Annotated in this window: 55 protein-coding genes (2 of these 55 only partly in view); 30 read left to right on the forward strand and 25 right to left on the reverse strand. The window is 71.4% G+C overall.

Annotated elements, in window-relative coordinates:
* A protein-coding gene (locus ACYVLT_RS18130) for a histidine kinase N-terminal domain-containing protein (RefSeq protein ID WP_461122243.1) crosses the window boundary here: on the forward strand, window positions 1-164 show its 3' portion. Its footprint begins 1,315 nt before the window's first position; the window shows 164 of its 1,479 coding nt (coding positions 1,316-1,479); its start codon lies off the left edge, out of view; it ends in the stop codon at window positions 162-164.
* Window positions 165-321: 157 nt separating this feature from the next.
* Here ACYVLT_RS18130 and ACYVLT_RS18135 read toward each other — a convergent pair whose 3' ends face one another.
* Entirely contained in the window at window positions 322-576 is a 255-nt protein-coding gene (locus tag ACYVLT_RS18135; RefSeq protein ID WP_015104912.1) for a WhiB family transcriptional regulator, read from the reverse strand.
* Window positions 577-801: 225 nt separating this feature from the next.
* Window positions 802-1,746: a diacylglycerol/lipid kinase family protein gene (locus tag ACYVLT_RS18140; RefSeq protein WP_461121362.1), complete on the reverse strand. Its 945-nt coding sequence runs from the start codon at window positions 1,744-1,746 to the stop codon at window positions 802-804.
* A gap of 266 nt (window positions 1,747-2,012) precedes the next feature.
* On the opposite strand from ACYVLT_RS18140, the gene ACYVLT_RS18145 reads away from it, so the two are divergent.
* The 3 genes from ACYVLT_RS18145 to ACYVLT_RS18155 all read left to right on the forward strand — a co-directional run bounded on the left by ACYVLT_RS18145 (window position 2,013) and on the right by ACYVLT_RS18155 (window position 4,348).
* Window positions 2,013-2,417, forward strand: a complete 405-nt coding sequence (locus tag ACYVLT_RS18145) for a hypothetical protein (RefSeq protein ID WP_461121363.1) — start codon at window positions 2,013-2,015, stop codon at window positions 2,415-2,417.
* Window positions 2,418-2,560: 143 nt separating this feature from the next.
* Complete coding sequence (locus ACYVLT_RS18150) at window positions 2,561-3,310, forward strand: S1 family peptidase (RefSeq protein ID WP_461121364.1); 750 nt, start codon at window positions 2,561-2,563, stop codon at window positions 3,308-3,310.
* Window positions 3,311-3,502: 192 nt separating this feature from the next.
* On the forward strand, window positions 3,503-4,348 hold the full coding sequence (locus ACYVLT_RS18155) for an SAM-dependent methyltransferase (RefSeq protein WP_461121365.1): 846 nt from the start codon (window positions 3,503-3,505) through the stop codon (window positions 4,346-4,348).
* Here the strand turns inward: ACYVLT_RS18155 and ACYVLT_RS18160 are convergent.
* On the reverse strand, window positions 4,308-4,760 hold the full coding sequence (locus ACYVLT_RS18160) for a MarR family winged helix-turn-helix transcriptional regulator (RefSeq protein WP_461121366.1): 453 nt from the start codon (window positions 4,758-4,760) through the stop codon (window positions 4,308-4,310). The genes ACYVLT_RS18155 and ACYVLT_RS18160 overlap by 41 nt on opposite strands.
* Before the next feature lie 82 nt (window positions 4,761-4,842).
* Between ACYVLT_RS18160 and ACYVLT_RS18165 the strand changes: the two genes are divergently transcribed.
* Entirely contained in the window at window positions 4,843-5,340 is a 498-nt protein-coding gene (locus ACYVLT_RS18165; protein WP_461121367.1) for a hypothetical protein, read from the forward strand.
* Here ACYVLT_RS18165 and ACYVLT_RS18170 read toward each other — a convergent pair.
* The 5 genes from ACYVLT_RS18170 to sodN form a co-directional block, all read right to left on the reverse strand.
* Window positions 5,315-5,800, reverse strand: a complete 486-nt coding sequence (locus tag ACYVLT_RS18170) for a GNAT family N-acetyltransferase (protein WP_461121368.1) — start codon at window positions 5,798-5,800, stop codon at window positions 5,315-5,317. The two genes, ACYVLT_RS18165 and ACYVLT_RS18170, sit on opposite strands and share 26 nt — an antisense overlap.
* Window positions 5,793-6,398 (reverse strand): histidine phosphatase family protein, encoded by a 606-nt coding sequence (locus tag ACYVLT_RS18175; RefSeq protein WP_461121369.1) that lies wholly within the window; start codon window positions 6,396-6,398, stop codon window positions 5,793-5,795. Before ACYVLT_RS18175 ends, ACYVLT_RS18170 begins: the two co-directional genes overlap by 8 nt.
* Before the next feature lie 81 nt (window positions 6,399-6,479).
* Complete coding sequence (gene fxsT / locus ACYVLT_RS18180; RefSeq protein ID WP_461121370.1) at window positions 6,480-8,945, reverse strand: FxSxx-COOH system tetratricopeptide repeat protein; 2,466 nt, start codon at window positions 8,943-8,945, stop codon at window positions 6,480-6,482.
* Window positions 8,946-9,071: 126 nt separating this feature from the next.
* Entirely contained in the window at window positions 9,072-9,251 is a 180-nt protein-coding gene (locus tag ACYVLT_RS18185) for a hypothetical protein (protein ID WP_461121371.1), read from the reverse strand.
* A 155-nt stretch (window positions 9,252-9,406) separates the two neighbouring features.
* Window positions 9,407-9,826 (reverse strand): superoxide dismutase, Ni, encoded by a 420-nt coding sequence (gene sodN, locus ACYVLT_RS18190; protein WP_360452346.1) that lies wholly within the window; start codon window positions 9,824-9,826, stop codon window positions 9,407-9,409.
* A gap of 102 nt (window positions 9,827-9,928) precedes the next feature.
* On the opposite strand from sodN, the gene ACYVLT_RS18195 reads away from it, so the two are divergent.
* A complete protein-coding gene (locus ACYVLT_RS18195; RefSeq protein WP_461122244.1) occupies window positions 9,929-10,237 on the forward strand; it encodes a S26 family signal peptidase in 309 nt (102 codons plus the stop codon).
* A 15-nt stretch (window positions 10,238-10,252) separates the two neighbouring features.
* Here the strand turns inward: ACYVLT_RS18195 and ACYVLT_RS18200 are convergent, their stop codons facing one another.
* Window positions 10,253-10,846, reverse strand: a complete 594-nt coding sequence (locus ACYVLT_RS18200) for a dTDP-4-dehydrorhamnose 3,5-epimerase family protein (protein ID WP_461121372.1) — start codon at window positions 10,844-10,846, stop codon at window positions 10,253-10,255.
* A gap of 313 nt (window positions 10,847-11,159) precedes the next feature.
* Here ACYVLT_RS18200 and ACYVLT_RS18205 point away from each other — a divergent pair, with 313 nt between their 5' ends.
* The 4 genes from ACYVLT_RS18205 (at window position 11,160) to ACYVLT_RS18220 (ending at window position 16,794) form a co-directional block, all read left to right on the forward strand.
* Window positions 11,160-12,320, forward strand: a complete 1,161-nt coding sequence (locus tag ACYVLT_RS18205; RefSeq protein ID WP_461122245.1) for an NAD(P)-dependent malic enzyme — start codon at window positions 11,160-11,162, stop codon at window positions 12,318-12,320.
* A 223-nt stretch (window positions 12,321-12,543) separates the two neighbouring features.
* A complete protein-coding gene (locus ACYVLT_RS18210) occupies window positions 12,544-15,711 on the forward strand; it encodes a sensor domain-containing protein (RefSeq protein WP_461121373.1) in 3,168 nt (1,055 codons plus the stop codon).
* 49 nt (window positions 15,712-15,760) lie between these two features.
* Entirely contained in the window at window positions 15,761-16,174 is a 414-nt protein-coding gene (locus ACYVLT_RS18215) for a YbaB/EbfC family nucleoid-associated protein (protein ID WP_461121374.1), read from the forward strand.
* Window positions 16,171-16,794, forward strand: coding sequence for a hypothetical protein (locus ACYVLT_RS18220; protein ID WP_461121375.1), 624 nt, complete (start codon window positions 16,171-16,173; stop codon window positions 16,792-16,794). The genes ACYVLT_RS18215 and ACYVLT_RS18220 overlap by 4 nt, the downstream gene beginning before the upstream one ends.
* A gap of 9 nt (window positions 16,795-16,803) precedes the next feature.
* On the opposite strand, the gene ACYVLT_RS18225 is transcribed toward ACYVLT_RS18220, so the two are convergent.
* Both ACYVLT_RS18225 and ACYVLT_RS18230 read right to left on the reverse strand, forming a co-directional pair.
* Window positions 16,804-17,580: a hypothetical protein gene (locus ACYVLT_RS18225; protein ID WP_461121376.1), complete on the reverse strand. Its 777-nt coding sequence runs from the start codon at window positions 17,578-17,580 to the stop codon at window positions 16,804-16,806.
* Window positions 17,581-17,664: 84 nt separating this feature from the next.
* The gene (locus tag ACYVLT_RS18230; RefSeq protein WP_461121377.1) at window positions 17,665-19,221 is read right to left on the reverse strand and encodes a bis-aminopropyl spermidine synthase family protein; all 1,557 of its coding nucleotides are present in this window, start codon (window positions 19,219-19,221) and stop codon (window positions 17,665-17,667) included.
* Between the two features lie 102 nt (window positions 19,222-19,323).
* Between ACYVLT_RS18230 and ACYVLT_RS18235 the strand changes: the two genes are divergently transcribed.
* From ACYVLT_RS18235 to ACYVLT_RS18255, 5 genes are all read left to right on the forward strand, one after another.
* Entirely contained in the window at window positions 19,324-20,373 is a 1,050-nt protein-coding gene (locus ACYVLT_RS18235; protein WP_461121378.1) for an ABC transporter ATP-binding protein, read from the forward strand.
* A 49-nt stretch (window positions 20,374-20,422) separates the two neighbouring features.
* The gene (locus tag ACYVLT_RS18240) at window positions 20,423-21,028 is read left to right on the forward strand and encodes an ABC transporter permease (protein ID WP_461122246.1); all 606 of its coding nucleotides are present in this window, start codon (window positions 20,423-20,425) and stop codon (window positions 21,026-21,028) included.
* Entirely contained in the window at window positions 21,028-21,789 is a 762-nt protein-coding gene (locus ACYVLT_RS18245) for an ABC transporter permease (protein ID WP_461122247.1), read from the forward strand. Before ACYVLT_RS18240 ends, ACYVLT_RS18245 begins: the two co-directional genes overlap by 1 nt.
* Entirely contained in the window at window positions 21,786-22,670 is an 885-nt protein-coding gene (locus ACYVLT_RS18250) for an ABC transporter substrate-binding protein (protein ID WP_461121379.1), read from the forward strand. The genes ACYVLT_RS18245 and ACYVLT_RS18250 overlap by 4 nt, the downstream gene beginning before the upstream one ends.
* Before the next feature lie 167 nt (window positions 22,671-22,837).
* Window positions 22,838-24,238 carry a M23 family metallopeptidase gene (locus ACYVLT_RS18255; RefSeq protein WP_461121380.1) on the forward strand — a complete coding sequence of 467 codons (1,401 nt, stop codon included), beginning with the start codon at window positions 22,838-22,840 and terminating at the stop codon, window positions 24,236-24,238.
* Between the two features lie 21 nt (window positions 24,239-24,259).
* On the opposite strand, the gene ACYVLT_RS18260 is transcribed toward ACYVLT_RS18255, so the two are convergent.
* The gene (locus ACYVLT_RS18260; protein ID WP_461121381.1) at window positions 24,260-25,030 is read right to left on the reverse strand and encodes an IclR family transcriptional regulator; all 771 of its coding nucleotides are present in this window, start codon (window positions 25,028-25,030) and stop codon (window positions 24,260-24,262) included.
* A 45-nt stretch (window positions 25,031-25,075) separates the two neighbouring features.
* On the opposite strand from ACYVLT_RS18260, the gene ACYVLT_RS18265 reads away from it, so the two are divergent.
* Together ACYVLT_RS18265 and ACYVLT_RS18270 are read left to right on the forward strand one after the other, a co-directional pair.
* Window positions 25,076-25,555 carry a SigE family RNA polymerase sigma factor gene (locus tag ACYVLT_RS18265; RefSeq protein WP_461121382.1) on the forward strand — a complete coding sequence of 160 codons (480 nt, stop codon included), beginning with the start codon at window positions 25,076-25,078 and terminating at the stop codon, window positions 25,553-25,555.
* Window positions 25,552-26,577 (forward strand): hypothetical protein, encoded by a 1,026-nt coding sequence (locus ACYVLT_RS18270; protein WP_461121383.1) that lies wholly within the window; start codon window positions 25,552-25,554, stop codon window positions 26,575-26,577. The genes ACYVLT_RS18265 and ACYVLT_RS18270 overlap by 4 nt, the downstream gene beginning before the upstream one ends.
* A gap of 43 nt (window positions 26,578-26,620) precedes the next feature.
* On the opposite strand, the gene ACYVLT_RS18275 is transcribed toward ACYVLT_RS18270, so the two are convergent.
* The 3 genes from ACYVLT_RS18275 to ACYVLT_RS18285 are packed head-to-tail and all read right to left on the reverse strand — an operon-like array spanning window position 26,621 to window position 29,116.
* Window positions 26,621-27,415: an ABC transporter permease gene (locus tag ACYVLT_RS18275; RefSeq protein ID WP_461121384.1), complete on the reverse strand. Its 795-nt coding sequence runs from the start codon at window positions 27,413-27,415 to the stop codon at window positions 26,621-26,623.
* Window positions 27,408-28,175 carry an ABC transporter permease gene (locus tag ACYVLT_RS18280; RefSeq protein WP_461121385.1) on the reverse strand — a complete coding sequence of 256 codons (768 nt, stop codon included), beginning with the start codon at window positions 28,173-28,175 and terminating at the stop codon, window positions 27,408-27,410. The genes ACYVLT_RS18275 and ACYVLT_RS18280 overlap by 8 nt, the downstream gene beginning before the upstream one ends.
* A 2-nt stretch (window positions 28,176-28,177) precedes the next feature.
* On the reverse strand, window positions 28,178-29,116 hold the full coding sequence (locus tag ACYVLT_RS18285; RefSeq protein ID WP_461121386.1) for an ABC transporter ATP-binding protein: 939 nt from the start codon (window positions 29,114-29,116) through the stop codon (window positions 28,178-28,180).
* A gap of 147 nt (window positions 29,117-29,263) precedes the next feature.
* On the opposite strand from ACYVLT_RS18285, the gene hutH reads away from it, so the two are divergent.
* From hutH to hutI, 7 genes are read left to right on the forward strand one after another with little or no spacing between them, the layout of a single operon-like run.
* Entirely contained in the window at window positions 29,264-30,769 is a 1,506-nt protein-coding gene (hutH, locus tag ACYVLT_RS18290; RefSeq protein ID WP_461121387.1) for a histidine ammonia-lyase, read from the forward strand.
* The gene (gene hutU, locus ACYVLT_RS18295; protein ID WP_461121388.1) at window positions 30,769-32,412 is read left to right on the forward strand and encodes a urocanate hydratase; all 1,644 of its coding nucleotides are present in this window, start codon (window positions 30,769-30,771) and stop codon (window positions 32,410-32,412) included. The genes hutH and hutU overlap by 1 nt, the downstream gene beginning before the upstream one ends.
* Window positions 32,405-33,583: an allantoate amidohydrolase gene (locus ACYVLT_RS18300; RefSeq protein ID WP_461121389.1), complete on the forward strand. Its 1,179-nt coding sequence runs from the start codon at window positions 32,405-32,407 to the stop codon at window positions 33,581-33,583. The genes hutU and ACYVLT_RS18300 overlap by 8 nt, the downstream gene beginning before the upstream one ends.
* Complete coding sequence (locus ACYVLT_RS18305) at window positions 33,580-34,848, forward strand: formimidoylglutamate deiminase (protein ID WP_461121390.1); 1,269 nt, start codon at window positions 33,580-33,582, stop codon at window positions 34,846-34,848. Before ACYVLT_RS18300 ends, ACYVLT_RS18305 begins: the two co-directional genes overlap by 4 nt.
* Before the next feature lie 52 nt (window positions 34,849-34,900).
* On the forward strand, window positions 34,901-35,737 hold the full coding sequence (locus ACYVLT_RS18310) for a helix-turn-helix domain-containing protein (RefSeq protein WP_461121391.1): 837 nt from the start codon (window positions 34,901-34,903) through the stop codon (window positions 35,735-35,737).
* A 12-nt stretch (window positions 35,738-35,749) separates the two neighbouring features.
* Window positions 35,750-35,935: a DUF397 domain-containing protein gene (locus ACYVLT_RS18315; protein WP_461121392.1), complete on the forward strand. Its 186-nt coding sequence runs from the start codon at window positions 35,750-35,752 to the stop codon at window positions 35,933-35,935.
* Window positions 35,932-37,086, forward strand: a complete 1,155-nt coding sequence (gene hutI, locus ACYVLT_RS18320; protein WP_461121393.1) for an imidazolonepropionase — start codon at window positions 35,932-35,934, stop codon at window positions 37,084-37,086. The genes ACYVLT_RS18315 and hutI overlap by 4 nt, the downstream gene beginning before the upstream one ends.
* On the opposite strand, the gene ACYVLT_RS18325 is transcribed toward hutI, so the two are convergent.
* From ACYVLT_RS18325 to ACYVLT_RS18335, 3 genes are read right to left on the reverse strand one after another with little or no spacing between them, the layout of a single operon-like run.
* On the reverse strand, window positions 37,083-37,382 hold the full coding sequence (locus tag ACYVLT_RS18325) for a hypothetical protein (protein WP_461121394.1): 300 nt from the start codon (window positions 37,380-37,382) through the stop codon (window positions 37,083-37,085). The genes hutI and ACYVLT_RS18325 overlap by 4 nt on opposite strands.
* Window positions 37,383-37,402: 20 nt before the next feature.
* Complete coding sequence (locus tag ACYVLT_RS18330) at window positions 37,403-38,485, reverse strand: hypothetical protein (RefSeq protein WP_461121395.1); 1,083 nt, start codon at window positions 38,483-38,485, stop codon at window positions 37,403-37,405.
* Between the two features lie 14 nt (window positions 38,486-38,499).
* Window positions 38,500-39,408 (reverse strand): dihydrodipicolinate synthase family protein, encoded by a 909-nt coding sequence (locus ACYVLT_RS18335; protein WP_461121396.1) that lies wholly within the window; start codon window positions 39,406-39,408, stop codon window positions 38,500-38,502.
* Window positions 39,409-39,478: 70 nt separating this feature from the next.
* Here ACYVLT_RS18335 and ACYVLT_RS18340 point away from each other — a divergent pair, with 70 nt between their 5' ends.
* Window positions 39,479-40,420 (forward strand): LysR family transcriptional regulator, encoded by a 942-nt coding sequence (locus tag ACYVLT_RS18340; protein ID WP_461121397.1) that lies wholly within the window; start codon window positions 39,479-39,481, stop codon window positions 40,418-40,420.
* Window positions 40,421-40,432: 12 nt separating this feature from the next.
* On the opposite strand, the gene ACYVLT_RS18345 is transcribed toward ACYVLT_RS18340, so the two are convergent.
* Both ACYVLT_RS18345 and ACYVLT_RS18350 read right to left on the reverse strand, forming a co-directional pair.
* Window positions 40,433-40,879: a hypothetical protein gene (locus ACYVLT_RS18345; RefSeq protein ID WP_461121398.1), complete on the reverse strand. Its 447-nt coding sequence runs from the start codon at window positions 40,877-40,879 to the stop codon at window positions 40,433-40,435.
* Window positions 40,876-42,318 carry an O-antigen ligase family protein gene (locus ACYVLT_RS18350; protein ID WP_461121399.1) on the reverse strand — a complete coding sequence of 481 codons (1,443 nt, stop codon included), beginning with the start codon at window positions 42,316-42,318 and terminating at the stop codon, window positions 40,876-40,878. The genes ACYVLT_RS18345 and ACYVLT_RS18350 overlap by 4 nt, the downstream gene beginning before the upstream one ends.
* Window positions 42,319-42,479: 161 nt before the next feature.
* On the opposite strand from ACYVLT_RS18350, the gene ACYVLT_RS18355 reads away from it, so the two are divergent.
* The 3 genes from ACYVLT_RS18355 to ACYVLT_RS18365 all read left to right on the forward strand — a co-directional run bounded on the left by ACYVLT_RS18355 (window position 42,480) and on the right by ACYVLT_RS18365 (window position 44,558).
* Complete coding sequence (locus ACYVLT_RS18355) at window positions 42,480-43,472, forward strand: aldo/keto reductase (RefSeq protein ID WP_461121400.1); 993 nt, start codon at window positions 42,480-42,482, stop codon at window positions 43,470-43,472.
* 69 nt (window positions 43,473-43,541) lie between these two features.
* Window positions 43,542-44,006 (forward strand): helix-turn-helix domain-containing protein, encoded by a 465-nt coding sequence (locus ACYVLT_RS18360; RefSeq protein ID WP_461121401.1) that lies wholly within the window; start codon window positions 43,542-43,544, stop codon window positions 44,004-44,006.
* Window positions 44,007-44,558, forward strand: a complete 552-nt coding sequence (locus tag ACYVLT_RS18365; RefSeq protein WP_461121402.1) for a PIN domain-containing protein — start codon at window positions 44,007-44,009, stop codon at window positions 44,556-44,558.
* Window positions 44,559-44,595: 37 nt separating this feature from the next.
* Here ACYVLT_RS18365 and ACYVLT_RS18370 read toward each other — a convergent pair whose 3' ends face one another.
* Both ACYVLT_RS18370 and ACYVLT_RS18375 read right to left on the reverse strand, forming a co-directional pair.
* Entirely contained in the window at window positions 44,596-44,775 is a 180-nt protein-coding gene (locus tag ACYVLT_RS18370; RefSeq protein WP_360452419.1) for a DUF6104 family protein, read from the reverse strand.
* Between the two features lie 73 nt (window positions 44,776-44,848).
* The gene (locus ACYVLT_RS18375; protein ID WP_461121403.1) at window positions 44,849-48,565 is read right to left on the reverse strand and encodes a multifunctional oxoglutarate decarboxylase/oxoglutarate dehydrogenase thiamine pyrophosphate-binding subunit/dihydrolipoyllysine-residue succinyltransferase subunit; all 3,717 of its coding nucleotides are present in this window, start codon (window positions 48,563-48,565) and stop codon (window positions 44,849-44,851) included.
* A gap of 359 nt (window positions 48,566-48,924) precedes the next feature.
* On the opposite strand from ACYVLT_RS18375, the gene ACYVLT_RS18380 reads away from it, so the two are divergent.
* Together ACYVLT_RS18380 and ACYVLT_RS18385 are read left to right on the forward strand one after the other, a co-directional pair.
* Window positions 48,925-49,326: an ArsR/SmtB family transcription factor gene (locus ACYVLT_RS18380; protein ID WP_461121404.1), complete on the forward strand. Its 402-nt coding sequence runs from the start codon at window positions 48,925-48,927 to the stop codon at window positions 49,324-49,326.
* Window positions 49,323-49,808 carry an SRPBCC family protein gene (locus ACYVLT_RS18385; RefSeq protein ID WP_461121405.1) on the forward strand — a complete coding sequence of 162 codons (486 nt, stop codon included), beginning with the start codon at window positions 49,323-49,325 and terminating at the stop codon, window positions 49,806-49,808. Before ACYVLT_RS18380 ends, ACYVLT_RS18385 begins: the two co-directional genes overlap by 4 nt.
* 216 nt (window positions 49,809-50,024) lie before the next feature.
* Here ACYVLT_RS18385 and ACYVLT_RS18390 read toward each other — a convergent pair whose 3' ends face one another.
* The 3 genes from ACYVLT_RS18390 to ACYVLT_RS18400 all read right to left on the reverse strand — a co-directional run.
* A complete protein-coding gene (locus ACYVLT_RS18390; protein ID WP_461121406.1) occupies window positions 50,025-53,801 on the reverse strand; it encodes an ABC transporter ATP-binding protein in 3,777 nt (1,258 codons plus the stop codon).
* Window positions 53,802-53,895: 94 nt separating this feature from the next.
* Window positions 53,896-54,768, reverse strand: coding sequence for an ABC-2 transporter permease (locus ACYVLT_RS18395; RefSeq protein ID WP_461122248.1), 873 nt, complete (start codon window positions 54,766-54,768; stop codon window positions 53,896-53,898).
* Window positions 54,768-55,871, reverse strand: partial view of an ABC transporter ATP-binding protein gene (locus ACYVLT_RS18400; protein WP_461121407.1) — the 3' portion only. 63 nt of this gene lie beyond the right edge of the window; only the last 1,104 of its 1,167 coding nucleotides appear in the window; its start codon lies beyond the right edge, outside the window; the stop codon is at window positions 54,768-54,770. Before ACYVLT_RS18400 ends, ACYVLT_RS18395 begins: the two co-directional genes overlap by 1 nt.

A 55,871-nucleotide genomic window follows, 5' to 3' on the forward strand; every position in this document is an offset into this window, starting at 1 on the left:
GCGGCCTGCCGCAGGGCTTCTCGCTGGAGCGCACCGACCGGCTCGGCCTGCAGATCGTCCGGACCCTGGTGGAATCCGAACTCAGGGGCTCGTTGAGCTTGCGGCGGCGTCCCCGAGGCGGTACAGAGGCGGTCCTGCGCGTACCCCTCAGAGCGCGGCGTTAGACTGCTCCCCGTGCACACGTGACGACCTACCTCAGCGGTCTGATTGACGGCTCACCGTCGTCGAGTCACGTGGTCATGCGGGAGGGTGTGCAACACAAGCGAAAGGCCCGACACCTGGCACGGTGTCGGGCCTTTCGTGTGCTTGTGCGTGAGGCACTCAGGCGTTGCTGCGAGCCCGGGTGCGGGCGTTGCGGCGCTTGAGGGCGCGACGCTCGTCTTCGCTCATCCCGCCCCACACGCCGGCGTCCTGGCCGCTCTCCAACGCCCACGCGAGGCAGTCGGAAACGACGGGGCAACGGCGGCAGACGGTCTTCGCCTCGGCGATCTGCAGGAGCGCAGGACCGCTGTTCCCCACGGGGAAGAACAGCTCGGGGTCCTCGTCGCGGCAGATCGCGCGGTGGCGCCAGTCCATTGGAACTACTCCTCAGCTAGGCGCGCGCGTGAGCGCGCCACTCGTCAGCGGTCGGTTTGGGGTGCTTGTGAATGCTTTCACGAACGGCGGGGATGTCAAGGGTTTACCACTAACCCGGTGAGTGAACTCACCCGAAAGATCGACTGAGTTCACCTCGGGTTTCACGCAGCGGTGTCACACCAGGTCACAACATCGCGGATGTGTACCGGGACGGTCACGCCACGGTCACACCGCGACCGTGAGTGCGCCTGGCACGCCCGTGAACTCCACCTCGGTGCACGCGCCGAGCAGGTCCCCGTCAACCTGCAGGTTGACGGGTTCCGGACTCGTCACCCGGACGAACTCGACGTCGTCACGCCGGAGCAGGTTCCCACCTTTCGGGTTCCCATCCGTGGCCAAGAGATGCGCGACATAGCGAAGAACTGTCGGCAATCCCATCCCGTGGAGTCCGAACAGGCCGAGGCCGCCGTCGAAAGAGGTGCTCGGGTTGAGCCGGATCGCCTTGTCACCCAGGTAGGTCCACGGGTCGGTGTTGGAGACGAACGCGAGCCGCACCTGCTCGAACGCCGGTTCGTCCGGGATCTGCACGGTGAGCGTCGGCGGCTGTCTGCGCTGGGTGAAGTAGCTGGTCAGCGCGGTGCGCGCGTAGAGGGCGGGTGACGCCTGGCGGCCCTTGGCGCGTTGCTGCTCGACGGCCGCGACCACCTCCGCGTCCCAGCCGACGCCCGCGTTGAAGGTGAACCAGCGGTCGTGGTCGAGCCCCGCGCCGGTCGCCGCCACGTGCCCGAGGCTGACCTTGCGGCTGGTCCCGTGCTCGATGGCCTGGAGCAGGCGGTAGGTGGCCTCGACCGGGTCGCGGGGCAGCCCGAGGGCGCCCGCGAACACGTTCGCCGACCCGCCGGGCACCACGCCCAGCATGGGCAGGCCCGGCTGCGCGCCCTCGCGCAGCACGCCGTTGACCACCTCGTTGACGGTGCCGTCGCCGCCGTGGGCCACGACCAGGTCGTACCCGTCCACGACGGCCTGCGCGGCGGCGTTCGCCGCGTGGCCGCGGTAGTCCGTCTCGACGATGTCGAGCTTCACGTCGCTGGCCAGTGCGTGCGCGAGCACGTCCCGACCGGCAGGCGTCGTTGCCGTCGCCTGCGGGTTGACCACCAGAAGTGCGCGCACCCCTGCAGGGTAGGACAGCGCGTGACCTCGGACAGGTTGCGCGTCACCCGGTAGGAGGGTCTAGAGCGCACGAAAGTGGCCGACATCTCCTTTCGGTGTCGCAATTGCCTGCGTCTGCGACAAGTGCACCCCGACCCGACCGCCGGCTCGCCGAAGACTGCTGTGATCATCGCTCCTGGCGCGGTCGAACGGGACACGCCAACCGGGTGGCCTACGATCCGTGACGAGCACTCACGGTGAGGAAAGGCCCAGCTGAGAGGTAGAGCGTGGCATCGCAGAGCAAGGTCCCGCCGGCGGTCCGCGCGGCCGGCGCGCTGACCGCGTTGCAGGGCTTGGCCGGGTTGGCCTTCGCGGTCGCGCTGGTGGTGCGGTCGTTCGAGGCGGAGGAGGCCGGCGGGGTGCTCGGCGAGGCCGCCTACTTCGCGGTGCTGTCGGCCGGTGTGCTCGCGGCGGGGGTCGGCCTGGTGCTCGGCAAGCACTGGGGCCGGACGCCCGCGGTCGTCGTGCAGCTGCTCCTGCTGGGCGTGGCCTGGTACATGTACGGGCCGTCCGGTCGCCAGCTGTGGGGCGCGCTGCTCGGCGCGTACGTGGTGGGCACGCTCGTGCTGCTGTTCACCAACCCGGTGCGCCGGTGGGCCCTCGGCGTGGACGAGGACGAAGCGGACGCCTAGCGGGCGCGGTCGGCTAGGGCATTCGGCCGCCGACCATCGTCTGACCGCTCGCCGACTAACGGCGGGTGGTCGGCGTCACTCCGACAGGTGACGCTGTGAGTGGTGAATTCACCACTCCCTGCGTTCGTTGAGGTGACAACTCCATGCGACTCAATCGCGCCCTGTCCGCGGTGGTCGGAGCCACTACCGCACTGCTGTCCGCGTTCGCCCTGACCGCGCTCGCGCCGACCGCCTCCGCCCAGGAGTCCGGCGGCGTCGAGCCGTACATCATCGGCGGCGGCACGGCGAGCAACGCCCCGTGGGCGGCCCGCCTGTTCCGCAACGGCCAGCAGAACTGCTCGGCCACGATCATCGCCCCGACGTGGGTCCTGACCGCCCAGCACTGCGTGGCGAGCTCGGGCACCTACACGTTCCGCATCGGCAGCCTCGACCAGACCACCGGCGGCACCCTGGCCACCGCCACCCAGATCATCCAGCACCCGTCGGCGGACCTCGCGCTGGCGCGGCTGGACCGGTCGGTCTCGGGCACGTACGCGCCGCTGGGCACCACCACCGCCGTGGCGGTCAACCAGACCGTGCAGCTCTACGGCTGGGGCGCCACCTGCACCAACCAGCCGGAGATCAACTGCCAGTCCCGCTACCTGAAGTACGCCAACACCCGCGTGACCTCGGTCAACGGGCGTGACTACCGCGGCGGCATCGCGATCTCGGTGACCCGGGTCGACGGCATCGCCGCCGGCGGCGACTCGGGTGGCCCGATGTTCGCCACCAGCCCGGTCGACGGCCGCCGCTACCAGGTCGGCGTGGCCTCCACCAGCGACCGCTCGACCCGGTCGAACTACACCGCCGTCACCCGCTACCGCGACTGGATCCGTTCCTACGCAGGCGTGTGACCGAACTCCCCGGCCGAGGGGGCTGGAACTCTCCCCCTGCGCCGCCCCCTCGGCCGGGGCACCACGGTCCACGTTCGGGCCACTCACCAGTCAGAATCACCCTGTGTGTTCACGCTTGGCGGATGGACACGAACGGAGTAGCCAGATACGGTCTGGCAGGCCGCTCCGGGTGCAGTCAGGGTGAGGTGCGCAGTGCAGAACCCCCCGAGGTGGGTGTCGACCAACGGTGATGTCGAGCGCCCCAACGTGGCCCGCCTGTTCGACTACTACCTCGGCGGGGCGCACAACTTCGCGGTCGACCGCGAGTTCGCCCACCGGTCCATGAGCGAGATCCCGACCGCCGCGATGGTCCAGCACACCCGCGCGTTCCTGCGCCGGGCGGTGCGGCACTGCGTGGCCAACGGCATCCGCCAGTTCCTCGACCTGGGCTCCGGCATCCCGACCGCGGGCAACGTGCACGAGGTCGCCCAGCAGGCCGACCCGACGTGCCGCGTGGTGTACGTGGACAACGAGGCCGCCACCGTCGCGCACAGCCGCACCATGTTGCGCGACACCGCGGGCGCCGCCATCGCCGAGGCCGACGTCCGGGACGTGAACGCGGTGCTGAACGCGCCCGAGGTGCGCGACCTGCTCGACCTGAGCCGGCCGATCGCCGTGCTGATGGTGGCGATCCTGCCGTACGTGCCGGACGACGACGGTCCGGCCGAGCTGGTCGCCCGCTACCGGGACGCCCTCGCCGACGGCAGTTACCTGGTGCTCAGCCACCTGACCGCGGACGAGCAGCCGGAAGTGGTGCACAAGCTCCTCGGCATGATCGCCGAGACGATGACGCCGGTCGTGGCGCGGTCCAAGGCGGAGATCGAGGCGATGCTCGACGGGTTCGACCTGCTCGACCCGGGTCTGGTGCTGTGCACGTCGTGGCGCGGCGAGGACGAGTCGGCGACCGGCGTGGAGGCGGTGTCCTACGGCGCGGTCGGCGTGAAGCGGCCGAACGGGATCACGGCCGACCAGGGGCCGGCGGCGTCCGCCCCTCGCTGAGCAGCCTGGTCTGCTCCTTCAGCACGTCGACCGTGCGGACCACCCAGTCCGCGATCAGCTGCTGCTCCTGCGGGCTGTAGCGCGCGCCCACGTCGTTCATCGCCGCGCCCAGCCCGGCGAAGACCTGGCCGAACGCGCCCGGGATCGCGCTGATCACCACCCGCCTGCGGTCGCCGGGGTCGGGTTCGCGCCGCACCAGGCCCGCGCGTTCGAGCCGGTCGGCGACACCGGTGACGGCGCCCGGGGTCAGGTTGATCTCCTTGGCCAGCTCGCCCGCCGACATCGGGCCCTTGCCGGCGATGAGCGCGAGCGCCCGCTGGTCCACCGCCGTGACGCCCAGCCGTGCGCCGACGGCCTCGTGGAACGCGACCACCGCCGTGCTCAGCTCGCGCCCGAGATCCCGTCCGTCCATGCGATCACTTTACCGCCGCCGATATTTCAGTACACTGAACTAAAATATTCGGCGGTTGAGGGGGTTGTCGGTGGTATCGGTGGTGTCGGAGCTGAGGCTGGCGGTGGAGGTGCCGCGCTGGGCCGGGCGGTTCTACCTGCGGCACTGGGCCGTGGTCGTCGGGTTGTCGCTGGTCGCGTCCGTGCAACGGCTCGTGGTGGTGAACTGGGGCGACGTGGTGCCGAGCGGGGTGGCGTTCGCCTCGGAGGTCGTCGTGACGGCCGCGCGGGTGCTGCTGGTCGTGGTGATCTGGCGGTTGGCGACCAGGGGCGAGCGGCTCAGGTGGGCGAACGCGCGCGACTTCGCCACGCGGCACTGGCCGAGCCTGGTGTGGCAGGGCGTGCTGCTGGCGGCGGCGATGGCGGTGTTCGACTTCGGCGCCGAGCAGGTGGTCGGCGGTCTGCTGCCCGAGTCGGCGCGGCAGACCTACCTGGCCGTGCTGCTGTTCGTGAAGAACCCGACCGTGATCGCGTTCACGTTCGTCTGGTGGGTCGGGCTGGTCCGGCAGGTCGCCGTCAGCCGTCCCGTCCCAGTCGGGTGAGGGAGTCGTCGGTGAGGCGGAAGACGGTCCACTCGTCCATCGGGAGCGCGCCGAGCGACTTGTAGAAGCCGATCGCCGGGGCGTTCCAGTCGAGCACCCACCACTCCAACCGCGCGTAGCCGCGGGCGACGCACTCCTCCGCGAGCGCTTGCAGGAGCGCCCGGCCGAGGCCGCCGCCGCGTTGCGACGGCTGCACGTACAGGTCTTCGAGGTAGATGCCGTGCGTACCGCGCCAGGTGGAGAAGTTCAGGAACCAGAGGGCCGTGCCGACGACCCGACCGTCCACTTCGGCCACGTGGCCGAACAGGGCGGGAGAGGGGCGGAACAGCGCGTCGTGCAGCTGCTCGGCGGTCAGGTGGCACTCGTGCCGGGCGCGTTCGTACTCGGCCAGCTCCTCGACCAGCCCGACGACGGCCGGCACGTCCTCCTCGCGGATGCGGCGAACGCGAGGATCAGTCAACGTCGACCTCCCAGGCCGGCACGTTCAGCCGGCGCACCTGCGGGTCGCCGCGCTCGTCGCCGAGCACCGTCGTGCCCGCCGGGTCGAGTCCGAAGTGGACGCCCTCGCTCGGCGGCAGGTTCAGCCAGGTGGCGATCAGCACGCGGCTGAAGTGCCCGTGCCCGACCAGCACCACGTCACCACCGGACAACGCCTGCCGCGCCCGTTCCAACACCTTCGCCGCCCGCGCGTGCACCTCGTCGGACGTCTCGCCGCCCGGCACGGGGTGGGTCCAGACCGTCCAGCCCGGGTCGGTCTCCCGGATCTGCGGCGTGGTGAGGCCCTCGTAGTCGCCGTAGTCCCACTCGGCGAGCTCCTCGGTGCGCTCGACGTCGTGCAGGCCGGCCAGCTCGGCGGTGCGCCACGCGCGTTGGCGGGGGCTCGACAGCACCAGCGCGGGCGGCAGGTCGGTGGCCCGCAGCCGGGCGAGCACGGCCCCGGCGCGGCGCGCCTGCTGCACACCGGTGTCGGTCAGCGGCACGTCGGTCATCCCGGTGTGCCGCCCGCTCTCGGACCACTCGGTTTGCCCGTGCCGGAGCAGGTAGACGTGTGAGGTCACGGGCCGAGCTTACGGACGCCCGTGCCTGTGGTGGGGGTGGGGTGAACGGGCGCACTGGGTGTCGTGCACGACACTTCGGGCTCAGCCGCGACGTCGGACGAGGCGTCTCCACCACCGGTTGTCGCGACGGGCCACCAAGGAATTGAGGTTGTCTCGACTGGTGAGGGTGTCGGGGTGGTCCGGGCCGAGGACGCGTGTGCGGCTGTCGAGGGTCGCGCGGTGGAGTTGTTCGGCTTCGCGATATCGGCCGAGATCGTCCAGTTCGTTGGCGAGGTTGTTCTGACTGGTGAGGGTGTCGGGGTGTTCGGGCCCGAGCGTGCGGACATGCAGGGTCAGGGTGGCGCGATCGAGTTGTTCCGCTTCGCGGTGGCGACCGAGCCCGTGGAGTGCATGGGCGAGGTTGCTCTGGGCGCGAAGGGTGTTGTGGTGTTCCGGGCCGCTGATACGTGTGTAGATCTCCAGGGTGGTGCGGAGGAGTTGTTCGGCTTCGCGGTGTTGGCCGAGGTCGTTCAGAACGGCGGCGAGGTTGTTCTGGTTGAGGAGCGTGTGGGGGTCTTCGAGCCCGAGCGTGCGGACGAATACGCCGAGGCTGGCGCGGTGGAGTTGTTCGGCCTCGTGGCGTCGGCCGAGATCGTTCAGAGCATTGGCGAGGTTGTTCTGGCTGGCGAGGGTGTCGAGGTGCTCCGGACCGACGGTCCTCCTGCGGATGTCGAAGGTGGCGCGGTGGAGTTGTTCAGCTTCGTGGGATCGCCCGAGATCGTTCAGGACGATGGCGAGGTTGTTCTGGTTGATGAGGGTCTTGTGGTGCTCGGGACCGAGCGTGCGGGACTGCTCGTCGAAGGTGGCGCGGTAGAGCTGTTCGGCTTCGCGGTATCGGCCCAGGGATCGCAGGACACCGGCGAGATTGCTCTTGCTGGCGAGAGTGGATGAGTGATCAGGGCCGAGTCGGGCCGACTCCGCTTCGAGCACGTGGCTGCGCATCGTGAACGCCGTCGCGTTGTGGCCGGCTTCCTCCAGGGTTTCCGCGACGTTGTCGATGGTGTCCCTGAGTAGGAAGAACCTGTCGTCGTCCTGTGCGTCGGAGAGGAGGAGAAGGTGTGGTGCGAGCAGGTGGGTTGCGGTCAAAGCCGCTCGGCCCTGCGCTACCCATGACTGCGCGGTCCCGACGAGGTGGTCCTCGATCTTGTCCCGCCACCACGTCACGTCGCCTTCGCGGTGCAACAGCATCGTGCCGGCTTCCCGCACGAGCGGGTGCAGCACCACGGTGCTCACCGCGGCCGTCGTGCCGGCGGTTGACGCGTCGACCAGGCCGTAGCGCTCCAACCCGGACAGGGCCGAGTCGACTGCCGCGGCTCCCGGTTGGGCATCGTCGGTCGGGATCAGGCCCGGGTCGATCAGGGCGCGGGGGATCGGGGCGTCGGCCAGCAGCGCCAGGGCTCGCAGCAGTGGCCTGGCGACCGGCAGGCCCTCGGCGGCCAGTTGGTCCAGCGAGAGTTCCCAGGTGTGGCCGACCAGGGTCCGCGCCACCTTCGGGTCCGTCACGTCCGGGGACATCAGCGGTTGGGACGAGCCGTCGTCCATCGCGTCCAGGTAGGTGGTGAACCGGCGCAGGCGGGCGGTGGGCTGGGCGATCGCGGTGCCGGCCGCGTGCAGGGCCAGCGGCAGGCCGCCGAGCCGGGTCGCCAGCCGTTCCGCTTCTTCCGGGCTGCCGCCGTCGGGTGCGAGGTCGAGCAGGACCTGGCCGCCCAGCTTCGGGGTCAGCGGCTCCAGCCGCACCAGCACGACCCCTTGGCCCCAGGTGTCGGGCGAGCGGTCCCGGCTGGTCACCAGCAGCAGGCCCGCGCCGTTCGGCCGGATCCAACCCCGGTGCTCCCGGACAGGGCCGTCGATGCCCAGGCTGTCGGTCCGGTCGGCGTTGTCGATCACGAGCACCCAGCCCGGCGTCCGCTCCAGGTGGCCCCAGACCAGGTCGGCCAGGCTCCCGCCGGACTGCTGCACCGCGCCCACCCGATCGTCCGGCAGGCCGAGCGCGGTGGCGACCTGCACCATCTGCGCCGTCAGCAGCTCCTCGCCGGTCGGCCCGTCCGACGCGCCTTCACCACGCCACCGGATCCAGAACACCGACAGCCCGCGCTGCTTCGCCCTCTCAGCCACGTAACCGGCCAGCGTCGTCTTCCCCATGCCGCCGGGACCGCAGACGACGACGAACCGCCCACCCGGCGCCTCCACGAACGGCGAGATCGCCGTCAGCTCCCCCTCACGGCCGCGCAGCATCGGCGCGGTGGGCGTGGGCGGGCGCAGTGCCGACGGGACGGCGGGGAACCGGGGCAGCACCACCGGCGGTGCGGGCGGTGCGGGCTTCTCGCGGGATGCGGCGAGCTGGATGACCGCGCTGAGGAGGACGAGCACCGCGAACGTCAGCCAGACCCTCGACTGGTCCTTGAACCACTCGGGGACCTCGACGGAGGCGAAGTTGGTGAAGACCCCGAGAGCGGCACCCACCAACACGACCACGACCGCGTTGACCTTCAGCTGACGCGACGTCATGACGCAACTATCGACCTCGCGCAGGGTTCATTACGGCAAAACCCGCAATCCGATCACATACCGGCGGCGCTTAGCCCCACATGTATGCGAATGTCAAGTACAAGCCCCTGATGGGGTGGCTGCTTGTCACCCTTTGATAACGGCAAGAGGGTTTTTTGAGAGGGCCACGAACACGAGCACGTCCAGGTGGACGGTGGAGTGCACGTTGTTGTCACGACCGGCCTGGAGGATCGTCGCCGAGGACGACGCCGCTCCGACCTGGCGCAGTCCTCCGTCCGGAGCAGTGCGCTCGGACGTGGCCACCATGTCTCTTCCCCGCGGTCGTCGACGGTCGTGCGTCCAACAAGATCCGGAGTGTAACCCCGAGGCCGCGAGAGGGCGCTCAATGGTGCCAGGGGACGAAAAACGACGCCGGTCGGCGGAACGAGTCCCGCCGACCGGCGTCGCGTTGGTGCAGGTGATCAGGCCGCGGCCTTGGTCTCCCAGAAGATCTTGTCGATCTGGGCGATCAGGTCGAGCAGCTCCTGGCCCTTGGCGGGGTCCATGGAGCCCTTCGCGCCGGACGCGCCGGCCGCCTTCGTGGCCCGGTTGAACAGGTCGTGCAGCTCCGGGTACTTCTCGAAGTGCGGCGGCTTGAAGTAGTCGGTCCACAGCACCCACAGGTGGTGCTTCACGAGCTCCGACCGCTGCTCCTTGATCAGGATGGCGCGGGCGCGGAACTCCGGGTCCTCGTTGCCCTGGTACTTCTCCTGAATCGCCTTGACCGACTCGGCCTCGATCCGGGCCTGGGCCGGGTCGTAAACACCGCACGGGAGGTCGCAGTGCGCGGTGGCCTCCAGGAGCGGGCGGCGGAGTGAACGGATGCGCGACAGAAGTCGCATCTTTCCTCCCTGACAGTGGATGCTCCGACGTGCGGAACCCTACTCCGGGGCGTCGGCGGGAGCAGTCGGAGGTGATCGTTGGCACGGCCGGAAGGCAACCCGTTGCCGCTGGTTCGGGTGGTCGGACCCTCGATGGTCCCCACCCTGAGGACGGGGGACGTGGTGCTGGTCCACTTCGGCAAGCCGCCGCGTCCGCACGACCTCGTGCTGGTCAGGTGGCCGGCCCGGCCCGCGCAGCTGTCGGTGAAGCGGGCGATCCGGCGCGACGGCGGCGGCTGGCACGTGGAGGGCGACAACCCGTTCGCCTCCACCGACTCGCGGACGCTGGGCGCGGCCGAGGTGGTCGGGGTGATCCACCTCAGGCTCTGGCCGCGGCCGCGGCTGCTCCGGCGGCCGGCCCGGCGGGGCTGACCGCCGGAGCCCCGACTACATGCGCAGCTTCGCGTACCAGGCCACGCAGTCGTCGTAGGACGGCAGCAGCCCGGCGTCCCGCGCCTGGTCGAACGACGGCGCGGCGCTGTCCTTCGGCGACAGCAGGGGCGTCACGTCGGCCGGCCACGGCAGGTCCATCGACAACGGGTTGATCCCGTGCTCGGCCGTCGGGTTGAACCCCTCGGAGCACAGGTACGACGCGACCGTGCCGTCTTCCAGGGACATGAGCGCGTGCCCCATGCCCTCGGGCAGGTACACCGAGTTGAACGCGCCCTCCGACAGCTCCACCGCGTCCCACTCGCCGAACGTGGGCGAGCCGACGCGCAGGTCCACGACGACGTCCAGCAGCCGCCCGCGCGGGCAGTGCACGTACTTGGCCTGTCCGGGCGGCGTGTCGGCGTAGTGGATCCCGCGCACGACGCCGCGCTTGGACTCGCTGTGGTTGGTCTGGGCGACCCGCAGCGGGTGCCCGACAACCTCCGCGAACACCGCTTCCTGGTACGGCGCGACGAACAATCCGCGGTCGTCGGGGAACACCGAAGGGGTGAACTCGAAAGCGCCGGAAATTTTCAACTCACGTGCCTGCATGGCCAACACCCTATGACCCGTGCGGTCTTGACCGATCCTGCCTGCGGAAACTGACCGGTCGGTTCAGAAAACCGGACGTACGTTCTGTGGCACTACCTCTGACCTGCGGAAAAACTGTGATCCCCGCCGCAGACAGCGGCCGACGACACTGCCATGCTTGCCCGCACACCGCCCCCGAGAGCCGTCCGACAGACCGTGTGGACGACTCCGAAGACAGGCCCCGTCGACCCGCGTGACAACGCCGGTCCCGGTGCGCCGCAGGTATCGCGCACCGCAGGAGGACTCCGTGACCGCATTGAACGACCAGCCCCAGATGGCCACCGAATTGAGCGACGAGGAAATCTTCCGGGCGCACGAAGGCGGCAAGCTGGCCGTGGGTGCGACCGCCTCGCTCGCCGACCCGCGTGCGCTCGCCATCGCCTACACGCCCGGCGTGGCCAGGGTCAGCCGGGCCATCGCGCGGGACCCGGGGCTGGCCGCCAAGTACACGTGGGCGCACCGCCTGGTCGCCGTGGTCAGCGACGGCACCGCCGTGCTCGGCCTCGGCGACATCGGCCCGAGCGCGTCGCTGCCGGTGATGGAGGGCAAGGCCGCGCTGTTCAAGACCTTCGGCGGCCTCGACTCCATCCCGCTCGTGCTGAACACCACGGACGTGGACGAGATCGTGGAGACGCTGGTCCGGCTGCGCCCGTCGTTCGGCGCGGTCAACCTGGAGGACGTCGCCGCGCCGCGCTGCTTCGAGCTGGAGGCCCGGCTCATCGAGGCCCTGGACGTGCCGGTCATGCACGACGACCAGCACGGCACCGCGGTCGTGGTGCTGGCCGCGCTGCGCGGCGCGAACACCGTGCTGGGCAAGGACGTGGCGAACCAGCGGGTGGTCATCTCCGGCGCCGGCGCGGCGGGTGTGGCCTGCGCGAAGATCCTGCTGGCCGCGGGCATCGGCGAGGTCACCGTGGTCGACTCGCGCGGCATCGTGCACGTGGGCCGGGACGGGTTGAACCCGGTGAAGGCCGAGCTGGCCGAGGTGACCAACGCCAGCGGCCTGCGCGGCGGCATCGCCGAGGCGTTGCGCGGCGCGGACGTGTTCGTCGGCGTCTCGTCGTCCCAGGTGCCCGAAGAGCTGATCGCGAGCATGGCCGGCGACTCGATCGTGTTCGCGCTGTCCAACCCCGACCCGGAGGTGCACCCGGCCGTCGCCGGTCGGCACGCCGCCGTGGTCGCCACGGGCCGCAGCGACTTCCCGAACCAGATCAACAACGTCCTCGCGTTCCCCGGCATCTTCCGCGGCGCGCTGGACGCGGGCGCCAGGAGGATCACCGAGGGCATGAAGCTCGCCGCCGCGGAGGCCATCGCCGCGGTCGCCTCGGAAGACCTCTCGGTCGACCGGATCGTGCCGAGCGCCCTGGACCCGCGGGTCGGCCCTGAAGTGGCCGCCGCCGTGGCCTTGGCAGCCAGGCAGGACGGAGTAGCCTGATCCCAAGTCGGAGTTGGGAGAGCTCCGGCCGCATCCGTCAGTCCCCGTCGACAGGCAACGGAACCGCTAACGTGTTGTTTCGTTAGCCCGTTGGGGGGTGGGCGATGACGCTCCGAAGCGCTACCGTCCCTCTCCTCGGGTGAATATTGCCCGTGGAGAGGGACGCCGTCTTTGGGTGCGGTCGGGCCGGTCATCCCTGCCCTAGACACGGGAAGGTGGGACCGTGCCCAAGCGGGTTGGACGCGCTCCGGTGGTGCTCGACCCGGCGCGTCCGCAGAACGGCGACGTGGCCCTGGACGGCATCGCGCTGCCCGAGGCGCCCTCGCTGCTGTGCGATCCGAAGGGCGTCGTCATGCGGGTCAGCCCCGCCGCGGTGGCGCTGACCAAGGCACGCTCCGCCGACGACCTCATCGGCCGGTCCCTGGGCGAACTGCTGCTCGGCGGCGCCGACGACCTGCGCCTGCACCAGGCCGACGGCGCGCTGGTGCCGGTCCGCGTGGTCCGCACCCCGGTGCCCGGCACCGCCCTGCACGCCGTGCTGCTGGTCGACGTCTCCGACCTGGCCCAGGCCGCCGAGGACCTGCGCGACGAGCAGCGCAGGCTGCGCACGGTGCAACGGGTCGCGCAGATCGGCTCGTGGGAGTACGACCCGGACACCGGCGTCACGGTCTGGTCCGAGTCGCACTACGAGATGATGGGCGTGCGGCCCGGCGAGGTGGTCCCCGGCGCGCAGGCCGTGCTCGACGTCGTGCACCCCGACGACTACGAGATGGTCGCCAGCTACTGGGCCAACCGCGAGCTCGACGGCAACCCGATCGACATCGTCTACCGGATCATCCTGCCCGACGGCGGGCTGCGCTGGATCCGCGGCGTGGCCGAGGCGAAGCTGAGGTCGGACGGCCGGACCCAGTTCATCACCGGCTACATCCGCGACATCACCGAGCAGCAGCTGTCCGACCGCGCCCTGGAGACCGAGCGAGCCCGGCTGCTGGAGGCGCAGCGCATCGCGCGCATGGGCAGCTGGAGCTACGACGTCGCGTCCGGCGCCCTGCACCGCAGCGAGGTGCTGCTGGAGATGTACGCCGAGCTGGGCGTCGAGCCCAACGCCCGGTTGATGGCGGTGCACCCGGACGACCGGCCCGCGCTGGAGAGCCTGATGCAGCGCGCGCAGGACGGCAGCACGGTCGAGGTCGAGGTGCGCAGCGAGCTCGGCGACCGCGTCTACGTGTGCCGGGCCCGGGCCGAGTTCGAGGGCGACAAGGTCAGCCGGCTGCACGGCACCGTCCAGGACATCACCGAGGCCCGCGCGCTGGAGCGCCAGCTCCGCGACGACCGCCGCCGGCTCGCCGACGCGCAGAAGGCCGCGCAGCTGGGCGTCTGGGAGTGGAACCTGCAGACCGGCGACGTGGTGTGGTCGGACATGCTGGCCGAGCTGTTCGGCGTGCCGCGCGAGGAGCACACCCGCTACCAGACCTACCTCGACCTGGTGCACCCGGACGACCGCGCCTGGGTGGACGACCTGTGGCAGCAGCTGGCCACCGAGGAGGTGCCGATCCAGCTCGAACACCGGATCGTGCGCCGTGACGGCAAGCAGCGCGTGTTCCGCTGCTACGGCGTGGTGGTCAAGGGACCGGACGGCCTGCCGCTCGCGGTCGGCACCGCGCAGGACATCACCGAGCAGCGCGCCGCCGAGACGAGGATGAAACGGTCCAGCCAGCGCTTCGCGGACCTGGTCTCGCTGACGCCGGTCGGCATCGGCCTGTTCGACGAGGGCGAGCGGCTGGTCGACGCCAACGACGCGCTGTGCGACCTGCTCGGCATGGACCTGGAGCAGCTGCGCGGCATGACCGCGGCCCAGCTCACGCACCCGGAGGACCGCGACACCCGGCTGCCGTCGGTGGACGAGATGTCCGCGCCGAACGCCGAGCGCACGCACAAGATCCCGCAGCGCATCCTGGTCCGCCGCGACGGCGTGCAGGTGTACTGCGAGCTGCACGTCGCGCTGTCCGTGCAGGATGACGGCCGCCGGTTCTGGCTGATCGTGTTCCAGGACATCACCGAGCGCCGCCGCACGGCCGAGGCGTTGCGGCACCAGGCCATGCACGACGAGCTGACCGGTCTGCCGAACCGGGCGCTGGTCAAGGAGATGCTCGGCGAGCTGCTGGAGTCGCCGGACCGGTCGAAGGTCGCGGTGCTGTTCTGCGACATCGACAACTTCAAGCGGGTCAACGACTCGCTCGGCCACGACGCGGGTGACGAGCTGCTGGTGGCGTTGGCGCGGCGGCTGGAGGGCGGCCTGCCCGAGGGCTGCACGGCGGCCCGCCTGTCCGGTGACGAGTACGTGATCATCTGCGAGAACCTGGACCAGGTCGGCGGGGTGGACGCGCTGGCCATGAAGGTCGCCGGGTTGCTGCGCACGGCGGTGCCGGTGCACGGGCAGCTGGTCCGGGTGTCCGCGTCGATCGGCGCGGCCGTGCCGAACGGGTCCCGGGCCACCGGCAACGACCTGCTGCGGTTCGCCGACGCGGCGATGTTCGAGGCCAAGCGGGCGGGCGCGGGCCGGGTGTCGCTGGCCAGCGCGGCGCTGATCGCCTCGGCCGACCGGCAGGTGCACCTGGAGGGGCAGCTGCGGGAGGCGTTGCAGAACGACGGGTTGGCGCTGCACTTCCAGCCGGTGGTCGGCGTGGACGGCGTGGTGCAGACCGCGGAGGCGCTGGTGCGGTGGCCGCACCCGGATCGCGGGCTGCTGCCGCCGAGCATCTTCCTGCCGGTGGCCGAGCAGGGCGACCTGATGCGCGAGCTGGACCGGTGGGTGCTGCGCACGGCGTTGAAGGAGGCCTCGACCTGGCCGGAGCCGGGCGGCAAGCCGGTGTCGGTCGCGGTGAACCTGGCGGGGCTGGTGCCGGGCGACCCGGAGTTCGCCGACATCGTGGCCGACGCGATCGCCGAGGCGGGCATCCCGTGGGACCGCGTGGTGCTGGAGCTGGTGGAGACCGCGCTGGTCGACCTGCCGTCACGGGTGCGCCAGACGATGGACGAGCTGGTCGACCGCGGCATCCGGTTCGCGGTGGACGACTTCGGCACCGGCTACTCGTCGCTGGCCCGGCTCAAGGACCTGCCCGCGCAGATCATCAAGGTCGACCGCCGGTTCGTCTCCGGCCTGGGCAAGGACCCGTCCGACTTCGCCGTCGCCAAGGCGGTGGTGGACATGGCGCGCGCGATGGACCGCAGGTGCGTGGCCGAGGGCGTGGAGACCGCGACGCAGTTCCAGGTGCTGCGCGGCATCGGCGTGGACACCTACCAGGGGTGGCTGTTCTCCCGTCCGGTGCCGCCCAAGGAGTTCCGCGCGGTGCTGGCACTTGGTCCGTTGCACATCCCCCGCGCCGGTTGATCCGACATACTCCGGTCCCCATGGACGCCACGAGTTTGGGTGCTGACCGGTGACCGCGGAACGGATGATCGCCGACCTCGAAGCCAGGGCCCGCGAGCTGGCCGAGCGGTCCCGCGAGCTGCGGGACCGGATCCGGCGCGCGCAGGCCACGCAGCGGTCGCCGGACGGCGTGGTGACGGCGACCGTCGCGCCGAACGGGTCGTTGCGGCACATCGAGTTCTCGCCCGACGCCGAGGAGTTATCGCCCGCGCGGCTGGGCGAGGTCGTGATGGACACCGTCCGGCGCGCGCACGAGCAGGCCGCGCGGGAGGTGGCGTCGATCGTCGAGCCGCAGTTCGGCGGCACGGCGGCGGTGGCCTTCCTGACCGGCTCGCCCCCGGCGGCGCCACCGGCCTCCGACGACCTGCCGCTGCCGCGGAGCCTGCGCGCCCCGGACGACGAACCCGGGTCGGCGCCTCGGTGACCGGTTTTCCCGTGCTGGAGTTGACCGGGTCGGCGCCGGACGCGCCGGCGACCGACCCGGGCGTGCCCACCGCGGACGTCGACCCGGTGAGCCTGCTGGACGCGGCCGGGCTCGGGTGGCTGGGCGGGCACGTCGGCGTGCTGCGGGAGCCGCTGGACTGGCTGGCGGGCCACGGCGACCGGTTCGAGGACGCGCTCACCACCTGGAGGCAGGTCGCGACCGCGTTGGACGGCATCGCGCGGCGGCGGGCCGGCGGCGGGCGGCTCGCCGCGGAGATCGGGGCGATGAACGCGTTGTGCCTCGATGTGGCGTCGCACGTCGCCGAGGTGGGTGCGATCACCGTTGCCGCGCACGGCGTGTTCCGCGACGTGATCGCGTTGTTCGTCCGGGAGGTGCTCGGCAACGCCACCGTCGCGATCGCCGCGTCCGAGCTCACGTCGGGCGTGTCGGTGGCCGAGTTCGCGGCGTGGGCGGTCGGGCGCGGCGCGGTGGTGCTCGACCGGATCACCCGGCGGTTGGCGGACCTGGTGCGCGTGATGGTGCGCATCCTGAGCGCTCTGAAGGCGTTGTTCGGCCGGGCGCGCGACATGCTGAAGGCCATCACGCAGGTCGGCGGGTGAGCCCTCCGGTCAGCCCCACTGGCCCTGTCCGGGCGGCGGTGGCCCCGGCACCGGTGGCGGACCGGCCACCTGGTGCGGCGGCGTCTTCGGCTTCGCGCCGCGCGTCGCCCGGCCGACCGGCGGCAACGCGGCGACCAGACCCGCGACGAGCCACAGCAGCAGTGCGATCACCGGCATGATCCCGGAGAAGAGCGGGAGCACCGACATGACGTCGGCGAGCACGAGCCCGAAGTGCACGACGGCCAGCAACGAGATCGCGACCAGCGCCCAGCGCACACCGGGCACCCGGCAGATGAGCAGCACGACGAGGACGAGCGCCAGCCCCGGCAGCACGAACGAGACCGCGGACGCGACCTCGAAGCTGCCGTAGGCGCGGGGGAACGGCGGCATGAGGATCGCGCCCCAGAGGTCGAGCGCGAACCCGGAGTGGCTCGCGAACCCGATCGCGCCGACGAGGGCGAGGAGCACGCCCGGCAGGTACAGCAGCGCGGCGACCACGGCCATGGCCCTGCCCGGCGGCTTGGGCGGGCCTTGGTAGGGCGCGCCGGGGTAGGGCGGTTGACCGGGGTACGGCTGCTGGGCGCCGGGGTGGGGCGGGCCGGGGTACGGGGGTTGGCCCCCGAGCGGCGGCTGGCCGGTAAACGGCGGTTGACCCGGGTGAGGCGGCCGGCCGGGCTGGAGTTGGCCGGGTTGGGGCGGCTGGCCCGGGTAAGGCGGCTGACCGGGGTGCGGCTGACCGGGGTACTGCTGCGGACCCGGCTGCTGACCGGGGTTGGGGTGAGTCATGCGCGCGCCTCCAGGTTCGCACGGAAGTTACCGCCGGAGCCGTCCCGCACGCGGTGCTTCGCCGAATCCCGGTGGGACCGACCGCTAGTGGGACGCCGACGCGCGGATCAGCGGCAGCAGTTCGGCGAGCCGGTGCCGCGGCAGGTCGATCAGCCGCAGCTCCAGGTCGTCGTGCTCGCCGATCCGCTCCCGCGCCTCCCGCTTGGTCATCGCGCCGTGCGTCGCGGTGACCAACGCCTCGCGCCAGACGTTGCCCAGCTTGCCGTGCGCCCGCATCAGCACCTCGCGCACGGCCAGCCCGCCGACGTCCAGCGTGCCCGCCAACACCTGGTCGGCCACCACCACGCAGTGCTTGCCGTCCGGAGTGGACCGCAGGAACCGCAGCGCGAACCTGGTGTCCACCAACGACCTCAGCTCCTGCTGGCCCGCCGCGGATGCCACGTTCGGGTGGTTGTTGGGCACGAGCGCCGCCATCCGACCGGGCGAGCACGCCAGCAACGTGCGCAGCAGCCACGGTCCCGGGTCGCCGGACAGGTCCACCGCCAACGACGCCGCGCCCTTGCCGATCGGATCCGCCCACCCCGGCGCGCGCGGCTTCGGCGGCGGCGAGGACTCGGGCCGCGGCGCGAGGTCGACCAGGGCGGCCAACGCCGCCGAGCCCGGCCCGGACGCCTCCACGGACTGCGGGCCGTGCGTGTAGATGGCGGTCTTGGCGGCCGACGAGGCCGACGCCGACCGGCGGGACGTGGGCCGGCACACGTACAGGTCGGCCGCGCTGCCGATGGCCTGTGCGCCGTCGAACCGGTGGAACGCGGGCAGGACCGCCTCGAACACCAACCCGAGCCGTTGCAGCTCCTGCTGCACCTTCAACCCCAGCGCCGGCGTCCGGTCGCTGAACCCGTACGCGAGCAGCACCCGCCCCCGCGCCAGGTCGGCCAGGCACTCGATCGCCCGCCCGGCGAACAGCGCCATGCCCTCCGGCGTGTACGGCGGATCGCTGAACACCAGGTCCGCCGACTCCAGCACGGCGGGCGGGAGGCCGAACCGGAAGTCCGCGTGCACCGTCCGCACCGACCACCCGCGTGCACCGGCGCGGCGCGCGATGTGCTCCAGCAACCGGTCGTCCACATCGACCACCACGACCTCGACGGACGGGTTCACCGCGCACACCGCGAGCGACGTCAGGTCGTGGTCGCCCAGGCACAGCAGCGTGCGCCCGGCCAGGTCGTAGGTCGTGTCCAACCACAGCGCGCGCTTCAACGCCGTCTCCGCGGTCGCCTGCACGTGGTCCAGCGCGGCCAGCGGCGGCGGCACGTCGGCGATGTCGGCCAGGATCGACCGCAGCTGCGACGTGTGCCGCGACACCAGCGCGTCCACCGGGTCGACCAGGTCGTCACCGGCGCGGAACCCCGCGTAGTCGGCGGCCTTGGCGGGCGCCAACCGGTACCGGTCGCCGCTGGTCTCCAGGTCGTCACCGACCGCGGTCAGCAGCTCCTGCACGGTGCGCCGCGGCACGGCGGGCAGCCGGACCAACTCGGCCAGCGTGTGCCAGTCGCCGCTCAGCAGGTCGACCACGCGCCGCAGCTTGCGGGCGTGCGTGCCGCGTTCGGCGAGGAGTGCTCGCACTCGTTCGGTTGCCACAAACGGTGCAGCCTACTGACCGCATGGTGAAACGCCGTGCCGCGGTCGGACCGACGGGCTAGTGTCGATCGACGCTTGAGCCCATCGGCAGGAGGACCACGGGTGATCGAGTTCCGCGACGTGACCAAGCGGTTCGACGACGGGACCACTGCGGTGCACGGCCTCGACCTCGTCGTCGAGGCGGGCACGATCACGGTCTTCGTCGGACCATCCGGGTGCGGCAAGACCACGTCGCTGCGCATGGTCAACCGGATGGTCGACCCGACGTCGGGCACCGTCCTGGTGGACGGCAGGGACGTGCTGGGCGTGGACCCGCCCGCGCTGCGGCGCGGCATCGGCTACGTCATCCAGCAGGCCGGCCTGTTCCCGCACCGGACCGTGCTGGACAACGTCGCCACGGTGCCGCTGCTCACCGGTTGGACCCGCCGCAAGGCGCGTCAGCGCGCCGCCGAGCTGCTGGAGCTGGTGGGTCTGCCCGCCGAACTCGGCCGCCGGTACCCGGTGCAGCTGTCGGGCGGGCAGCAGCAGCGCGTCGGCGTGGCGCGGGCGTTGGCCGCGGACCCGCCGGTGCTGCTGATGGACGAGCCGTTCAGCGCGGTCGACCCGGTGGTGCGGGAGGGCTTGCAGGACGAGCTGCTGCGGCTGCAGGCCGAGTTGGACAAGACCATCGTGTTCGTCACGCACGACATCGACGAGGCGATCCGGATCGGTGACAAGGTCGCGGTGATGCGCACCGGCGGCGTCCTCGCCCAGTACGCGCCGCCCGCCGAGCTGCTGACCCGGCCCGCGGACGACTTCGTGGCCGGTTTCGTCGGCAAGGACCGCGGCTACCGCAGCTTGTCCTTTGTGGACTCGGCGGGGGTCGAGGTGGTGCGGGTGCCGACGGTCGCCGAGGGCGCCGAGCCGGAGTCCTCTTCGGACTGGCGGTTGGTGGTGGACGCGGACGACCGGCCGAAGGGCTGGGTCGCGCCGGACTCGACGGTCGTGCCGGGTGGCTCGCTGTACGAGGTGGGCGCGTCGCTGCGGGGCGCGTTGGACGCCGCGTTGTCGTCGCCGTCCGGGCTGGGCGTGGCCGTGGACGCGGACGGGCGGGTGGCGGGCGTCGTCACCGCGCGGCAGGTGCTGGACGTGATCGAGAGCCGCCGTGGGTGACATCGGGAAGTACCTGGGCGACGCCGGCACCAGGGCGGCGTTGCTGGACATGCTGCTCGACCACGTCTACCTGTCGCTGGTCCCGCTGGCCGTGTCGGTGGTGCTGGCGATCGTGCTCGGGCTGCTGTGCCACCGGTTCCGCCGGGTGAACGCGGCGTTGATCGGGTTGTCGAACGTGGTCTACACGGTTCCGTCGCTGGCGCTGTTCGCGATCATCCCGGCGGTCATCGGCACGCAGGTGCTCGACCCGCTGAACGTGATCATCGCGCTGACCGTCTACACGACCGCGCTGCTGGTCCGGCCGGTCGCCGAAGCGCTGGCCGCCGTGCCCGCGCACGTCACCGCCGCCGCCACCGCGATGGGCTTCCGGCCGCTGCGCCGGTTCCTGGTGGTGGAGCTGCCGCTGTCCGTGCCGGTGCTCGCGGCGGGCGTGCGGGTCGGGTCGGTCAGCAACATCAGCCTGGTCAGCGTGGGCGCGTTGATCGGCACGGGTGGTCTGGGGACGCTGTTCACCGACGGGTTCCGGCAGCGCTACCTGGCGCCGATCATCGTCGGCATCGTGCTGACGCTGGTGCTGGCCCTGGTGGTCGACCTGCTGCTGGTGCTGCTGCGCGACCGGTTGACGCCCTGGGCGCGGGCGGGTGAGCGGCTGTGATCTTCGCGGACGCGTTCGCGTGGCTGGTCGACCCGGTCAACTGGTCGGGCGGCAGGTCGATCCCGGTGCGGATCGGCGTGCACCTGCTGTACTGCCTGGGCGCGGTGCTCGGCGCGGCCCTGATCGCGGTGCCGCTCGGCCTGTACGTCGGGCACACCGGGCGCGGCGGCGTGGTGCTCGTCGGCGGCAGCAACGCGTTGCGCGCCCTGCCGACGCTCGGGCTGGTGACGTTCCTGTACCTGGTCGCGGGCGGTGGCACGACCGGTGTGCTCATCGGCCTGGTCGTGCTGGCCGTGCCGCCGATCCTGGCCGGCGCGTACGCGGGCGTCCAGGACGTGGACCGCGGTGTGGTGGACGCGGCCCGCGGCATGGGCATGACCGGCGCGCAGCGGCTCTGGCAGGTCGAGGTGCCCAACGCGCTGCCGCTGCTGGTCGGCGGGTTGCGCAACGCGACCTTGCAGGTGGTCGCGACCGCGTCGGTGGCCGCCTACGTGGGAATCGAGACGTTGGGACGTCCGCTGCTGGACGGCCTGCGGGTGTTGGACTACGGGCAGTTCGTCGGCGGCGCGATCCTGATCGCGCTGCTCGCGGTCGTGCTGGACGTGGTGCTCGCGGTCGTCGGCAGGCTGGTCGTGCCCGCGGGTTTGCGGCTGTCCGCCGGGACTCCGAGCGCGCAGGTCGGTGCGGCGCGGTCGGGCAGGGCACAGCCGAGGCGCCGGGGAGAGCCGGCGCCCGCCGAATCTGGAGGAAGTACGGCATGAAGCGCACATTGGCCGTTGTCATCGCGGCGGCCGCCCTGGTCGTCTCCGCGTGCGGGTCCAAGGAGGACCTCGGCGGGAGCGGCCAGCAGGCCGCGTCGGGTGAGGTCGTGGTCGGTTCGGCCGACTTCACCGAGAACAAGATCCTGGCCGAGATCTACGCGGGCGCGCTGAAGGCGACCGGCGCGAAGGTGTCGGTGCGGTCCGGCATCGGCGCCCGCGAGCTGGTGGTGAAGGCGTTGCAGGACAAGTCGCTCGGCGTCGTGCCGGAGTACACGGGCAACCTGCTCAACTACTTCGACAAGACCAACACCACCACCGAGGCCGAGGAGGTCTACACGGCGTTGAAGGCGAAGACGCCGGCGGGCCTGGAGGTGTTGGAGAAGTCGGACGCGGAGGACAAGGACGTCCTGGTGGTGACCAAGGCCACCGCGGACGGCGGGGTGAAGTCGATCGCCGACCTCGGGTCCGGCAAGTACGCGCTCGGTGCCGCCGGCGAGTGGGCGCAGCGCTGGGAGGCGAAGGTCAAGGAGCTGTACGGGGTGACGTTCACCGAGATCAAGACCACCGACACGGGCGGCCCGATCACGGTGGACGCGTTGAAGGACGGCACCGTGCAGGTGATCAACCTCTACACGACGTCGGCGGACATCAAGGCGAACGACTTCGTGGAGCTGGCGGACCCGAAGACCATGTACCCGGCCCAGAACATCGTGCCGCTGCTGCGGTCGGACGCGGTCGACGCCAAGGGCAAGGACGCGTTGAACAAGGTTTCCGCGGCGCTGACCACGGAGAAGCTGGCGGACCTGGTCAAGCGGGTCGACGTGGACAAGGAGACGATCGCGAACGTGGCGGCGGACTTCCTCAAGTCGGTCACGCTGTAGTCCTGTCTTGTCCGCGCCCCGTCGGTTCCGGCCGGCGGGGCGCGGTGCTGTCCGAGTGCTGATCGGCCGCAGCACTCCGCGACTCCCCGCTGTAACGCGACGCCCGGCCCGACAGATCACTCGTCTGCCCGACCGGGTGTTTCACGACGCGGAGGCAGGTGGAGCCGATGAGGATCGCGGCACTCGGGTGGGTGGTCGTGCTGCTGTCGGCGGGAGGTCCGTCACCGGCCGCTGTCCCGCCGGTCGAGGTCGAGCTGGTAGCCGGCCAGAACCAGTACAGCGCGCCGTCCTGGTTCCCGTTACGCGGCGCCTGGGTGATCGGGTGCACGTGGGGCAACGGCTGCAGTGGTGGTTACCACGGCTACGCCGCGCTGGACATCGCGCGCGACCCGAAGGGCTCGGTGTCCGGCGACCCCGTGCACGCGGCCGGCGCCGGTCTGGCCACCGTCGTCTCGACGGGGAGCACCTGCGGCTCCGCCGGCAACACCGTTGTCGTAGACCACGGCAGTGGGGTGAGGAGCTACTACGGCCACCTGTCCCGGATCGCGATCCCGGGCCCGACGTGGGTCGATCAGGACAGCGTGCTCGGCTACGTCGGCGCGACCGGCAACGTGCAGCCGTGCACGTACCACCACCTGCACTTCGAGGTGCGGGTCAACGGCGCCCGGGCCAACCCGGGCGCGCTCAAGGCGTGCGTCGGCGGGAGGCTGACCAGCTACCCGGCGGAACTGGGCAGGGCCGACTGGTCGCAGGTGCCCCTCTGGTCCGGGGTGACGAACGACGGGACGGGCTGCGCGTCCCCACTCCCGCCGTCGCCCCCAGCGGCCCCGCCGATCCCGGCAACCGGAGAGCTGAGCCGCTACGCGGGTGATGATCACGTGTCGTTGACGTGGGGTCCTCGTCCGAACGACCGGTTCGAGCTCAGTCTCGGCACCGTGTCGAAGGTGCCTGTTCCGGGCTCGCACGCGATCTATTTGTGCCGGGTCGGGTCGGGGGACAACTTCACGTCCGTGGATGCGGCTTGTGAGGGTCAGTTGGTGGTGGGTTTGCTGGGGTATGTCTTTGACAGTCCGGAGGCTGCCGGGGTTCCGACGGTTCCTGTCCGGCGGTGCGTGGTCAGGGGCAGCGGTGAGCACTTCGACAGCAACGACCTTGGATGCGAAGGTCACCATGCCGAGCACGTGCTGGGCTACGCCATCGCCAGGACCAGCCTGAGCCGCTACACGGGTGATGATCACGTGAGCCTGACCTGGGGTGCACGCGGCAACGACCGGCTGGAGCAGGACTTGGGCCTCGTGTCGAAGGTGCCTGTTTCGGGGTCGCATGCGATCTATTTGTGCCGGGTCGGGTCGGGGGACAACTTCTCGTCCGTGGATGCGGCTTGTGAGGGTCAGTTGGTGGTGGGTTTGCTGGGGTATGTCTTTGACAGTCCGGAGGCTGCCGGGGTTCCGACGGTTCCTGTCCGGCGGTGCGTGGTCAGGGGCAGCGGTGAGCACTTCGACAGCAACGACCTTGGTTGCGAGGGTCATCACTCGGAGACCTTGCTGGGCTACGCCCTCGCCTCGTAGCCCGTGCGGGGCGGCCGTCGCTCACGCCCGGCCGCTGATGCGGTTGGTCAGCTCGTCCGCCGCACGGCGGGCCTCCGCCGCCAGGTCCGGCCACGTCTCGCCGCACTCCACCTCGCACACGTGCCGGAACGTCACCGTGATCGCGGCGATCGGGCGGTCGCCGTGGTCGAACACGGGTGCCGCGACCGACGCGAACCCCGCCGTCACGTAGCCGTCCTCGACCGCCCACCCGCGCCGCCGTTCGACGGCCAGCAGGCGCCGCAACGCGGGCAGGTTGCGCGGCCCCCGCCCGGTCCGGTCCACGAACGAGCCCGGGAACAGGGCCCTGACCTGCGCCGCGGGCAGTCGTCCCAGCACCGCCCGGCCCGACGCGGTCAGGTGCGCCGGCAGTCGCACGCCCACGTCCGACACGATCGTGGTCGGGTGCCGCGGCTGCTCCCGCACCAGGTAGAGCGCCTCCGCGCCGTGCAGCACGCCCAGGTGCGCGGTCCGCTCGACCGAGTCGACCAACCGCCGCAGCACCGGCCGCGCCAGCCGCTCCAGCGGGTCGTGCCGCAGGTAGGCGGACCCGAGCTCGAACGCGGCCACGCCCAGCCCGTAGCGTCGCTCCTCGGGGAAGTGGGTCGCGAACCCGGCGGCGGCCAGCTCCGCCAGCAGGTGGTAGGTCGTGGACCTGGGCAGGGACAGCTCACGCGCCACCGCCGCGGCCGACAGCGGACCCGGCCTGCTCGCCAGCAGGCGCAGCACCGCGAGCCCCCGGCGCAACGCCGGCACGTCGCTGCTGCCTCCCACGCGACCCATTCTCAACAAAACCGCGAGCGGGCGCATTGGAGGGGTATGAGCACCGGCTTCGAGGAGTTCGCCGCCGCACAGGTGACCCCGCTGCTGCGCTACGCCACCGTGCTGACCGGGGATCCGCACCTGGCCCAGGACGTGGTCCAGGAGGTCCTGCTCCGGGCACAGCAGAAGTGGGCGCGCATCGGCTCGGTCGACGCACCGGCGGCGTACCTCAAGCGGATGGTGACCAACGAGTACCTCGGTTGGCGCCGCCGCCTGAAGGCGCACCTACCCCTCACGGGCGTGGACCCGCCGCAACCCGACCCCACCGACCACTACGACGAGCGGGAGGCGATGCTCCAGCGCATCGACCGGCTCCCGCGCAAGCAGAAGGCCGCCGTCGTCCTCCGCTACTACGAGGGCTGCGACGACGCCGAGATCGCCACCGTCCTGGGCTGCGCCCAGGTCACGGTCCGCAGTCACATCTCCCGCGCGCTGGCAGTGCTGCGCGCCGACGAACGCGTGAGGCAGTCGCTGTGAACGACACCACCGAAACCCTGATCACCGACGCCCTGCGCCGACGGGCCGAGCGCACGCCACCGCCGGGAGCGGTGCTCGCCGCGCTGCACCGGCCGCGCCGGACGCGCAAGCCGCTGCTCCTGGTGCTCGCCGCCGCCGGCACGACGGCCGCCGCGGCCGCGCTGGTGGTGACCACCGTGAACGGGCCGACCGCCGGCCAGGCCCCGCCCGCCCAGCAGCTCGGCACCACGTCCGAGCCCACGCCCGCACCGGTCGCCGACGTGCCCACCCGGGCCCTCGAATACCGGCCCGGGGTGATGCTCGACGGCTACACCGAGCGGGAGCGCACCATCGCCGCCTGGGGCACGTCCCGCATCTACGCGCCCGGTGCCACGGATCCCGGCTCGCCGGTGGTCCGCTTCGCCGTCTTCACCGCCATCGCCGGCGACGTGGGCCCCAAGGTCGAGAACGCGCCGGTCGGCGACCGCACCACGGTCGGCGGCGCGACGGCGGCCTGGTTCGGCGACAACCTGTACTGGAACGTCGCACCCGGCCGCGTGCTCAGCGTCAGCCTGGAGAACGTGACGGGCGTGGACGTCCGGGCGCAGACGCGGCGGATCGCCGACTCCGTCGCCGCGGACCCCGCGTCGATGCGCATCCCGTTCTCGCTGGACGAGTACCCGTACGTCGAGGTGAAGGGCCCGGGCGCCACCGACTGGGCGATCGCCGGCACGAGCAACCTCGACGACGTCAAGTACGAGGTGGAGCTGCTGCGGACCGCCGAGGCCCCGGCCGGCTCCACCCCCACCACCGTGGACGGCAAGCCCGCGCACTACACCGCCGACGGGTTCGGCCTGCTCGCCGTGCAGCTCGCGCCGAACTTCCAGGTGCGCGTGAAGCCGCACGAGTTCAAGCTCCCCGACCGCGACCCCCTGCCGACCGGCCTGGAGACCCGGCACGCCCCGGTCGAGGTGCTGGCCCGGGTGGCCGCGGCGCTGGCCGTGGACACCAACCCGGACGTGGCCTGGATCGGCACGCGGTAGGGCTGACGTGGTGTGGGCGCTCCAGGGGCGCCCACACCACGCGTCAGCCGCCGAACTCGATCGTGCCGTCACGGCGCCCGCGGCGGACCATGCGGTTGAAGCTCCCCGCCGCCGCGGCGAACCACACCGCCCCCACGCACACCTCCAGCCCGAGCCCGACGAGCACGGTGGAGGTCGCTCCCTCCGCGATGAACACCCGGATCGCGGCCAGCCCGTGCGTCATCGGCAGCACGGACGTGACCGCGCGTAGCCAGTCCGGCCAGAACGACGTCGGCACGTTCACCCCGCAGAACGTCATCAGCACCAGGTAGCTGAGGTTCAACGCCAGCCACCGCGCCGACGGGAACCCGAGCACGAACGACGCCACGCACGTCCCGTAGCAGTAGCACGACAACCCGACCACGAAGATCATCAACGGCACCGCGGCGGCCCAGGGCCACGGCAGCCGCACCCCGAACAGCGGCGGCAGCACCAGGAACGCCGTGGTCGACGCCGCCACCCCCGACCCGAGGTTCACCAGCCCCCGCCCCAGGTACGCGGTGAGGTGGGTGGCCGGCGCGGCGACCATCAGCGCGAGCGTGCCGGACTGCCGCTCGCCGACGGTCAGCAGGATGACCACGGTCGCGTCGATGGCCATGATCGCGACCACGTTGCCGACGAGCAGGTAGTCGACCTGCTGCTGCGACCCGAGCATCCGGCCGATCAGGGCGTAGAAGCACGCCTGGATCAGCAGCCGGGACAGCCAGGTGAACGTCCACGTCTTCCACGTCTGGAACGCCGAGTACATGGTCCACGAGGCGATCAGGCCGTGCTTGAGCACCCGCAGCTGGTCACGCATACGTCACCACCCCCAGCTCGCGCGCCCGGCGCAGGGTGGCCGCCAGCAGCACCCGCCCGCCGACCAGCGCGGCCACGCCGAGCCCGGTGATCGCCAGCAGCCGCCAGCCGGTGCCCGTGACGGGCGCCGCGGCCATGGCGTCCCGCATCAGGTCCGCCGACCACGACAGGAAGATCACGTGGGAGAGCGGTTGCAGGAACTCCGGCAGGTACTGCACCGGGACCATCACGCCGGACAGCACGTAGATCGGGAAGCTCAGGAAGTTCAGGTAGTTGTTGCTGTTCTTGGACAGCAGCATGGACGCCGCCAGCAGCAGGCTGGTGCCGATCATCGCGAACACCGACACGGCCATGGCCGCCCAGAACACCCACGGGTGGTGCACCGCCGGCGTCACGCCGAACAGGAGCCGGCCCAGCAGCCACGTCTCGCCGAGCGGGACGACGCCCAGCACCATCACCGCCGAGATCCGACCCAGGTAGACGGAGTGCACGGTTCCGGGCGCGGCCATGGCCAGTTTCAGCGTCGAGGTCCAGCGCTCGCCGACCAGCACGGTCGTGGCCAGGCCGGTGGCGAAGCCCCACAGCCCGATCAGGGTGGGCGCGAGGAACGCGTTGGCGACCAGGTCGGGTCGGGCCGCGTGCATCACGATCGACAGCATCATCACCACGGTGAACGGGATCGTGCACAGCGTCAGCAGCTCGTCGGGTTGCCTGCGGATCAGCCAGAACTGCGTGCGGACCCCGGACAGGAACAGGCGCACGCTCACACCTCCATGCCGCGGCGGCCGATGAGGTCGAGGTAGACGTCCTCCAGCCGGGGCGGGACGGCGTGCACCGAGCGCACGCCGTTGTCCAGCAGGAAGGCCAGCACGGCGCGCGCCGCCCGGTCGTCGGTGGTCTTGACCCGGAGCAGGCCGTTGCGGGTCTCGGTGTCCACCACACCGGGGATGCCGGTGACGTCCAGCGCCGTCTCGGCCTCGACCCAGCGGTGCAGGCCGGACATCTCGGCCAGGCCGCGCGGCGACTCGGTGGCCAACACCCGGCCCTTGTCGATCAGCGTGACGCGGTCGCAGACCTCCTCGGCCTCGTCCATGTCGTGGGTGGTGATGAGGATCGTGCGGCCCTCGTCGCGCAGCTCGCCGATGAGCTTGCGGAAGTCGCGTGCGGCCACCGGGTCCATGCCGGTGGTCGGCTCGTCGAACAGGACCAGCCGCGGGTCGCCGATCAGGCCGCGGGCCAGGTGCACGCGCTGCTTCATGCCCCGCGAGAACGTCTCCACCAGGTCGTCGGCCTTGTCGGTGAGGCCGAGGCGGGTCAGCAGCTCGTCGGCGCGGGCCTTGGCCCGCGCGTCCGGGATCTTGTACAGCGCGGCCCAGTAGCGCAGGGTCTGCCGCGCCGTGAGCTTGCCGTACAGGCCGCGTTCGCCGCCGAACACGATGCCGATCCGGGACCTGATCTCGGCCGCGCCGGTCACCACGTCGTGGCCGAGCACCTCGGCGGTGCCCGAGGTGGGCAGCAGGATCGTGGACAGGATCTTGCACAGCGTGGTCTTGCCCGCGCCGTTCGGGCCGAGCAGCCCGTGGACCTCGTTGTCCGGCACGTCCAGCGTGAGGCCGTCGAGCGCGGTCACCTCGTCGCCCTTGGGCCGCCAGCCCTTGCCCTTGCGGAATGTCCTGGTCAGGTTCTGCACGCGGACACTCATGGTCACCCCCCATGGTGGTTTTCGTGACGCTACCGTCGGGTCAGGGCGCGTGACGACGGATTTCGGTTGGCCCGCCCGTCTCGGATACCAGACACGATCGGCGGATGTCGGGTCGTGCGGATCCGGCCGCCGGGTTGAGATGGGCACATGCAGCAACCCGTGCAGCTGGGTCCGAAAACCCTGACCCGCGACGACGTCCACGCCGTGGCCCGGGACGACGCGCGCGTGGAGATCACGGAGGCGGCGCGCGAGGCGGTCACCACCGCCCGCGCGCACATCGAACGCCTGGCCACGGCCGAGGAGCCCACCTACGGCGTGTCCACCGGCTTCGGCGCGCTGGCGGTCCGGCACATCCCGCCGGACCGCCGTGCCGCCCTCCAGCAGTCCCTGGTCCGCTCGCACGCGGCGGGCGCGGGTCCCGAGGTCGAGCGCGAGGTCGTCCGCGCCCTGGTGCTGCTCCGCCTCAAGACCCTCACCAGCGGCCACACCGGCATCCGGCTGGAGACCGCCGAGGCGATGGCCGCGATGCTCAACGCCGGCATCACCCCGGTCGTGCACGAGTTCGGCTCGCTCGGCTGCTCGGGCGACCTCGCGCCGTTGTCCGCCGCCGCCCTCGCCCTCACCGGCGAAGGCGACGTCCGCGACGCCGGCGGCACGCTGGTCCCGGCCGCGCGGGCGCTGGCCGAGGCGGGCATCCGGCCCGTCCGGCTGGCCGAGAAAGAGGGCCTGGCGCTGATCAACGGCACCGACGGCATGCTCGGGATGCTGGTCCTCGCGCTGCGGGACCTGAACTACCTGCTCGACGTCGCCGACCTCACCGCCGCGATGAGCGTGGAGGCCCTCCTGGGCACCGACCGCGTGTTCGCCGCCGACCTCCAGGCCCTGCGACCGCACCCCGGCCAGGGGCGTTCCGCGCGGCGCATGGCCGAGATCCTGCGCGACTCCGAGATCATGGACAGCCACCGCGGCCCGGACTGCACCCGCGTGCAGGACGCCTACTCGCTGCGCTGCTCACCGCAGGTCCACGGCGCGGCGCGGGACACCGTCGCCTACGCCGAGACCGTCGCCGACCGCGAGCTCGCGTCGTCCATCGACAACCCCGTGGTGCTGGCCGACGGCCGGGTCGAGTCCAACGGCAACTTCCACGGCGCGCCGATCGCCTACGTGCTGGACTTCCTCGCCATCCCCACCGCGGACGTGGCGAGCATCGCCGAGCGCCGCACCGACCGGATGCTCGACGTGAACCGCTCGCACGGCCTGCCGCCGTTCCTGGCCCACGACCCCGGCGTCGACTCCGGCCACATGATCGCCCAGTACACGCAGGCCGCGATCGTCAGCGAGCTCAAGCGCCTGGCCGTGCCCGCCTCGGTCGACTCGATCCCGAGCAGCGCGATGCAGGAGGACCACGTCTCGATGGGCTGGTCCGCCGCGCGCAAGCTGCGCCAGTCCGTGGACGGGCTGCGCCGGGTGCTCGCGATCGAGTTCCTGACCGCCGCGCGCGCCCTGGACCTGCGCGCGCCGCTCAAGCCCGCCCCGGCCACCGCGGCGGCCGTGGCGAAGCTCCGCGAGCACGTCGAGGGCCCCGGCCCGGACCGCCACCTCGCGCCCGAGATCACCGCCGCCGAAGACCTCATCCGGAAGGGAGCCCTCTGATGGTGCGCGCCGCCCGAGGAACCGAACTGACCGCCCGCAGCTGGTCGACCGAGGCCGCGCTGCGGATGTTCCACAACAACCTCGACCCCGACGTCGCCGAACGGCCCGAGGACCTCGTCGTCTACGGCGGCACGGGCAAGGCCGCCCGCGACTGGCCGAGCTTCCACGCCATCAGCCGCGAGCTGACGAACCTCGAGGACGACGAGACGCTGCTCGTGCAGTCCGGCCGCCCGGTCGGCGTCATGCGCACGCACGAGTGGGCGCCGCGCGTGCTCATCGCCAACTCCAACCTCGTGCCGGACTGGGCGAACTGGCCCGAGTTCCGCCGCCTGGAAGCCGAGGGCCTGACCATGTACGGCCAGATGACGGCCGGTTCGTGGATCTACATCGGCACCCAGGGCATCCTCCAGGGCACCTTCGAGACGTTCGCCGCCGTGGCCAACAAGCGGTTCAACGGCACCCTGCGCGGCACGCTCACCGTCACCGCGGGCCTCGGTGGCATGGGCGGCGCGCAACCGCTTGCGGTCACCATGAACGAGGGCGTGGCGCTCTGCATCGAGGTCGACCCGCAGCGCGCACGTCGTCGCGTGGAGACCCGCTACCTGGACGAGATCGCCGACGACATCGACGACGCGATCACCCGCGTGCTCGCCGCGAAGTCCGAGGGCCGCGCCCTGTCCGTCGGCCTCATCGGCAACGCCGCCGAGGTGCTGCCCGAACTGCTGCGCCGCGACGTGCCGGTCGACATCGTCACCGACCAGACCTCCGCGCACGACCCCTTGGCGTACTGCCCGAAGGGCGTCGAGGTCGAGGACTGGCCCGACTACGCCGCCAAGAAGCCCGACGAGTTCACCGACCGCGCCCGCGAGTCGATGGCCGACCACGTCGAGGCCATGGTCGGCTTCCTCGACCGCGGCGCCGAGGTGTTCGACTACGGCAACTCCATCCGCGGCGAGGCCAAGGCGGGCGGCTGCGAGCGGGCGTTCGACTTCCCCGGCTTCGTCCCGGCCTACATCCGGCCGCTGTTCTGCGAGGGCAAGGGCCCGTTCCGCTGGGCCGCGCTCTCCGGCGACCCGGCCGACATCGCGGCCACCGACCGGGCGATCCTGGAGCTGTTCCCGGACAACGAGCAGCTGGCCCGGTGGATCAGGATGGCCGGCGAGCGGGTCGAGTTCCAGGGCCTGCCCGCCCGCATCTGCTGGCTCGGCTACGGCGAGCGCCACCTCGCGGGCCTGAGGTTCAACGAGATGGTGGCCTCCGGCGAGCTGTCCGCGCCCATCGTCATCGGCCGCGACCACCTGGACTGCGGCTCGGTCGCGTCGCCGTACCGGGAGACCGAGGCGATGGCCGACGGCTCGGACGCCATCGCCGACTGGCCGCTGCTCAACGCGCTGGTCAACACCGCGTCCGGGGCGACCTGGGTGTCGCTGCACCACGGCGGCGGCGTGGGCATCGGCCGGTCCATCCACGCCGGTCAGGTGACGGTCGCCGACGGCACCCCGCTGGCGGCGCAGAAGATCGAACGGGTGCTGACCAACGACCCCGCCATGGGCGTCATCCGGCACGTCGACGCCGGCTACCAGCGGGCGATCGACGTCGCCGCGCAGAAGCACGTGCCGATCCCGATGAGCGCCGATGACTGACCTCGCGGACATCGCCGACGTCGGGCGCGACCGCCGGCGTGGCGGCTACTCCCGGCACGGCTTCGACCACGTCGAACTTGAGCTGCGCACCTGGTTCGTGGAGCAGGCCGAGCGCCGCGGCCTGGACGTCCGGCCCGACCGCAACGGCAACATCTGGGCCTGGTGGGGCGAGCCCGGCCCGGACGCCGTGATCACCGGCAGCCACCTCGACTCCGTGCCGGGGGGTGGTGCGTTCGACGGGCCGCTGGGCGTCGTGTCGGCGTTGCAGGCCTTCGACCTGCTGCGCTCGAAGGGCTTCACGCCGTCGAAGCCGCTGGCGATCGTCGTGTTCGTGGAGGAGGAGGGCGGGCGCTTCGGCGTGGCCTGCCTCGGGTCGCGCCTGATGACCGGCGCGATCACCCCGGAAGCCGCGTGCAAGCTGGTCGACGCGGACGGCATCACGTTCGGCGAGGCCGCGCACGCCGCCGGCTTCGACCCGTTGCGGATGGGCCGCGACGACCGCGCGTTGTCGTCCGTCGGTGCTTTCGTCGAGCTGCACGTCGAGCAGGGGCGTGGCTTGACCGTGCCGGTGGGGTTGGCCAGTTCGATCCTGGCGCACGGGCGGTGGCGGTACACGTTCACCGGTGAGGGCAACCACGCCGGCGCGACCCTCGTGCAGGACCGGCGCGACCCGATGCTCCCGGCCGCCGCGATGGTGCTGGCCGCGCGCCGTGCGGCGACTTCGGGCGCCCGCGCGACCGTGGGCCGGATCGTGCCCAACCCCGGTGGCACCAACGTGATCGCCTCGTCCGTGGACGTGTGGCTGGACGCGCGGGCCGAGGACGAGCCGCGCACCCGTGAGGTGGTCGACCGGATCACGTCGGCGGCACGTGCGGCGGCGGCCGAGGAGGGCTGCGAGGTGCGGGTGGCCGAGGAGAGCTGGGGCGGGACCGTGCACTTCGACCCCGACCTCATGGCCGGCATCCGAGACGCGCTCGGCGCCGACACCCCGGCGCTGCCGACCGGTGCCGGTCACGACGCCGGGATCTTGGCCTCCCACGTGCCGACCGCCATGCTGTTCGTGCGCAACCCGACCGGGATCAGCCACGCGCCGCAGGAGTTCGCCGAGGCCGACGACTGCGCCGCGGGCGTGGTGGCGCTGGCGACGACGTTGGAGCACTTGACGCGATGAAGAGCTTCTGGTGCGAGCGGGCGTGGTTGCCGGACGGGATCACGTCGCGGGTGCTGGTGCGGGTGGACAAGGGCGTCATCGCGTCCGTGTCCGCTGTGGACACCATCCCCCTCGGCGTGGAACGGCTCTACGGCCTGGTGTTCCCGGGGTTCGCCAACGCCCACTCGCACGCGTTCCACCGGGCGTTGCGCGGGCGCACGCACTCGGACGGCGGCACGTTCTGGACGTGGCGCGACCGGATGTACGCGGTGGCGGAGGGGTTGACGCCCGAGCGGTACCGGAGGCTGGCCACGGCGGTGTACGCGGAGATGGCCGTGGCCGGGGTGACGGCGGTGGGCGAGTTCCACTACCTGCACGCCGGCGGCAACGAGATGGGTGAGGCCCTGCGGCAGGCCGCGCGGGACGCCGGCATCCGCATCACCCTGTTGGACGCTTGCTACCTGGCGGGTGGGATCGGTCAACCCGTGCGGGGGGTGCAGGAGCGGTTCTCCGACGGGACCGGGGACAGGTGGCTCGACCGGGTCGCTGAGCTGCGCGGTGACGAGAACACGAGGATCGGCGCGGCGATCCACTCGGTCCGCGCGGTGCCACGTGAAACATTGTCGCTGGTAGCGGGCGCGTTCCCCGATCGGCCGCTCCATGTACACCTGTCGGAGCAACCGGCCGAGAACCAGGCGTGCCTGGAGGCGTACGGCATGACGCCGACCGAGCTGCTGGCCGAGGCGGGCGCCCTCACGCCGCGCACGACGGCCGTGCACGGGACGCACCTGTCGACGAAGGACATCGGCCTGCTCGGGTCGACGCGGACGGGGGTGTGCTTCTGCCCGACCACGGAGGCCGACCTGGCGGACGGCATCGGCCCTGCGCGCGAGCTGGTGGAGGCCGGTTCGCCGTTGTCGTTGGGCAGCGACCAGCACGCGGTGATCGACCCGTTGCTGGAAGCGCGCGCTCTGGAGCACAACGAACGGTTGCGCACCGGCCAACGCGGCCGGTTCACGCCTGCGGAACTCGTTGGCGCGCTGACGAACCACGCCGCCATCGGCTGGCCCGAGGCCGGCCGGCTGGCAGTCGGCTCTCCGGCCGACTTCGTAGCCGTTCGAGTGAACTCGATCCGAACCGCCGGTACTGAGCCCGAACAGGTGGTGCTGGCCGCCACCGCGTCGGACGTGACCACCGTCGTGGTCGGCGGGAAGGTCGTGGCGCGCGATGGCGTGCACGAGCAGCTGGGCGACGTCGCCAGGCTGCTGACGGAGGCACTCACCTGATCGGGTGCCGAGATTCCCACTGTTGTCAGTCCCTCTCACCATCATGGGTCGCATGCCGCCAGCTCGCCCACCTTTTCGCCGTCGGAAACTGGCCCGCCGCATCCGCCGGATGCGGGAAGCGGCTGGGATGACGATCGAGGACGCCGCCGCCGCGCTCGACAAGCACCGCAACAGCCTCTACCGCCTGGAGGCGGGCGAGACGAGGCTCGACGTCCACCTCGCCCGCTCGATGATGGACGTCTACGACCACTACGACCCCGACCTCATCGACCAGGTGCGGGAGGCGCTGCGACCCGGGTGGTGGACCGCCTTCGGCCTGCGGGACATGGGATACGTCGATGTCGAGACTGCGGCATGCGCGGTCTCGGACCTGGCCCTGGTCCGCATCCCAGGCCTCCTCCAGACCGAGCCCTACGCACGGGCTGTCCTGGAGGCGAGTTCGCTCAAGCGCACCAAGCCCGAGTTGGCCACCCAGGTCAAGGTCCGCATGATCCGCCAACGCCGCCTCACCTCCGATGAAGCCCCTCTCCGGCTGACTGCTCTGGTCGATGAGGTCGCCTTGCGTCAGCGGATCGGCGGGGAGGAAGTCATGCGCGATCAGTTGAACCACCTGTCGATGGTCGCCGAGCTGGACACGGTGGTGCTCCGCGTCCTGCCGACCGCTCTTGGCGCCCACGCCGGCCAACGAGGGGCGTACACCCTGCTCGATTTCCCCGAACCCGAGGATGCGCCGTTGCTCTACGTGTCCTATGCGACCGGGGCACTTCACATCGAGGATCGAGATGAGGTGGGCCGGGCTAAACTGCTGTTCAACCACCTGCTCGGGCAGGCGCTCGGTCCCGAGGATTCGATCGCCCTGATCGAGCGGATACTTGCCGAGCGCGAATGAGAGGCGGTCTTCGTGTCCACTGTGGACCCTGTTGGTCTGGTGTGGCGGAGGAGCAGTTACAGCGGCGACGGCAACAACGACAACTGCGTCGAAGTCGCTTTCTCCGGCCCTGCGGTGGGGGTGCGGGACTCGAAGAAGCGTGACGCGGGGGCGTTGGTGTTCCCGGCGTCGGCTTGGCAGCGGTTCGTGCGGTCGTGACCAGTACGATCATCACCGGCATCGGGGAGTTGACCACCAACGACCCTGAGCTGGGCCGCCTCACCGATGCCGCGCTCGTCTTCACCGGCGACCGGGTGGAGTGGGTCGGGTCCTCGGCGTCCGCGCCGGCCGCCGACGTGCGGGTCGACGTCGGAGGGCGCGCGGTCCTGCCCGGTTGGGTGGACAGCCACACGCACCTGGTGTTCGCGGGCGATCGGACGGCCGAGTTCGAGGCGCGGATGGCCGGTATACCGTATACAGCAGGCGGTATTGCGAAGACCGTCGAGGCCACTCGGGCCGCTTCCGATCGGGATCTTGTAGACAATGTGCGACGGCTGGTGGGCGAAGCCGTGGCGCAGGGCACCACCACGATCGAGACCAAGACCGGCTACGGATTGAATACTGTAGACGAAGTGCGATCGGCGCGGATCGCGGCTTCGGCGGCCGACGAGGTCACCTTCCTGGGCGCACACCTCGTGCCGCCGGGAGCCGACGCGGACGAGTACGTGGCGCTGGTCATCGGCGAGATGCTCGACGCCGTCGCACCGCACGTGCGGTGGGCGGACGTGTTCTGCGAGCAGGGCGCGTTCGACGCGGACCAGTCGCGAGCCGTGCTGGAGGCGGCGAAGGGCAGAGGGCTCGGCCTGCGCGTGCACGGCAACCAGTTGGGCGAAGGCCCCGGTGTGCGGCTGGCCGTCGAGCTGGGCGCGGCGAGCGTCGACCACTGCACGTACCTCTCGGACGCCGACGTCGACGCGTTGGCGAACTCGGACACCGTCGCCACCCTGCTCCCCGCCTGCGACCTGTCGACCCGGCAATCGCTCCCACCGGCCCGCCGCCTCCTCGACGCGGGCGCGACGGTCGCCCTGGCCAGCAACTGCAACCCGGGCAGCTCCTACACCACCTCGATGGCATATTGCATAACGACGGCAGTCCTCCAGATGCGGATGACCGTCGAGGAAGCCGTCACCGCCGCCACCCTCAACGGCGCGAAAGCCCTGCGGCGCACCGACATCGGCCACCTGGCACCGGGCGCCCGCGCCGACATCCACGTCCTGGACGCACCCTCGACCACCCACCTCGCCTACCGACCGGGCGTCCCGCTCACCCACGCCGTGTGGCGGGCGGGCAGTCGACCGGACCCGCGCTAGAACGGCGGGATCGGGGGCGACGCGGGGTTCGTCATGTGCGCGCGGATCGCGTTGCGGCCGTACTCGGCGGCGGAGGAGTCGGACCCGTAACCCACCACGGTGACCCAAGTCCCCTCCTGCATCGCCATGCAGGACACCTGGACGGCGAGCCGGTCGTCACCGCCGACGATGACGAAATCACCCTCCTCGGGCGGGAACCACACGTCGAGCCGGTACCGGTGGAACGCCGCCGTGGCGAGGTCCAGGCACTCCTGGACGGTGTGGTCGCTGATGAACGAGCCGAGGTGCGCGAACATGACCCGGTACCTCCGGTCGGTCAGACGAACCTGAGTTGCACCACCGGCGGCCGCGCGCCCAGGACCGTCCCCGGGAACTCGGTCGACTCGACCCGCAGGGTCACGCCGGCGACGATCGGCAGCTGCGCCCCGACGCGCGGTTGCAGCGTGCCCTCCAGGTAGATCGGGTTGACCTCGCGGTAAGGCTGCCCGTCGTCCCTCACCCCCAGGTTGCGTAACCCGATCGAGTGGACCACGACGGCCGGTGTCACGCCCCGGTCGTCGACCGTGGGCACCCGGTACTCGGCCGTGACCTCGGCCCCGCCCGGCAGGGTGAGGACCGCGAGGACGGACATGTGCGACCCGATCTCGGCGACGGAACTCGATCCGGCCACGGTGGCGACCTCGTTCATGCCGACCCGCCGGACCCAGGGCGCGAACTCCGCCGGGTACGTGCGGTGCAGGTTGGCCGTGGCGAGCCGGCGGCCGGTCTGCCAGAAGTCCCCGCGCAGCGGTGTCACCACGCTCGCCGCCTGCGGTGGCGTGGGGATGGTGAAGCTCATCGGCCCCGTCTTGCCCATGACGCAGTAGTCGTCCTCGTACGCGGTCTCCTGGTCGCCGTCGCCGAGATCGGGGCCGAACGCGTGCTGGAAACCCAGCACGTGACCGAGCTCGTGCTGGAAGAACTCCAGGAACCCGTGCTGGTCGAACAGCGCCCTGTTGCCGTGGGCGCCTGCGTGCGACGGCGGGGGGTTGGTCAGGGCGATGAACCCGTGGTAGCCGTCCACGTTGATGCCCTCGGCGCGGGCCCGGTTCCGGACCGCCTCGATGGCCTCCTCCCGGCGGTGCACGAGGTGGTTGGCGTCCAAGCCCTCCAGGTTCAGCCCGGCCGCGCCGCCCTCGATGTCGAACTGGAGGTTCAGCAGCCCGAACGTCGAGCGCAGCCAGTAGTCGCGCACGCTCCAGCCGTTCGGGTCCTGGAAGACGGCGCGGCAGAAGCTCGTCGGCCACGGCCAGCTGCTCGCCGATCCGGCCTGGGGCGGGCTCCAGAGCCCGCGCACGATCAGCACCCGGAACGGGTTCGGCGCCATCGGACCTCCGGTCGACTCGGTGCCACTCGCCACGGTGCCACTCGCTACTAGGTCGAACGCCGGGGCGCCGATGTGTCGGCCGGCTCACGGCTTTCACACGTTCGGCCCAGCGCGGCCAGGGCGGCCGACGTGCTGTCCGGGTGGGCGGCCAGGAGTGGGAGGCGGACGTCCGGGGTCGGGATGAGGCCCTGCGCGTGCAGCACGCCCTTGATCACGGTGGGGTTGGGCTCGGCGAACAGCGCCGCCGACAGCGAACTCAACCGCCCGCCCAGGTCGCGCGCCAGAGCCACGTCCCCGGCGTGCCACGCGTCGATCATCCGGACGAACTCGCCGGTCGCCACGAGCGCCGAGGCGAGGATGCCGCCGTGCGCGCCGAGCGCCAACAACGGCGAGATGAACGCGTCGTCGCCGCCGAGCACCGCCAACGACGGCCGGTCGGCGAACAACGCGACGGTGTCGGCGTCGATCCCGCCCACCGCGTACTTCAGGCCCACCACTCCCGGCACCTCGGCCAGCCGCCGCAACGTCGCCGCGGACAGGTACTGCCCGGTCCGGTACGGGATGTCGTAGACGATCAACGGCACCGGGCTGTCGGTGGCGAGCCGGGTCAGGTGGGCGAGCGCGCCCTCCTCGCCTGGGCGGACGAACGAGGGCACGGTGGTCAGCGCGGCCGTCACCTGCGGTCGGCCGGCCAACGCCCGGAGCGCCGCCGCGGTGTTCGCGCCGACCACGAGCGCGGCGTCGCGCTCCTGGCAGACCCGGGACGCCACCTCGATCACGGCCTGCTGCTCATCGGGGGTGAGCGCGGACGGTTCGGCCGTGGTGCCCAACGCGACCAGGCCCCGGGCGCCGGCGTCCAGGACGCGGACGGCGAGGGCTTCCAGCGCGTCGAGCGCCACCGCCCCGGCGCGGTCGAACGGCGTGATCAGCGGGACGAACAAACCGGTGAACGTCATGACCCCAGGCTGCCCGGCGGAACCGTGAAGGACCAGTTCGCGTTCCTCAACGAAACCGTAAGCTGAACTGATGCTCGACGTCCGCCGACTGCGGTTGCTGCGCGACCTGGCGCACCTGGGCACGATCGCGGCCGTCGCCCGGGCCCACGCCTACACGCCGTCGGCCGTGTCCCAGCAGCTCGCCGCCCTGCAACGCGAGGCGGGCGTCCCGCTGCTGGAGCACACCGGTCGCGGCGTCCGCCTCACCCCGGCGGGCAGCGCGCTCGTCGAGCACGCCGAAACCGTCCTGGCCGCCCTGGAAGCCGCGTCCGCCACGGTGGCCGCCGCACGCACCGGCCTGTCCGGCGCCGTGCGCATCGGCGCGTTCCCCAGCGCCGTGCCGACCCTGCTGCCGTCGGCGCTGGTCGCGTTGGGCCGCGACCACCCGGCGCTCGACCTCATGGTCACCGAGCTGGACCCCGTCGACATGCCCGACGCGTTGCGCGACGGCCGCCTCGACGTGGCGCTGTGGCATGACTACGACGTCGCACCGGTAGCACCCGACCGTGGCGTGGACTCGGTGCGGCTGCTGGACGAGACGGTGTTCCTGGCCGTGCCGCTGTTCCTGGCCATGCCGGCCGGCCGGTCGACGGACCCGGGCGATCCGATCGGGCGCGCCCGGGACGAGGCGTGGATCGTCGGCAGCCCCGGCACGCTCTGCCACACCGTGACCATGAGGGTCTGCCAGGCGGCGGGATTCGCGGCGAGGGTGCGCCACCACGCCGACGACTTCACCGCCGTGCTCGCCCTGGTCGCCGCCGGGCAGGGCGTCGCGCTCGTGCCGGAACTGGGCGCGGCGCACCCGCCCGCGGACGTCCGGCTCGTCCCGCTCGACGTCCACCGGCGCACCCGCATCGCCTACCGCCGCGGTGCAGGCGGCCACCCCGTCATCGCCGCGTGCGTCGCCGCGCTGGAGTCCTCGACGGCGGCCTACTTCGCGTGCGGACCGGGTGGGGGCCCACCACGGCGATGAGCCCCCGTCACGTCACGGGTTGACGATCGTGACCTCGCGGTCGTCGGTGACCTGGCCGTTGAACGGGCCGCTCAGCGTGGCCGACGCGAAGGCCGTGCCCGCGCGGAACGGGTACTCCGCGGCGTGCACCGAGACGGTGACCGTCTGCGTGCTGCCGGTGCAGAACGGCTGCGCGTAGCCCGAGCCGCTCGCGATGGCCGGGCCGACGCGCTGGGTGAGCCGGACGTTGACGTAGGCGTAGCCCGGCGGCGGGCAGACGATCTGCACGTCGATCTTGACCGCCGCGCCGCGCGCCAGTCTCTCCCCCTGCGCCTGGAGCTGGATCGCGGGCTGCGACGGGGACTGCGCGCTCACGTCGGCGCTGGACGGCAGCACGGACGCGAGGATCGCGCCCGCGACGACGGCCAGCACGGCCGCGGCCCTGGCCGGTCGCACGTTCCGGGTGGATGCGAACTTCACTGGTTCTCCTTTGCGGTGGGGACTGCTGCCACGGGTGTGCCGGCAGTGGGTTCGGGGCCGGGGCCGGCGAGTCCGGTGAGCAGCCCGGCGGTCAGCACGATCACGGGCAGGTGCCACAGGAAGTCGAACCCGCTGTGCACCAGCAGCACGACCAGCGCGGCGGAGGCTCCGGCCCACAGCGCCCGCCCGTCGCCCACGCCACCCGCACCATCCGCACCTCCCACGCCTCCCACGCCTCCCGCACCGACCCGGCCCCGCCGGACCGTCGCCGCCATGGCCGCCAGGACCAGCAGCACCAGGCCGAGGCCGATCGCCCCGAGTTCGACCAGCACCTGGAGGTACTCGTTGTGCACGTACCGCATCACGCGGGCGTCGCCGGAAGGCGTGGTGAACACGAACCAACCCCGGCCCGGCCCCGTCCCGGCCAACGGCTGGGCGGCGACGTGGTCCAGCGCCGCGCCCGTCGCGCCCGTGCGGTCCGGTGAGCTGGTCGAGATCCGGCCCTTGAGCAGCCGGTCCAGGTCGTCCGGGTCGCGCAACAGCAGCCCGGCGACCACGGCGACGGTGAGCCCGGCGACCACGCCGATCAGCCGGAGCACCGCCGTCAACCGGCTCAGGCCGAGGGTGATCGCGAGGCCGGCCACGAGGCCGATGATCGCGAGGCCGGGTCGGGCCGGTTCGGCGACGGGGAACGACGGCGCGAGCGCGCCGAGGGCGACCAGCGCGCCGAGCCCGGCCGGACCGGCGTGCTTCAGGGTGGTGCGGACGCCGTTGCAGATCACCAGCGCGATGAGGCCCACCAGCAGCGCGAGCAACCCGGCGCGGCTCAACGTCGCGCCCACGCCGACCACCAGCGCGTACACCGCGCCGGCCAGCGGCAACGAGTGCGGGCGGCCGGTGTGCAGGGCCAGTGCCAGCACGGCGAGCGCGGCTAGCAGCGCGGCGGCGGCGTTGGGGTAGGTGAGGGTCGACGCGGCGCGGGCCAGGCCGTCCGCGACCACCGACCAGGACGGGATCCGCCACACCACGGCCACCCAGCCGGTCAGCGCGACCAGCACGCCGACGCCGACGAGGACCGAGGCGCACAGCTCCCGTTGCGCGACGTCGGCGCGTCGGCCCACGAACGCCGCCGCGACCAGGCAGCCGAGGGTCGCGACCGTGGGCAGCGCGTCGGTGAACGTGCCGTTCAGGACCGCGCGCAGCACCGTCCACGCGGCCAGCGCGGCGCACGCCACCGGCAGCAGGCCGGCGTCCGGGCGGTTGCGCAGGGCCAGGACCAGGGCGACCGCGACGAGCGCGCCGGTGAAGAGGCGTCCGGGCAGGTAGTAGCCGCCCTGGGCGACGACCGCGGCGGCGATCGCGGCGAGCAGCAGCAGCACGGCGTGCGGCAGCGCGACCGCGTCCCGTGGCACGACGCGGTCCGGCGCGATTCCCCCCATGCAGGCCCCCCAGCCCTTCACGCCTGCCGGAGCAGGTTCGCGCGGATCTTAACCACCGCGATGTCCTTGGTGGAGGGTGTTTTCGCGCGAATGCGCCTTTTGCCGGCCCTCATGCCGGCCGGTGGGTGGTCCGGGCGATCGGTATCCGGCAGGCTGGTGCCATGGAGTACACCCAGCTCGGCCGTTCCGGCCTGTCCGTGTCCCGCTTGTGCCTCGGCACGATGAACTTCGGCCCGGAGACGTCGGAGGCCGACAGCCACTCGATCATGGACCGGGCGCACGAGCACGGCATCAACTTCTTCGACACCGCCGACGTCTACGGGTGGCAGCGGGGCGAGGGCGTCACCGAGAAGATCATCGGCCGCTGGTTCGCCCAGGGCGGTGGGCGGCGGGAGAAGACCGTGCTCGCCACGAAGCTGTACGGGGACATGGGGGACTGGCCGAACGAGGGTCGGCTGTCCGCGCTGCACATCCGGCGGGCGGCGGACGCGTCGTTGCAGCGGTTGCAGACCGACTACATCGACCTGTTCCAGATGCACCACGTGGACCGGAACACGCCGTGGGACGAGATCTGGGAGGCCTTCTCCGTGCTGCGGCAGCAGGGGAAGGTGCTCTACTTCGGGTCGTCCAACTTCGCCGGGTGGCACATCGCGCAGGCGCAGGAGGCGGCGCGGAGCCGGCACTTCCTGGGGTTGGTCAGCGAGCAGTCGATCTACAACCTGGTGAACCGGTTCGCGGAGCTGGAAGTCCTGCCCGCCGCGCGGCACTACGGCGTCGGCGTGATCCCGTGGTCGCCGCTGGGTGGCGGGGTGCTGGGCGGTGTGCTGCGCAAGCAACGCGAGGGCGGCGGCTCACGCGGCACGGCGGGTCGTGGCCTGGAGATGCTGGAGAAGCACCGTGACGCCATCGAGGGCTACGAGAAGCTCGCCGCCGACCTGGGCGAGGACCCGGCGCACGTCGGCGTGGCCTGGCTGCTGCACCAGGAGGGCGTGACGGCCCCGATCATCGGCCCCCGCACGCTGGAGCAACTCGACGGCTCCCTCCGCTCGACGGAGATCGCCCTGAACGCCGACACCCTGACCAAGCTGGACCACCTCTTCCCCGCCCCCGGCCCGAACGGCAGCAACCCCGCACCGGAGGCGTACGCCTGGTAGTGGGATCCGCCGTCTTACCCGTTGCGTTTGCTTCGACTGTTGCGGATACTTCGGATAGAGGTGATTCGCATGGCGACGAAAGCGGAAGGTGCGAAGGTGGCGCCCGGCGTGGTCGACGCCGACGTCGCCGCCCGCGCGTTGCGCCGGGTGAAGGACTACCTGGCGTGCGCCGGCGCAGTGGCCGATGAGTTGGAGATCCTGGTCGAGGGCGGGCCAGGGGAGGCGCTCGTCCTGCCACGTCCGGCGGTCGAGCTGTTCGCGCACATCCTTGCCGCGATGGCGAACGGCCAAGGCGTCCAGATCATGCCGGTCAACGCCGAGCTGACCACCCAGCAGGCAGCGGAACTGCTGAACGTCTCACGTCCCTACCTGATCGGCCTCCTCGAACGGGGCGAGATCGAACACCGGCTCGTGGGCAGGCACCGGCGCGTTCGGTTCGACGCGCTGATGGACTACATGCGTCGCGACGACCTCGCCCGCAAGCAGGTGGTGGACGAGTTGACGCGGTTGGACCAGGAGTTGGGAACGGACTGAATGGCCTTCGTCGTGGTGTACGACGCCTGCGCCTTGTACGGCAACACCGTGCGCAACCTGCTCATCCGAGTGGCACGCGCAAGGTTGGTGCAGGCCAAGTGGACCGAGCAGATCCTCGACGAGGTCGACCGGAGCTTCGCGCGTAAGCGGGGGATCCCGGAGGAGAAGCGGCGGCGGCTGCGTGAACTGATCAACGGTTCCGTGGCCGACTGCCTCGTCGAGGGGTACGAGTCCCTCATCGACAGCCTGGTGCTGCCGGACCCGGACGACCGGCACGTGCTCGCCGCGGCGATCAGGACCGGTGCGCAGGTGATCGTGACGGCCAACCTGCCCGACTTCCCGGCCGACTACCTCCGGCAGTGGCACATCGAGGCCAAGAGCCCGGACGACTTCGTGCTCGACCTGATCGGCATCAACGACCGCGTCGTGTACTCGTGCGTCCAGCAGATCGTCGACGAGCGCGTCAACCCACCGGAGACGATCGACGACGTGCTCGGCCAACTGGAGCGTTCCGGCCTCATCGAGTCGGCCGCCGCGCTGCGGCTCGGGTGAGTGTCGGTCGGGGTGGCGGCTGGTTCCCGGCCCGGTGTCAGTCTTCGAGGTCCTCGTCGTCGCGGGCCAGGTAGGTGGCCAGGCGTTCGACGGCGGTCTCGAAGTCGGGGTTGGCGTCGACGAACGCACGCAGCTTGTCGGCCAGCCAGGCGAAGGTCACCTCCTCCTCACCCCGGCGGGTCTCCAGTTCCTCGATGCCGCGGTCGGTGAAGTACACGATCTCCTCCAACGAGAACGGCCGAGCCGTCGAGACCCGGAGGTCTCGACGGCTCGGCGCGGACGATCAGGTCCTACTCGAACGCCTTCGCGATCAACTCGCGCTGCTCGACCTCGTGCACCTTGGACGAACCCGCCGACGGCGCGGCCATCGGGCGCCGCGAGACGCGCTTCACGGCGAACCTCTCCGGCAGCAGCTCGGGCAGCGCCAGACCGAAGAACGGCCACGCGCCCTGGTTCGCCGGCTCCTCTTGGACCCAGCGGACCTCGGTGGCGTTCGGGTACCGGTCCAGCGCCTCGGTCAGCTTGCGCGCGGGCACCGGGTACAGCTGCTCGACGCGCACCACGGCGGTGTCCTTGACACCCCGCTTCTCCTGCTCGGCCAGCAGCTCGTAGTAGATCTTGCCGCTGCACAGCAGGACCTTGCGCACCGCACCCGTGTCGAGACCGGTCGGGTCGTCGATCACCGACTGGAAGCGGTCCTCCACGAACGCCTCGACCGGGCTGACCGCGGTCTTCAAGCGCAGCATCGACTTCGGCGTGAACACCACCAGCGGCCGGTTCACGCCGTCCAGCGCGTGCCGCCGCAGCAGGTGGAAGTAGTTCGCCGGCGTCGACGGCACCGCGATCGTCATCGAGCCCTCCGCGCACAGCTGGAGGAACCGCTCGATCCGGCCGGACGTGTGGTCCGGGCCCTGGCCCTCGTGGCCGTGCGGCAGCAGCAGCACGACGTCGGAGACCTGCCCCCACTTCGCCTCACCGGACGAGATGAACTCGTCGATGATCGGCTGCGCGCCGTTGACGAAGTCGCCGAACTGCGCCTCCCACAGCACCAGCGCGTCCGGGTTGGCCACCGAGTAGCCGTACTCGAAGCCCAGCGCCGCGAACTCCGACAGCACCGAGTCGTACACCATGAACTTGCCCTGGCCCTCGGCCAGGTTCTGCAGCGGGGTGTACTCCTCGGACCTCTTGCGGTCCACCAGCGTGGCGTGCCGCTGCACGAACGTGCCGCGCCGCGAGTCCTGGCCCGCCAGGCGGACCGTGCGGCCCTCCATCACCAGCGACCCGAACGCCAGCAGCTCGGCGAACGCCCAGTCGATGCCGCCCTCGCGGGCCATCTTGGCGCGCCGCTCCAGCACCGGCTTGACCCGCGGGTGCGGGGTGAAGCCCTCGGGCAGGTCCACGTGCGCGTCGGCGATCTTCTCGATGATCGACCGGTCGACCCCGGTGGGCAGCTTGGTCGGGACCTGCTGCTCCTCCTCGATCGACGGCGAGGTCTTGATCGGGTGCTTCTCCAGCTCCCGGACCTCGTTGAACACGTGCTCCAGCTGCGAGGAGAAGTCCTGCAACGCCTTCTCGGCCTCTTCGACGGAGATGTCGCCGCGGCCGATCAGGGACTCGGTGTAGGTCTTGCGCACCGAGCGCTTGGTGTCGATCACGTCGTACATCGCCGGCTGCGTCATCGAGGGGTCGTCGCCCTCGTTGTGGCCGCGGCGGCGGTAGCAGACCATGTCGATCACGACGTCCTTGTTGAACGCCTGCCGGTACTCCACCGCGAGCTTGGCGACCCAGTAGCACGCCTCCGGGTCGTCGCCGTTGACGTGGAACACCGGCGCGCCGATCATCTTCGCCACGTCGGTCGAGTACTTCGACGAGCGCGAGTGCTCGGGCGCGGTGGTGAAGCCGACCTGGTTGTTCACCACGACGTGCACCGTGCCGCCGGTGCGGTAGCCGCGCACCAGCGCCAGGTTCAGCGTCTCGGCGACCACGCCCTGGCCCGCGAACGCGGCGTCGCCGTGCAGCGCGACCGGCAGCACGGTGAAGCCCTCGCCGCCCTTGTCGAGCATGTCCTGCTTGGCCCGGACGATGCCCTCCAGCACCGGGTCCACGGCCTCCAGGTGCGACGGGTTCGCGGTCAGCGACACCTTCGTCTCGCCGTCGCCGAACATCCGGAAGTACTTGCCCTCGGCGCCCAGGTGGTACTTCACGTCACCGGAGCCGTGCGCCTGACCCGGGTCGAGGTTGCCCTCGAACTCGCGGAAGATCTGCGAGATCGGCTTGCCGACGATGTTGGCCAGCACGTTCAGCCGGCCGCGGTGCGGCATGCCGATGACGACCTCGTCGATCTCGTGCTCGGCGGCCTTGTCCAGCACGGCGTCGAGCAGCGGGATGACCGTCTCGCCGCCTTCGAGCGAGAACCGCTTCTGGCCGACGTACTTCGTCTGGAGGAAGGTCTCGAACGCCTCGGCGGCGTTGAGCTTCGACAGGATGTACTTCTGCACGGTGGCCGGCGGCTTCTCGTGCGGCACCTCGACGCGCTCCTGGATCCAGAGGCGCTCCTCCGGGTCGAGGATGTGCATGTACTCGACGCCGACGGTGCGGCAGTACGAGTTGCGCAGCACGCCCAGGATGTCGCGCAGCCGCATCCGCTCCTGGCCCGCGAACCCGCCGACCGGGAACTCCCGGTCCAGGTCCCACAGGGTCAGGCCGTGCGACAGCACGTCGAGGTCGCGGTGGCTGCGCTGGCGGTAGTTCAGCGGGTCCGTGTCGGCCATCAGGTGGCCGCGGGTGCGGAACGCGTCGATCAGCTCGATGACGCGGGCGGTCTTGTCGACCGCGCCCTCGGGGATGTCGGCGACCCAGCGGATCGGCTCGTACGGCAGCCGCAGCGACGTGAACACGTCGTCGTAGAAGCCGTCCTCGCCCAGCAGCAGCTGGTGGATGCGGCGCAGGAACTCGCCCGACTCCGCGCCCTGGATCACGCGGTGGTCGTAGGTGGAGGTCAGCGTGATGACCTTGCTGACGCCCATGTCGGTCAGGGCCTGCTCGCTGGTGCCCTGGAAGTGCGCCGGGTACTCCATCGCGCCGACGCCGATGATCGTGCCCTGGCCCGCCTGCAGGCGCGGCACCGAGTGGTTGGTGCCGATGGTGCCCGGGTTGGTCAGCGAGAGGGTGGTGCCGGCGAAGTCCTCGGCGGTGAGCGAGCCCGTCCGCGCCTTGCGGATCAGGTCCTCGTACGCCTGCCAGAACTGCGTGAACGTCATGTTCTCGCAGCCCTTGATCGAGGCCACGACCAGCGTGCGGGAGCCGTCCTTGCCGGGCAGGTCGATGGCCAGGCCGAAGTTCACGTGCTCGGGCGTGACCACGAACGGCTTGCCGTCGACCTCGGCGAAGTGCCGGTTCATGTTCGGGTACGCCTTGAGCGCCCGCACCACCGCGTAGCCGATCAGGTGGGTGAAGGAGACCTTCCCACCGCGGGTGCGCTTGAGGTGGTTGTTGATCACGATGCGGTTGTCGGCCAGCAGCTTGGCGGGCACGGCGCGCACGCTCGTCGCGGTCGGAACGGTGAGCGAGAGCTCCATGTTCTTCGCGATGGCGGCGGCGGCGCCGCGCAGCTGCTTCTGCTCTTCGCCCCGGGTCGGCTGCACCGGTGCGGCCTTGGCGGCCTGCGCGGGTGCGGGCTTGGTCGTCGGCTTCTGGGCCGGCGCCGCGCTCTTCGGCTGCTGCGTGGGCGCGGCGGTGCCTGCCTTCGCTGCCGTCGCTGCTGTCTGCGCGGCTGCGGGCTCTGCCGCGGGCGCGGTCTGGGCCGGAGCGGGCTTGGTGGCGGTCGTGGTGCCGTTCTCCGCGGCCGTCGCGGCCCCGTTGCCCGACCGCTGCGTCGACTTGTAGTCGGCGAAGAAGTCGTGCCAGGCCGGGTCTACCGACGACGGGTCGGCGAGGAACTGCTCGTACATCTCCTCGACCAGCCACTCATTGGGGCCGAACTGAGAAGCAGGACTGCTGCTGGACACGGCTGGCGCTCGCCTCTATCCATCTCGCTCTTGGTAATGACTCACTCATGGTCAGGCTAGTCCCCCGTCTGGTGCAGTTCACACACAGGAGGGGCAGGGCCGGGAGTGTTCCCTCACAGAATCGTTCAGGGGTCGGGTCTTGTTAGGGGTGCTTGAGCACCACTTGAGGTTAAGCCCGTCACGCGGCTCGTGGTGCTGCAACTCGGAGTAGTTGTGCGCACCGTGGGCGGGGTGGGGTTGTGAGGTGTTCAGCGGGCTGAATCTGAGGTGCTGAGCTGGTTGTTCAACCTTCTGGTTGACATGGTGGGGTGTGGGTTCTATGGTTGTGTTCAACCGAGAGGTTGAGTAAGGAGGTGGCGGTGGACGACCAGTTGTCGCGGGTCTTCTCGGCCCTGGCCGACCCGATCCGGCGGGACATGGTGGCGCGGTTGGCGGTGGGCGATGCGACCGTGAACGAGCTGGCCGGGCCGTACTCCGTGACCGTGCAGGCCGTGTCGAAGCACCTCAAGGTGCTTGAGGACGCCGGGCTCGTCAGCCGCAGCAAGCAGGCGCAGCGGCGGCCCGTCCACCTCGAGGCGGAGGTGTTCGACCTGATGACGAAGTGGATCGAGCGCTACCGGCGGGAGGCGGAGCAGCGCTACCAGCGGCTGGACGCCGTGCTCGCCGAGATGGCGGCCGGAGGCGCGGCCGAAAGCGCCCTTGAAGGCAGCCTCGAAGGCACCGAAGAGATCAGAGCCAGAGTCGAAGGAGAAGCATCATGAGCACGACCACGCACCCGGAGACCACGATCAGCGCCGACCCGACCCTGCCGACCATCCACATCATCCGGGAGTTCGACGCGCCGGTCGCTGCGGTGTTCCGGGCGCACGTCGACCCCGAGCTGGTGGTGAAGTGGCTGGGGCCGCGTTCGGTGACCATGAAGGTGGACCGGTGGGACGCGTCGACCGGCGGGGCGTACCGGTACGTGCACAGCCGCGGTGACGAGGAGTACCGGTTCTACGGTTCGTTCCACGAGGTGCGGGAGGGGGAGCGGATCGTGCAGACGTTCACGTTCGAGGGCTTCCCGGATGGGGTTTGCCTGGAGACGTTGACGTTCGAGGACCTCGGGGGCGGGCGGACGCGGCTGCACGGGATCAGCGTGTTCGAGACGACGGAGGGGCGGGACGCGGCGATGGCCAGCGGGATGGAGACCGGGGTGGTGGAGGGGTACGAGCAGCTGGACGAGCTGCTGTCGAACGAGTGAGTCGCTACAGGTCCGGCGGGGTGTGAGTGGTTGGGTCCGGCTCGATTTGACATGGGGCCCTTACGGGCACCCCAGGCAGGCCAAAGCCGGGCAGGCCTGGCGGGAAAAGCGTCCGCCAAGCCTGCCCGGCTTCGTCCAGCCTATGGCACCCGAACCCATGTCAAATCGAGCCTCGGTGCGCTCGTTCCGGGGCCGTTGTGGGGCGGTTGGGGCTGGTTAGGGCGTGTGGGCTGAGGTCAGGTTGAGGGTGTCGGGGGTGGTGGTTGGGTCGCGGTGGTCTTGGCCGTGGGACCAGAGGCGGGCGTAGTGGTGGTTGGCGGCTAGCAGGTCGGTGTGGGTGCCCTGTTCGACGATTCGGCCCTCGGACAGGACGACGATTCGGTCGGCGCGGGCGGCGGTGGCGAGGCGGTGGGCGACGACGAAGGTGGTCCTGGAGCCGGACAGGTGGTCGCTCGCGGCCAGGACGGCGGATTCGGTGGCGGGGTCCAGGGCGGCGGTGGCCTCGTCCAGGAGCAGGATCGTCGGCTGGACCAGTTCGGCGCGGGCCAGGGCGACCAGTTGGCGTTGGCCCGCGGAGAGGCCCTGGCCGCGTTCGCCCACCTGTTGGTGGAACGCGTTGGGCAGGGAGGCGACGACGGGGAGCGCGCCCACGGCGCGGACGGCTCGTTCGATGTCGGCGCGGGTGGCGTCGGGGTTGCCGTAGGCGACGTTCTCGGCGATGTCGCCGCCGAAGAGGTGGGCTTCCTGGGGGACGATGCCGAGGTGTCGGCGCAGGGCCGACAGGTCGTAGTCGCGGATGTCGACGCCGTCGATCAGGACCGTGCCCTCGGTGGCGTCGTAGAACCTCGCCACAAGCTTGACGAGGGTGGACTTGCCCGCGCCGGTCGCGCCCACGAAGGCGACGGTTTCGCCGGGTGCGACGCGCAGCGAGATGTCCTCGACCGCCGGGCGCGTGGTGCCCTGGTAAGTGAAGGTCACGTTGCGCAGCTCCACCTCGCCGCGCAGGTGGGGCACGGGCACGGGGTTCGCGGCCGGGGGGACCGTGGTCGGGGTGCGCAGCAGGTCGCCGATGCGGCTCAGGCCCACCCTGGCCTGCTGGTAGCCGTCGAAGACGCCGGACAGCTGGTACAGCGGCGAGAAGAACAGGCCGAGGTAGAGGACGAACGCGAGGAGCACGCCCGGGGACAGGGTGCCGTCCGCCACGCGGTACGCGCCGACCACCAGGATCCCGGCCTGCGCCACGCCCGAGAGCAGCGACAGGAACGGGAAGTAGGTGGCGATGTACCGCTGCGCCCTGATGCGGGAGCGGCGGTAGGCGTCGCTGCGTTCGGCGAACGCCTCGGCCGAACGCGCCTCCCGCGTGTACGCCTGGGAGACGCGCAGGCCCGAGACGTTCTCCTGGAGATCGGCGTTGACCGCGCTGACGCGTTCGCGCGCCTCCGCGTACGCGGCGGAGGAGAGGCGTTGGAAGATCACCGTCGCGATGAGGAGGATCGGCAGGACGGCCAGCGCCACCAGGGCCAAGCCCGGGTCGGTGGCCACCAGGGCGACGGCGATGCCGACCACCGTCAGCACGCTGATCGCGAACGTGGTCAGGCCCGTCTGGAGGAAGCTCGACAGGGCGTCCACGTCGGTGGTCATCCGGGTCATGATCCGGCCGGCCATCTCGCGCTCGTAGTAGTCCAGCCCCAGTCGTTGCAGGTGGGCGTAACTGCGCACGCGCAACAGGTAGAGCAGGCGCTCGCCGAGCCTGGAGGTCACCACGGTGCCCGCGGCCGCGGCCGCCCAGCCCAGCAGGACCAGGGCGAAGCTGATCGCCACGGCCGTCCACAGCCAGCCGACCTGGCCGCCGACCACGCCCTTGTCGATGCCCAAGCGGACGAGGTTCGGCGAGGTGACGGCCAGTGCGGTGTCGATCAGCAGCAGGCCGGCCACGCCCAGCATCGCCCAGCGGACCGGGCGGAGCAGGGTGCGGAGGCGGAAGCCCGGGTCGGGGGCGCGTGGGTCCTCGCCGTCCAGGGTCGGCACGTCGCGCGCGGGCGGCAGGGCGTGGACGCGGGCCATCAGGTCCGGGGTCGGCGGGGTGCCGCCCACCAGTGCCGACGTGCTGCCGCCTCCTCGGGTGCCCTTGGCGGCGTCCACGGCGCGGTTGGCCGCGCGCACGACCAGTTCGTCCTCGTCGGACGCGGGCCAGAGGTCGGGGGTGGTGCCGTCCGGGCCCGGTTCCAGTCGGGCGTCGGCACGGGGGTCGACCTGTTCGATCGCCTCACCGGGGCCGGCCAGGAGCTCGCGGTAGAGGCGGCAGCGTTGTCGCAGTTCGGCGTCCGTGCCGATGTCCACGACCCGGCCCGCGTCGAGCACGGCGATGCGGTCGGCGAGGGTGAGGGACGACCTGCGGTGCGCGATCAGGAGGGTGGTGCGCTCGGCGGTCACGGCGGCCAGGGTGCGGTGGATGGCGGCCTCGGTGGCGTTGTCCACGGCGGAGGTCGCGTCGTCCAGGACCAGCACGCGGGGGTCGGAGAGCAGGGCGCGGGCCAGGGCCACGCGTTGGCGTTGACCACCGGAGAGCGTGAGGCCCCGCTCGCCCACGACGGTGTCGTAGCCGCGGGGCAGGGCTTCGATGAACTCGTGCGCCTCGGCGGCCCGCGCCGCCGCTCGGACCTGGTCGTCGGAGGCGTCCGGCAGGCCGTAGGCGATGTTCGCGCGGACGGTGTCGGAGAAGAGGAACGCCTCCTCGAACACGGTGCCGACGGTCTGGCGCAGTGAGGTCAGGCGCAGGTCGCGGACGTCCACGCCGCCCACGCGGACCGCGCCCTCGTGGACGTCGTAGAACCTGGGGAGCAGGAGCGAGACGGTGGACTTGCCCGAGCCCGCGGTGCCGACGACCGCGAGGGTCTCGCCCGGTTCCACCCGCAGGGACACGCCGGACAGCACCGGCTCGCTGCGCGTGTACCCGAACGTCACGTCACGCAGCTCCACGGCCACCGGGCCGGCCGGCACGTCGCGGTCGCCCTCCACGACCGAGGGCTGCGAGTCGATCAGCTCGTACACCCGCTCCACGCCCGCGCGGGCCAGCTGGGCGGTCACCATCAGGCTCGCCAGCAGCCGCGTCGGGCCGACCAGGGTGGCCACGTAGGTCGCGAACGCCAGGAACGTGCCGAGGGTGACCTCGCCGCGCAGGGCCATCCACCCGCCCAGCGCCAGGACGGCCACCTGGCCGAGGTAGGGCAGGGAGTTCAGCGTCGCCGACGGGCGGGCGGTCAGGCGGGCCGCGCGCATCCGCTCGGCGAACAGGTGCTTCGCCCGGGTCTCCAGGCGGGCGACCTCGCGCGCCTCCTGGCCGAAGCCCTTGACCACGCGCACGCCGGTGACGGTCTCCTCGACGTGCTGCGCCACGTCGGCCGCGCGTTGTTGCGCCGACCAGGTGGCCGGGAACAGCGTCAGCCTGCTGCGGGCGGCCACCACCCCGACGGCGGGCACGATCACCAGCGCGATCACGGTCAGCAGCGGCGACAGCCAGAACATCGCCGCCATGGCCGCCACCGCGAACACGACCGTGCCGAACGCCAGCGGCGTCATCGACAGCAGGCTGTTGACCAGCTGGAGGTCGGTGATCGAGCGGGACACCACCTGCCCGGTGCGCAACGCGTCCTGCTTCGGCCCGTCCAGCCGCTGCACCGCGCCGAACACCGCCTGCCGCAGGTCGTGCTGCACGTCCACGGCCAGCCGACCGCCGAGGAACCGGCGCACGAACGCCGTGCCGAAGGTCAGCAGCTCCAGCCCGACCAGCACGATCGCGAGCCAGGTGAGGCGGTCCGTGCGGCCGGCCATGGCGTCGTCCACCGCGACCTTGATCAGCAGCGGGCCGACGGCCTGGAGGCCGACGCCCACGACGGCGGACAGCACCGACAGCACCACGAGCGCGCGGTGCTGCCAGCACGCCCGGGCGAGCCTGCGGATCCAGCCGTCGGTAGGGGTCACGGGATCCAACATAGGTCGGGTCACCGACAGTTTTGCCCCGGCTGGTGTGACGAAGGCCGCCCCGAACCTTCGGGGCGGCCTTCGTCAGGCGTGCAAGATCACTGGATCAGGTGATGTCCTTGCGCTGGGTGGCGGCCCAGCCACCGAGGAAGAACAAGGCCGTCCACACCAGGAAGATCAGGCCGCTCAACCACCAGTCGAACGCGCCCAGCGCGCCACCGATGGCCCGCAGCCCCTCCACCAGGTCCTCCGGCACCACGCCCGCGTTCGCCACGAACAGCGACGACGCCACCGAGCCGGTCAGGCCGTTGACCGCGCCGTTGGGCAGGAAGCCGATGATCTCCGGCAGGCCCTGTGACGCCAGCACCAGCTGGATGCCGTTCTCCACGATCAGCATGTAGAGCAGCAGCACCACGGTGGTGCCCACGACGCTGGTCATCAGCGCGCCGACCCCGACGCCGAACATGGTCATCAGGATCGACGACAGGACGCCGACACCGGCCAGCGCGAGCCACCCCCCGGCGTCCGGCAGCGAGCCGGAGTCCGAGGTGATCGCGATGCCGATGCTCACCGACGCCACGATCACGATGCCGAAGATCGCGCCCCACAGGACGTAGACGATCATCTTCGCGGTCAGCGCGGAGACCCGGTTCGGCGCGGTGAGGAACGTGGTGGTGATCGTCTTGCGGTTGATCTCGTTCGCGATCGCCAGGCCGCCGAAGATCATCGGGAAGATCGTGGCCACGTTGATGCTGCGCGCGATCCCGAACACCGACATCTGCCACTGCGACGCGTCGACGCCGAGCAGCGTGGTCAGCTCCTCGGCCTCGGAGCTGCTCATGAAGTCCGTGACGGTCTTGAAGATGGCGCCGGTGCCCAGGGCCCAGCCGAACGCCAGCAGCACGGTCGGGATCATCAGACCCCACCACAGGCCCGTGGTGGTGGTCTTGCGGAACTCCGACTTGATCAGGTTGCCCATCACGCGCCGCCCCCCAGGCCGCCCTGACCCTGTTGTGGACCGTACGGGTTGTCCTGCGGCGGCGGCTGGGATCCCGGCGGTGGTGGTTGGTAGCCCTGCGGGGGCTGTTGGTACTGCTGCGGGTAGCCGGCCGGCGGTTGCTGCTGGTACGGCTGCTGCTGGAACGGCTGCGGCGGGGTCTGGTAGCCGGGCTGCTGCTGGTAGGGCTGCTGGTAGCCCGGCTGCTGGTAGGCGACCGGCTGCGCGTACTGGCCCGGCGCCGCGTACTGGCCGTTGGTGAGCTGGAAGAACAGCCGCTCCAGGTCGGCCTTCTCCTCCTGGATGCCGTAGATCGACACGCCCGCCTTCAACGCGATGTCGGCGACCTGCTTGGCGGTCACCCCGCTGACCGCGATGCGGCCGTCCGGCAGCTGCTCGATCGCGCCGACGCCGTCCTCGCGCAGCGCCGCGACCAGCGCGCCCGTGTCGGACGGCTGCACGAGCACCCTGGCCTGCTGCTGGTCGCGCAGGTGGTCCAGCGGCCCGTGGTACATCGTCTGGCCGCGGCTGATGATGACCACCTGGTCGACGGTCTGCTCGACCTCGGCCAGCAGGTGGCTGGAGATCAGCACGGTCCGCCCGCCGCGGGCGTAGGACTGCAGGAACGTCCGCAGCCACGCGATGCCCTCCGGGTCCAGCCCGTTGGCCGGCTCGTCGAGCACCAGGATCTGCGGGTCGCCCAGCAGCGCGGTGGCCAGCGCCAACCGCTGCTTCATGCCCAGCGAGAACCCGCCCGCCTTGCGATCGCCCGCCGCGCCGAGGCCGACGAGCTGGAGCACCTGGTCGGCGCGCGAGTCCGGCACGCCGATCGCGGCCGCGTAGACCAGCAGGTGGTTGCGCGCCGTGCGCTTGGGGTGGAACCCCTGCGCCTCCAGCACCGCGCCGACCACCCGCGCCGGGTTGCCGAGGTGGCTGAACGGCCTGCCGTTGATCAGTCCGGTGCCCGCGGTCGGGGTCACCAGGCCGAGCAGCATGCGCAGCGTCGTCGTCTTGCCCGCCCCGTTGGGGCCGAGGAAACCGGTCACCGAACCGGGTTCCACCGTGAAGCTGAGATTCTGCACCGC

This window comes from Saccharothrix stipae (assembly GCF_054781895.1).

Bases quoted from the DNA above. Each gene is read 5' to 3' on its own strand.
- ACYVLT_RS18135 (WP_015104912.1), bottom strand. From the start codon at position 576: ATGGACTGGCGCCACCGCGCGATCTGCCGCGACGAGGACCCCGAGCTG.
- ACYVLT_RS18150 (WP_461121364.1), top strand. From the start codon at position 2,561: ATGCGACTCAATCGCGCCCTGTCCGCGGTGGTCGGAGCCACTACCGCA.
- ACYVLT_RS18160 (WP_461121366.1), bottom strand. From the start codon at position 4,760: ATGGACGGACGGGATCTCGGGCGCGAGCTGAGCACGGCGGTGGTCGCG.
- fxsT (WP_461121370.1), bottom strand. From the start codon at position 8,945: ATGACGTCGCGTCAGCTGAAGGTCAACGCGGTCGTGGTCGTGTTGGTG.
- ACYVLT_RS18185 (WP_461121371.1), bottom strand. From the start codon at position 9,251: ATGGTGGCCACGTCCGAGCGCACTGCTCCGGACGGAGGACTGCGCCAG.
- sodN (WP_360452346.1), bottom strand. From the start codon at position 9,826: ATGCGACTTCTGTCGCGCATCCGTTCACTCCGCCGCCCGCTCCTGGAG.
- ACYVLT_RS18200 (WP_461121372.1), bottom strand. From the start codon at position 10,846: ATGCAGGCACGTGAGTTGAAAATTTCCGGCGCTTTCGAGTTCACCCCT.
- ACYVLT_RS18205 (WP_461122245.1), top strand. From the start codon at position 11,160: ATGGCCACCGAATTGAGCGACGAGGAAATCTTCCGGGCGCACGAAGGC.
- ACYVLT_RS18225 (WP_461121376.1), bottom strand. From the start codon at position 17,580: ATGACTCACCCCAACCCCGGTCAGCAGCCGGGTCCGCAGCAGTACCCC.
- ACYVLT_RS18240 (WP_461122246.1), top strand. From the start codon at position 20,423: ATGCTGCTCGACCACGTCTACCTGTCGCTGGTCCCGCTGGCCGTGTCG.
- ACYVLT_RS18250 (WP_461121379.1), top strand. From the start codon at position 21,786: ATGAAGCGCACATTGGCCGTTGTCATCGCGGCGGCCGCCCTGGTCGTC.
- ACYVLT_RS18255 (WP_461121380.1), top strand. From the start codon at position 22,838: ATGAGGATCGCGGCACTCGGGTGGGTGGTCGTGCTGCTGTCGGCGGGA.
- ACYVLT_RS18265 (WP_461121382.1), top strand. From the start codon at position 25,076: ATGAGCACCGGCTTCGAGGAGTTCGCCGCCGCACAGGTGACCCCGCTG.
- ACYVLT_RS18275 (WP_461121384.1), bottom strand. From the start codon at position 27,415: ATGCGTGACCAGCTGCGGGTGCTCAAGCACGGCCTGATCGCCTCGTGG.
- ACYVLT_RS18285 (WP_461121386.1), bottom strand. From the start codon at position 29,116: ATGAGTGTCCGCGTGCAGAACCTGACCAGGACATTCCGCAAGGGCAAG.
- hutH (WP_461121387.1), top strand. From the start codon at position 29,264: ATGCAGCAACCCGTGCAGCTGGGTCCGAAAACCCTGACCCGCGACGAC.
- hutU (WP_461121388.1), top strand. From the start codon at position 30,769: ATGGTGCGCGCCGCCCGAGGAACCGAACTGACCGCCCGCAGCTGGTCG.
- ACYVLT_RS18300 (WP_461121389.1), top strand. From the start codon at position 32,405: ATGACTGACCTCGCGGACATCGCCGACGTCGGGCGCGACCGCCGGCGT.
- ACYVLT_RS18305 (WP_461121390.1), top strand. From the start codon at position 33,580: ATGAAGAGCTTCTGGTGCGAGCGGGCGTGGTTGCCGGACGGGATCACG.
- ACYVLT_RS18310 (WP_461121391.1), top strand. From the start codon at position 34,901: ATGCCGCCAGCTCGCCCACCTTTTCGCCGTCGGAAACTGGCCCGCCGC.
- ACYVLT_RS18325 (WP_461121394.1), bottom strand. From the start codon at position 37,382: ATGTTCGCGCACCTCGGCTCGTTCATCAGCGACCACACCGTCCAGGAG.
- ACYVLT_RS18335 (WP_461121396.1), bottom strand. From the start codon at position 39,408: ATGACGTTCACCGGTTTGTTCGTCCCGCTGATCACGCCGTTCGACCGC.
- ACYVLT_RS18340 (WP_461121397.1), top strand. From the start codon at position 39,479: ATGCTCGACGTCCGCCGACTGCGGTTGCTGCGCGACCTGGCGCACCTG.
- ACYVLT_RS18350 (WP_461121399.1), bottom strand. From the start codon at position 42,318: ATGGGGGGAATCGCGCCGGACCGCGTCGTGCCACGGGACGCGGTCGCG.
- ACYVLT_RS18355 (WP_461121400.1), top strand. From the start codon at position 42,480: ATGGAGTACACCCAGCTCGGCCGTTCCGGCCTGTCCGTGTCCCGCTTG.
- ACYVLT_RS18360 (WP_461121401.1), top strand. From the start codon at position 43,542: ATGGCGACGAAAGCGGAAGGTGCGAAGGTGGCGCCCGGCGTGGTCGAC.
- ACYVLT_RS18365 (WP_461121402.1), top strand. From the start codon at position 44,007: ATGGCCTTCGTCGTGGTGTACGACGCCTGCGCCTTGTACGGCAACACC.
- ACYVLT_RS18385 (WP_461121405.1), top strand. From the start codon at position 49,323: ATGAGCACGACCACGCACCCGGAGACCACGATCAGCGCCGACCCGACC.
- ACYVLT_RS18390 (WP_461121406.1), bottom strand. From the start codon at position 53,801: ATGTTGGATCCCGTGACCCCTACCGACGGCTGGATCCGCAGGCTCGCC.
- ACYVLT_RS18395 (WP_461122248.1), bottom strand. From the start codon at position 54,768: ATGGGCAACCTGATCAAGTCGGAGTTCCGCAAGACCACCACCACGGGC.